54 protein-coding genes and 1 pseudogene (1 of these 55 cut by a window edge) are annotated in these 56,095 nt (G+C 70.4%); 39 read left to right on the plus strand and 16 right to left on the minus strand.

All coding sequences use genetic code 11. The features are described from left to right. Positions 1-141: 141 nt before the first annotated feature. Both TN53_RS19145 and TN53_RS47350 read left to right on the plus strand, forming a co-directional pair. Entirely contained in the window at positions 142-1,314 is a 1,173-nt protein-coding gene (locus tag TN53_RS19145) for a thiolase family protein (RefSeq protein WP_046259767.1), read from the plus strand. 6 nt (positions 1,315-1,320) lie between these two features. Beyond that, a complete protein-coding gene (locus tag TN53_RS47350; protein WP_159038160.1) occupies positions 1,321-1,491 on the plus strand; it encodes a hypothetical protein in 171 nt (56 codons plus the stop codon). On the opposite strand, the gene TN53_RS19150 is transcribed toward TN53_RS47350, so the two are convergent. Next, positions 1,472-2,950, minus strand: coding sequence for an aldehyde dehydrogenase family protein (locus tag TN53_RS19150; RefSeq protein WP_046259768.1), 1,479 nt, complete (start codon positions 2,948-2,950; stop codon positions 1,472-1,474). The genes TN53_RS47350 and TN53_RS19150 overlap by 20 nt on opposite strands. 251 nt (positions 2,951-3,201) lie before the next feature. Between TN53_RS19150 and TN53_RS19155 the strand changes: the two genes are divergently transcribed. Further along, on the plus strand, positions 3,202-4,461 hold the full coding sequence (locus TN53_RS19155; RefSeq protein ID WP_199924612.1) for an amidohydrolase family protein: 1,260 nt from the start codon (positions 3,202-3,204) through the stop codon (positions 4,459-4,461). A 41-nt stretch (positions 4,462-4,502) separates the two neighbouring features. Here TN53_RS19155 and TN53_RS19160 read toward each other — a convergent pair whose 3' ends face one another. Beyond that, positions 4,503-5,501 carry an LLM class flavin-dependent oxidoreductase gene (locus TN53_RS19160; RefSeq protein ID WP_046259770.1) on the minus strand — a complete coding sequence of 333 codons (999 nt, stop codon included), beginning with the start codon at positions 5,499-5,501 and terminating at the stop codon, positions 4,503-4,505. Between the two features lie 78 nt (positions 5,502-5,579). Further along, positions 5,580-6,353, minus strand: coding sequence for an enoyl-CoA hydratase/isomerase family protein (locus tag TN53_RS19165; protein WP_046259771.1), 774 nt, complete (start codon positions 6,351-6,353; stop codon positions 5,580-5,582). Positions 6,354-6,466: 113 nt separating this feature from the next. Between TN53_RS19165 and TN53_RS19170 the strand changes: the two genes are divergently transcribed. The 3 genes from TN53_RS19170 to TN53_RS19180 are packed head-to-tail and all read left to right on the plus strand — an operon-like array spanning position 6,467 to position 9,335. Further along, positions 6,467-6,772 carry a hypothetical protein gene (locus TN53_RS19170; protein ID WP_046259772.1) on the plus strand — a complete coding sequence of 102 codons (306 nt, stop codon included), beginning with the start codon at positions 6,467-6,469 and terminating at the stop codon, positions 6,770-6,772. 15 nt (positions 6,773-6,787) lie between these two features. After that, on the plus strand, positions 6,788-8,299 hold the full coding sequence (locus TN53_RS19175) for a class I adenylate-forming enzyme family protein (protein ID WP_046259773.1): 1,512 nt from the start codon (positions 6,788-6,790) through the stop codon (positions 8,297-8,299). A gap of 4 nt (positions 8,300-8,303) precedes the next feature. Then, positions 8,304-9,335, plus strand: coding sequence for a phosphotransferase family protein (locus tag TN53_RS19180; protein ID WP_046259774.1), 1,032 nt, complete (start codon positions 8,304-8,306; stop codon positions 9,333-9,335). Between the two features lie 81 nt (positions 9,336-9,416). Here the strand turns inward: TN53_RS19180 and TN53_RS19185 are convergent, their stop codons facing one another. Next, positions 9,417-10,190, minus strand: coding sequence for an SDR family NAD(P)-dependent oxidoreductase (locus TN53_RS19185; RefSeq protein WP_046259868.1), 774 nt, complete (start codon positions 10,188-10,190; stop codon positions 9,417-9,419). Positions 10,191-10,204: 14 nt separating this feature from the next. Continuing rightward, positions 10,205-11,524: an acyl-CoA dehydrogenase family protein gene (locus TN53_RS19190; protein ID WP_046259775.1), complete on the minus strand. Its 1,320-nt coding sequence runs from the start codon at positions 11,522-11,524 to the stop codon at positions 10,205-10,207. 104 nt (positions 11,525-11,628) lie between these two features. On the opposite strand from TN53_RS19190, the gene TN53_RS19195 reads away from it, so the two are divergent. The 10 genes from TN53_RS19195 to TN53_RS19240 are packed head-to-tail and all read left to right on the plus strand — an operon-like array spanning position 11,629 to position 23,202. Next, on the plus strand, positions 11,629-12,861 hold the full coding sequence (locus TN53_RS19195) for a CaiB/BaiF CoA transferase family protein (protein ID WP_046259776.1): 1,233 nt from the start codon (positions 11,629-11,631) through the stop codon (positions 12,859-12,861). 24 nt (positions 12,862-12,885) lie between these two features. Continuing rightward, complete coding sequence (locus TN53_RS19200; RefSeq protein ID WP_046259777.1) at positions 12,886-14,085, plus strand: cytochrome P450; 1,200 nt, start codon at positions 12,886-12,888, stop codon at positions 14,083-14,085. A 6-nt stretch (positions 14,086-14,091) separates the two neighbouring features. Then, on the plus strand, positions 14,092-14,559 hold the full coding sequence (locus TN53_RS19205) for a VOC family protein (protein WP_046259778.1): 468 nt from the start codon (positions 14,092-14,094) through the stop codon (positions 14,557-14,559). Then, positions 14,556-15,695, plus strand: a complete 1,140-nt coding sequence (locus tag TN53_RS19210) for an acyl-CoA dehydrogenase family protein (protein WP_046259779.1) — start codon at positions 14,556-14,558, stop codon at positions 15,693-15,695. The genes TN53_RS19205 and TN53_RS19210 overlap by 4 nt, the downstream gene beginning before the upstream one ends. A 4-nt stretch (positions 15,696-15,699) precedes the next feature. After that, entirely contained in the window at positions 15,700-17,211 is a 1,512-nt protein-coding gene (locus TN53_RS19215) for a class I adenylate-forming enzyme family protein (protein ID WP_046259780.1), read from the plus strand. After that, on the plus strand, positions 17,208-18,458 hold the full coding sequence (locus TN53_RS19220) for an FAS1-like dehydratase domain-containing protein (RefSeq protein ID WP_046259781.1): 1,251 nt from the start codon (positions 17,208-17,210) through the stop codon (positions 18,456-18,458). Before TN53_RS19215 ends, TN53_RS19220 begins: the two co-directional genes overlap by 4 nt. A gap of 17 nt (positions 18,459-18,475) precedes the next feature. After that, the gene (locus tag TN53_RS19225; RefSeq protein ID WP_046259782.1) at positions 18,476-19,240 is read left to right on the plus strand and encodes a crotonase/enoyl-CoA hydratase family protein; all 765 of its coding nucleotides are present in this window, start codon (positions 18,476-18,478) and stop codon (positions 19,238-19,240) included. Next, entirely contained in the window at positions 19,237-20,388 is a 1,152-nt protein-coding gene (locus tag TN53_RS19230; protein ID WP_199924616.1) for a CaiB/BaiF CoA transferase family protein, read from the plus strand. The genes TN53_RS19225 and TN53_RS19230 overlap by 4 nt, the downstream gene beginning before the upstream one ends. Positions 20,389-20,419: 31 nt before the next feature. Then, positions 20,420-21,562 (plus strand): thiolase family protein, encoded by a 1,143-nt coding sequence (locus TN53_RS19235; RefSeq protein ID WP_046259784.1) that lies wholly within the window; start codon positions 20,420-20,422, stop codon positions 21,560-21,562. Continuing rightward, complete coding sequence (locus TN53_RS19240; RefSeq protein WP_046259785.1) at positions 21,559-23,202, plus strand: thiolase C-terminal domain-containing protein; 1,644 nt, start codon at positions 21,559-21,561, stop codon at positions 23,200-23,202. Before TN53_RS19235 ends, TN53_RS19240 begins: the two co-directional genes overlap by 4 nt. A 10-nt stretch (positions 23,203-23,212) precedes the next feature. On the opposite strand, the gene TN53_RS19245 is transcribed toward TN53_RS19240, so the two are convergent. From TN53_RS19245 to TN53_RS19255, 3 genes and pseudogenes are all read right to left on the minus strand, one after another. Next, positions 23,213-23,506 (minus strand): hypothetical protein, encoded by a 294-nt coding sequence (locus TN53_RS19245; RefSeq protein WP_052745248.1) that lies wholly within the window; start codon positions 23,504-23,506, stop codon positions 23,213-23,215. Between the two features lie 64 nt (positions 23,507-23,570). Continuing rightward, a pseudogene (locus tag TN53_RS19250) lies at positions 23,571-23,753 on the minus strand (cytochrome P450); the annotation flags it as partial. 74 nt (positions 23,754-23,827) lie between these two features. Next, on the minus strand, positions 23,828-25,015 hold the full coding sequence (locus TN53_RS19255; RefSeq protein WP_046259787.1) for an acyl-CoA dehydrogenase family protein: 1,188 nt from the start codon (positions 25,013-25,015) through the stop codon (positions 23,828-23,830). Between the two features lie 138 nt (positions 25,016-25,153). Between TN53_RS19255 and TN53_RS19260 the strand changes: the two genes are divergently transcribed. The 5 genes from TN53_RS19260 to TN53_RS19280 all read left to right on the plus strand — a co-directional run bounded on the left by TN53_RS19260 (position 25,154) and on the right by TN53_RS19280 (position 30,875). After that, on the plus strand, positions 25,154-26,626 hold the full coding sequence (locus tag TN53_RS19260; protein ID WP_046259788.1) for a FadR/GntR family transcriptional regulator: 1,473 nt from the start codon (positions 25,154-25,156) through the stop codon (positions 26,624-26,626). A gap of 104 nt (positions 26,627-26,730) precedes the next feature. Then, positions 26,731-27,918, plus strand: coding sequence for an acyl-CoA dehydrogenase family protein (locus TN53_RS19265; protein ID WP_046259789.1), 1,188 nt, complete (start codon positions 26,731-26,733; stop codon positions 27,916-27,918). 10 nt (positions 27,919-27,928) lie between these two features. Then, entirely contained in the window at positions 27,929-28,696 is a 768-nt protein-coding gene (locus tag TN53_RS19270) for an SDR family NAD(P)-dependent oxidoreductase (protein WP_046259790.1), read from the plus strand. A 20-nt stretch (positions 28,697-28,716) separates the two neighbouring features. Further along, positions 28,717-29,895 carry an acyl-CoA dehydrogenase family protein gene (locus TN53_RS19275; protein ID WP_046259791.1) on the plus strand — a complete coding sequence of 393 codons (1,179 nt, stop codon included), beginning with the start codon at positions 28,717-28,719 and terminating at the stop codon, positions 29,893-29,895. Continuing rightward, positions 29,892-30,875, plus strand: coding sequence for an NADPH:quinone oxidoreductase family protein (locus TN53_RS19280; RefSeq protein ID WP_046259792.1), 984 nt, complete (start codon positions 29,892-29,894; stop codon positions 30,873-30,875). The genes TN53_RS19275 and TN53_RS19280 overlap by 4 nt, the downstream gene beginning before the upstream one ends. A 7-nt stretch (positions 30,876-30,882) precedes the next feature. On the opposite strand, the gene TN53_RS19285 is transcribed toward TN53_RS19280, so the two are convergent. Further along, positions 30,883-31,746, minus strand: coding sequence for a mycofactocin-coupled SDR family oxidoreductase (locus TN53_RS19285; RefSeq protein WP_046259793.1), 864 nt, complete (start codon positions 31,744-31,746; stop codon positions 30,883-30,885). Positions 31,747-31,878: 132 nt separating this feature from the next. Between TN53_RS19285 and TN53_RS19290 the strand changes: the two genes are divergently transcribed. From TN53_RS19290 to TN53_RS19305, 4 genes are read left to right on the plus strand one after another with little or no spacing between them, the layout of a single operon-like run. Further along, the gene (locus tag TN53_RS19290; RefSeq protein ID WP_095046586.1) at positions 31,879-33,024 is read left to right on the plus strand and encodes an amidohydrolase family protein; all 1,146 of its coding nucleotides are present in this window, start codon (positions 31,879-31,881) and stop codon (positions 33,022-33,024) included. Beyond that, positions 33,021-33,242: a hypothetical protein gene (locus TN53_RS19295; RefSeq protein WP_046259795.1), complete on the plus strand. Its 222-nt coding sequence runs from the start codon at positions 33,021-33,023 to the stop codon at positions 33,240-33,242. Before TN53_RS19290 ends, TN53_RS19295 begins: the two co-directional genes overlap by 4 nt. Positions 33,243-33,249: 7 nt before the next feature. Then, positions 33,250-34,062, plus strand: a complete 813-nt coding sequence (locus TN53_RS19300) for a mycofactocin-coupled SDR family oxidoreductase (protein WP_046259796.1) — start codon at positions 33,250-33,252, stop codon at positions 34,060-34,062. 15 nt (positions 34,063-34,077) lie between these two features. Beyond that, positions 34,078-34,266: a ferredoxin gene (locus tag TN53_RS19305; RefSeq protein ID WP_046259797.1), complete on the plus strand. Its 189-nt coding sequence runs from the start codon at positions 34,078-34,080 to the stop codon at positions 34,264-34,266. An 80-nt stretch (positions 34,267-34,346) separates the two neighbouring features. Here the strand turns inward: TN53_RS19305 and TN53_RS19310 are convergent, their stop codons facing one another. Further along, a complete protein-coding gene (locus tag TN53_RS19310) occupies positions 34,347-35,219 on the minus strand; it encodes a VOC family protein (protein WP_046259798.1) in 873 nt (290 codons plus the stop codon). Positions 35,220-35,382: 163 nt separating this feature from the next. On the opposite strand from TN53_RS19310, the gene TN53_RS19315 reads away from it, so the two are divergent. Continuing rightward, complete coding sequence (locus TN53_RS19315; RefSeq protein ID WP_046259870.1) at positions 35,383-36,243, plus strand: alpha/beta fold hydrolase; 861 nt, start codon at positions 35,383-35,385, stop codon at positions 36,241-36,243. 8 nt (positions 36,244-36,251) lie between these two features. After that, positions 36,252-36,833: a TetR/AcrR family transcriptional regulator gene (locus TN53_RS19320; RefSeq protein ID WP_046259799.1), complete on the plus strand. Its 582-nt coding sequence runs from the start codon at positions 36,252-36,254 to the stop codon at positions 36,831-36,833. A gap of 96 nt (positions 36,834-36,929) precedes the next feature. Here the strand turns inward: TN53_RS19320 and TN53_RS19325 are convergent, their stop codons facing one another. After that, positions 36,930-38,528, minus strand: coding sequence for an FAD-binding protein (locus TN53_RS19325; RefSeq protein WP_046259800.1), 1,599 nt, complete (start codon positions 38,526-38,528; stop codon positions 36,930-36,932). A gap of 225 nt (positions 38,529-38,753) precedes the next feature. Here TN53_RS19325 and TN53_RS19330 point away from each other — a divergent pair, with 225 nt between their 5' ends. From TN53_RS19330 to TN53_RS19345, 4 genes are all read left to right on the plus strand, one after another. Beyond that, entirely contained in the window at positions 38,754-39,587 is an 834-nt protein-coding gene (locus TN53_RS19330; protein ID WP_046259871.1) for a 2-keto-4-pentenoate hydratase, read from the plus strand. Next, complete coding sequence (locus tag TN53_RS19335; protein ID WP_046259801.1) at positions 39,584-40,549, plus strand: acetaldehyde dehydrogenase (acetylating); 966 nt, start codon at positions 39,584-39,586, stop codon at positions 40,547-40,549. The genes TN53_RS19330 and TN53_RS19335 overlap by 4 nt, the downstream gene beginning before the upstream one ends. Continuing rightward, complete coding sequence (gene dmpG, locus TN53_RS19340; RefSeq protein WP_046259802.1) at positions 40,546-41,556, plus strand: 4-hydroxy-2-oxovalerate aldolase; 1,011 nt, start codon at positions 40,546-40,548, stop codon at positions 41,554-41,556. The genes TN53_RS19335 and dmpG overlap by 4 nt, the downstream gene beginning before the upstream one ends. Before the next feature lie 190 nt (positions 41,557-41,746). Continuing rightward, positions 41,747-42,556 carry an IclR family transcriptional regulator gene (locus tag TN53_RS19345; protein WP_046259803.1) on the plus strand — a complete coding sequence of 270 codons (810 nt, stop codon included), beginning with the start codon at positions 41,747-41,749 and terminating at the stop codon, positions 42,554-42,556. Positions 42,557-42,620: 64 nt separating this feature from the next. Here TN53_RS19345 and TN53_RS19350 read toward each other — a convergent pair whose 3' ends face one another. Beyond that, the gene (locus TN53_RS19350) at positions 42,621-43,391 is read right to left on the minus strand and encodes an SDR family NAD(P)-dependent oxidoreductase (protein WP_046259804.1); all 771 of its coding nucleotides are present in this window, start codon (positions 43,389-43,391) and stop codon (positions 42,621-42,623) included. Between the two features lie 4 nt (positions 43,392-43,395). Then, positions 43,396-44,925 carry an acyl-CoA synthetase gene (locus TN53_RS19355; RefSeq protein WP_046259805.1) on the minus strand — a complete coding sequence of 510 codons (1,530 nt, stop codon included), beginning with the start codon at positions 44,923-44,925 and terminating at the stop codon, positions 43,396-43,398. Between the two features lie 171 nt (positions 44,926-45,096). Between TN53_RS19355 and TN53_RS19360 the strand changes: the two genes are divergently transcribed. The 3 genes from TN53_RS19360 to TN53_RS19370 all read left to right on the plus strand — a co-directional run bounded on the left by TN53_RS19360 (position 45,097) and on the right by TN53_RS19370 (position 48,205). Next, entirely contained in the window at positions 45,097-45,885 is a 789-nt protein-coding gene (locus TN53_RS19360) for an enoyl-CoA hydratase/isomerase family protein (RefSeq protein ID WP_095046587.1), read from the plus strand. Positions 45,886-45,990: 105 nt separating this feature from the next. Continuing rightward, positions 45,991-47,049: an alcohol dehydrogenase catalytic domain-containing protein gene (locus tag TN53_RS19365; RefSeq protein ID WP_046259873.1), complete on the plus strand. Its 1,059-nt coding sequence runs from the start codon at positions 45,991-45,993 to the stop codon at positions 47,047-47,049. A gap of 1 nt (position 47,050) precedes the next feature. After that, entirely contained in the window at positions 47,051-48,205 is a 1,155-nt protein-coding gene (locus TN53_RS19370; protein ID WP_046259806.1) for an acyl-CoA dehydrogenase family protein, read from the plus strand. A 40-nt stretch (positions 48,206-48,245) separates the two neighbouring features. On the opposite strand, the gene TN53_RS19375 is transcribed toward TN53_RS19370, so the two are convergent. Continuing rightward, on the minus strand, positions 48,246-48,749 hold the full coding sequence (locus tag TN53_RS19375) for a TetR/AcrR family transcriptional regulator (protein ID WP_234441643.1): 504 nt from the start codon (positions 48,747-48,749) through the stop codon (positions 48,246-48,248). A gap of 270 nt (positions 48,750-49,019) precedes the next feature. Between TN53_RS19375 and TN53_RS19380 the strand changes: the two genes are divergently transcribed. After that, complete coding sequence (locus tag TN53_RS19380) at positions 49,020-51,020, plus strand: alpha-ketoacid dehydrogenase subunit alpha/beta (protein ID WP_046259807.1); 2,001 nt, start codon at positions 49,020-49,022, stop codon at positions 51,018-51,020. Between the two features lie 162 nt (positions 51,021-51,182). Here the strand turns inward: TN53_RS19380 and TN53_RS19385 are convergent, their stop codons facing one another. Then, positions 51,183-52,229, minus strand: a complete 1,047-nt coding sequence (locus tag TN53_RS19385) for a cyclase family protein (protein ID WP_046259808.1) — start codon at positions 52,227-52,229, stop codon at positions 51,183-51,185. A 182-nt stretch (positions 52,230-52,411) separates the two neighbouring features. On the opposite strand from TN53_RS19385, the gene TN53_RS19390 reads away from it, so the two are divergent. Together TN53_RS19390 and TN53_RS19395 are read left to right on the plus strand one after the other, a co-directional pair. Next, complete coding sequence (locus TN53_RS19390; protein ID WP_046259809.1) at positions 52,412-52,810, plus strand: nuclear transport factor 2 family protein; 399 nt, start codon at positions 52,412-52,414, stop codon at positions 52,808-52,810. A 23-nt stretch (positions 52,811-52,833) separates the two neighbouring features. Further along, entirely contained in the window at positions 52,834-53,229 is a 396-nt protein-coding gene (locus TN53_RS19395) for a nuclear transport factor 2 family protein (RefSeq protein ID WP_046259810.1), read from the plus strand. A gap of 67 nt (positions 53,230-53,296) precedes the next feature. On the opposite strand, the gene TN53_RS19400 is transcribed toward TN53_RS19395, so the two are convergent. Next, positions 53,297-54,934, minus strand: coding sequence for a flavin-containing monooxygenase (locus TN53_RS19400; RefSeq protein ID WP_046259811.1), 1,638 nt, complete (start codon positions 54,932-54,934; stop codon positions 53,297-53,299). A gap of 179 nt (positions 54,935-55,113) precedes the next feature. On the opposite strand from TN53_RS19400, the gene TN53_RS19405 reads away from it, so the two are divergent. After that, the gene (locus tag TN53_RS19405; RefSeq protein ID WP_095046588.1) at positions 55,114-55,506 is read left to right on the plus strand and encodes a carboxymuconolactone decarboxylase family protein; all 393 of its coding nucleotides are present in this window, start codon (positions 55,114-55,116) and stop codon (positions 55,504-55,506) included. A gap of 43 nt (positions 55,507-55,549) precedes the next feature. Further along, positions 55,550-56,095, plus strand: the 5' portion of a protein-coding gene (locus tag TN53_RS19410) for an SDR family NAD(P)-dependent oxidoreductase (RefSeq protein WP_046259812.1). The gene runs 195 nt beyond the window's last position; only the first 546 of its 741 coding nucleotides appear in the window; the start codon lies at positions 55,550-55,552; its stop codon lies beyond the right edge, outside the window.

The following is a 56,095-nucleotide window of genomic DNA, read 5'->3' on the forward strand; positions in this document are numbered from 1 at the left end:
CGGTCTCCGCGAGATCCAGTACCGAAGCAACCTCATCGACGGATGCTTCACCGAAACTGGCCTCACCTTGCCGACATCACGGCAACAAGGTCAGTAGCGGGCTCTCTGTCGGACACCATCTCATTTAAGTACTCTGAATTCATGGTTGATGCCGTTCTTCTCTCCGCGTGCCGCACCGCGATCGGAACCGCCCGCCGAGGAACCCTGCGAGACACCGACGCCTTCGAACTCGCCGCGGTCGTCGTCCGCGAGGCCGCGCGTCGCAGCGGACTGCCGGCCGAGCAGATCGACGACGTGGTCCTGGGCGAATCCCTGGCAGGAGGCGGCGACATCGCCCGCCACGCGGCCCTCCGGGCGGGACTCACCCACGTCCCCGGTCTGGCCCACAACCGGCACTGCGCCTCCGGCCTCGCGAGCGTGGCGAGCGCCGCGGCCGGTGTGCGGGCCGGGATGGACCGGGCGGTCATCGCGGGCGGGACACAGTCGTCCTCCACGGCCCCGGTGGCCCGGCGCCGGATCCCCGGCACCGACGACTGGCAGGACCCCTGGATGTCGCCGACCCATGTCTCGACACCCGAGGCACCCAACAACGACATGGCGATGTTGGTCGGTTGGAACACGGCACAGCGGGCCGGTCTCACCCGTGAGGAGATGGACGCCTGGGCCCTGCGGTCGCACGAGCGGGCCATCAGGGCTGTCGAAGAAGGCCGGTTCGCCGACGAGATCGTGCCCGTCGAGGTCACCGACCGGGACGGGACGGCCTCGGTGTTCGACACCGACGAGCATCCGCGCCGCGACACCAGCCTGGAGAAGCTGGCCGCGCTCAAGCCGCTGCACCCCGAGATCGAGGGGTTCTCCATCACCGCCGGCAACTCCAGCGGAGTCAACGACGGCGCGGCCGCGGTCCTGGTCGCCGGCTCGGACGTGGCCGCCGCGCACGGACTCACCCCGATCGCGACCGTCCGGTCCTGGGCGAGCGTGGGAGTCGACCCCGTCGAGACAGGGCTCGCGCCGATCGCCGCCATCCGCAAGGCGCTTGACCGTGCCGGGCTCGGCATCGGCGACGTCGACCTGTACGAGATCAACGAAGCCTTCGCCGCGGTGGCCCTCGCCACCACCCGCGAACTGGGCCTCGACCCGGAACGGGTCAACCCGTTCGGCAGCGGGTGCAGCCTCGGCCACCCGATCGCGACGACCGGCACGCGCATGGTCGTGACGCTCGCGCACGAGCTGCGCCGCAGGGGCGGCGGAACCGCCGTCGCGGCCATGTGCGCGGGCGGCGGCATGGCCTCGGCCATGGTCCTGACGGTGTGAACGACGGTGATCGAGGCCGGAGCCGAAGGACGGGGGTGCCACTGGGCGGACGGCGTGCTGTGGCTGACCGTGCCCGACCAGGCAGGGGCGCCGGCCTGCGGCGAGCAGATGCCCGGCGTGAAGGTCACCGTCGACTTGCGGCCGGGCGGCATGCGCCTCAGCGTGCCGCCCAGCTGACCGTCTTGGTCTGGAGATACTCCTCCAGCCCGAACTCGCCCCACTCCCGGCCCAGTCCGCTCTGCTTGTACCCACCGAACGCGGCCCGCGGATTCACCCCGGCGCTGCCGCCGTTGATCGCGACACCGCCGGCCCGAATGCGGGACGCCATCTCGTACGCGGCCAGGGTGTCGGCGCTCCAGACGGCACCGGCGAGACCGTACGGACTGTCGTTCGCGATCCGGACCGCCTCCTCGTCCGTACGGAACGGGATGACGACACCGACCGGTCCGAAGAACTCCGTACGCGCGATGGTCATGTCGTTGTCGACGTCGGCGAAGAGCGTGGGCTCCACGAAGTAGCCCCGGTCGAGTCCGGCCGGGCGCCCGCCCCCGGTGACGAGACGTGCGCCCTCCTTCTCGCCGGTCCGGATCAGCCTCTCGACCTTGGCCCGCTGAGCCTCGCTGATCAACGGGCCCATGGTGGTCGACGAGTCGGCCGGATCACCGACCCGGACCTGGGCGAGGGCCGCACTGAGCCGGTCGACGAGTTCGTCGTGGACGGACTCGTGAACCAGCGTGCGGGTCAGCAGGGAGCAGCCCTGGCCGGCGTGGGTGGTGATGCCCGTGAGCGCCGAGCGGACGGCGCCGTCCAGGTCGCCGTCCGCTCGGACGATGTTGGCCGATTTGCCGCCGAGTTCGAGGACGACCTTCTTCAGGGAGGCCGCGGCCTGGGCGTAGACCGTGCGCCCGACCGTGTCCGAGCCGGTGAAGCTGACGAGGTCGACCATGGGGTGGGTGGTGAGTTCGCGGCCTGCCTCGATGTCACCCGTCACGATGTTGAGCACGCCCGGCGGAAGTCCGGCGGCGTCGGCGAAGTCGCCGATCAGGAGGGATTCCAGAGGGGTGGCAGGCGCCGGCTTCAGTACGGCCGTACAGCCCGCCGCGAGGGCCGGGATCACCTTCATCATGCTGAGGAAGAACGGGAAGTTGTAGGCGGAGATCAGGGCGCACACACCGAACGCCTCGCGGCGCAGCACTCCTTGGGAGATGCCGATGCCCGGCCCGATCGTCGGCTCCATCGGGCGCTCCCAGGCGAAGGCCGGCATCACGCGCTCGGCCATGTCCCGCAGATGCGTCACCGGGACCCGGGTCTGAAGGGTCTCGGCCAGCACCCGGACCGAGCCCGCCTCGGCCATGTTGACCGCCACGAGTTCGGGCAGCCGGCGCTCCATCTCCTCCGCCATGCGCAGCAGCACGGCCGCCCGTTCCGCGGGCCTCATCCGCGGCCAGGGACCCTCGTCGAAGGCGCGCCGGGCCGCCTCGACCGCCTGACGTACGTCCGCGGGGGACGAGCCGGGGACCTCCGCCACCGTCTCCTCGGTGGCCGGATTGCGGACGAGCAGCGAGGCGTCCGACCGGCCTTCCGTCCGGCGTCCGTCGATGTAGAGCTGCGCTGAGAACGAGTACGCCGTCGTCATGCCGTCTCCTGATCGCCTACAGCGTGGGTATTTGAGTGTACTGAATTGAAGCCTCTCGGGAAGGTGAGGCGAGACGTCAGCTTTATGTCGGCGGTCGGTCAGTCTTTGGAGCTGCGCTGATCCACTATTCCGTATGCTGAATCATTGACTAGACCGATCGGTACAGCTAACTTCGGCCTCATCCGCGGGGTGGGTTCTGGCACGAACGACGAGGTTCGAAAGAGGTACCGCCTGTGTTCAAGGAATTTGTCGTGTCCGGCGATTCGCACATCATCGAGCCGGTCGATCTCTTCAAGGCCCGGTTGCCCAAGCATCTTCGCGAGCGGGCACTGTGGGAAGAGGAGTTCACCCTGGACGAGCCGATCGTTCCGGGCGGCCACACCGAGTTCAAGAAGCTGCACACCATCGGGTTCGACGGCTGGACCATCTCCAAGTACCGCCAGATCGGCGGGGAGACCCCGGACGGCGACCCGGAGCACATCATCCGTGACATGAACCTCGACGGCGTCGACGCCTCGGTCATGTTCCCCAACCTCTCGCTGTTCGTCCTGTTCACCGACGACCACGAGCTGTCCATGGCACACGCCCGCGTGTGGAACGACTACCTCGTCGAGCGCTATCTGCCCTACAAGGACCGGCTGCGCCCGACGGCGGCGATCCCGCTCACGGACGTCCCCGAGGCAGTGGCCGAGATCGAACGCTGCGCGCGGATGGGACTCGGGGCGATCCTGCTGCCGGAGATCCCGCCCCTGCCGTACTACGCGCGGGAGTACGACCCGGTCTGGGCGGCGGCCCAGGCGCACGGGCTGCCGGTGTTCATCCACGTGGCCACCGGCGGAGTGAAGGTCAGGGAGGAGGTGTCCGGGACGGCGGTGACCGTCCGGGGCCTGATGACGGCCATGAACATGGGCAAGGGCAACCTGACCGACGACATGGTGGCGGGCCGGACCATGGGTACCGCGGTCGGCTCGTCCGTCGCCAGCCCGCAGGGCATCATCGCCAGCCTCGTCGGCGGAGGCGTCTGCGAGCGCTTCCCGGACCTGCACTTCAACCTGATCGAGTACACGGCCGGCTGGCTGGTCTCCTTCATGGGCTACATGGACAAGGCCTGGAAGACCGGCACCGGCCAGGACCCCGACTGGTGGCTCGGCTTCTGGGACGACAACCGGGGGCCGAAGGAGCAGCCCTCCATGGGACGGCTGTTCGCCATCAACGACCAGTGGCCCTACCCGCTCAAGCCCACCGACTATGTCCGCCGTCAGATCCACGTCCAGTTCGCGGACGACCCGACAGCCGTCAAGGCCCGCCACATCACCGGTTTGTCGACGGTCATGTGGGGCAACGACTACCCGCACGCCGAGGGCACCTTCCGCAGCAGCGCGGAGTGCATCGCCGAGAACTTCGAGGGCGTCCCCGACGAGGACCGCGCGGCCATCCTGGGCGGCACACTCGCCGACGTCGTGCACTTCGACAAGAGCAGGAAACTGGCGCCGCTTCCGCAGGACGCCTGATCCACCGCGGCGACCGGCCCCGGAGCGCCGGGGCCGGTCCCTCAGTCCTGATCCGGCACGGAGCCGAGCAGCGCGAGACCGGCCAGGGCGTAAGCGGCCCGGCGCCGAGGGCTCACCAGGAAACTCGGGGGCGCGAAGTAGCCGACGTCACGGGGCAGGGATCCGGCGCGGCGGGCGAGGGTGTCCTTGGCGTCGGCGGTCGTCCCGCACACGGCGATCTCGGTGACCATCTCGTCGGTCACCGCCCGCGCCATGGCGTCGGTGTCGCCCGCCCGGAACGCCGTACGCAGCCGTGCGACGGGTTCCTCCCAGCCGTGGCGGACCACATAGGGGTCGTACGTCTTGACCGTGAGGTAGAAGGCGATCATCCGCCGTGCGTCGGCGACCGCCCGTTCGGGAGCGTCGTCGTCGACCGCCGTGATGATCCAGCCGTGTTCGATCGGACGCGCCCCGCCGTCGCGGCCGCGCTCGGCGGAGGGCCGTACGACCTCGTTCCACCACGAGTCGGTGAACAGACCGTGCCCGATGACCCCGTCGGCGACCCGGCCCGCGGTCGCGGCCATACGGGTGTTGAACGCGGCGAGCAGGACCGGGATGTCCAGCCGGCCGAGTACCGGGGCGCGGACGTCCGCGTCGAGCGAGTAGAACTCGCCGGAATAGTGGATGCGTTCGCCGTTCTCCGCGTGCAGCCAGGCTCGTACGGCCCCGACGGTCTCCGCGATCCGGTCCACCGGTCGTTCGGGGGGTACACCCAGCCAGTCCCGGTTGATCCGGAACGCCGCGCTGCCCAGGCCGAGGAACAACCGGCCCGGAGCCTGGGCGTGCAGATGGCGCAGGGCGGTCGCGTGTGCGTAGGGGGTGCGGGCGAACGCGTAGGCGATCGCGGGGCCGGCCAGGGCGTGTTCGGTGTTCGCCACGATGTCGGCCACGGTGAGGTAGGCGTCGTGGTCGGCGAACTCCCCGGCACAGAAGGCGCTCACACCGGCCTGCTCGGCCTCGCGTCCGACGTCCCGCCCCGGCCATGGCATGCCGAACCGCATGAGAGCCTCCCACTGGTCACCCTGAAGCCGGATGCTGCCTTAATAAAGGACACTTATTTAAGGGAGGGTAGGGGAGTGTCAGCGCAGTGTCCACTGCCCCCTGGGCACCGCGTCGCGCTCGACCTCGGCCTTCCCGATCGGGTTGCCGATCTGTGTGTACGACAGTCCGGTGCGCAGCGCCTGAGTGCGCGTGGAGTCCAGTGACTCCCAGATCGCCCGCACGGTGCCCTGGATCGCGGCGGGCGGTTTGGCGGCGATGAGGCGGGCGATGTCGTCGGCCCGCTGCCACAGGCCCTCGCGCGGCAGTACCTCGCTGACCAGGCCGATCTGGAGGGCGCGCGTCGCCGACACTCGCTCGTCGAGGCCGAGCAGGGCGATACGCAGCGCCTCGCCGAGCGGGATGCGCCGGGCGAGTCCGATCGGTTCCAGGGCCGCCGTGAGTCCGTAGCTGACGTGCGGGTCGAAGAAGGTGGCCTCCTCCGAACAGATCATGATGTCGGCCTCGTTGAGCCAGTAGAAGGCGCCGCCGGCGGCCATGCCGTGCACCGCGCACACCAGGGGCTTCCACACCTGGTTGAGCTTGGGGGAGAGGTACTCCCCGGGATCGGTCTGCGACCAGACGTTGGGGTGGCGGTCGATGCCCTCCTTCACGTCCATGCCCGTGCAGAAGGCCCGGTCGCCCGCGCCGCGCAGTACCACGACCCGCACGTCGTCGTCGGCCTTGACGATGTGCCAGAGGGTGCTGAACTCCTCCAGCATCCGCTGGTTGAAGCCGTTCATGGCCTCGGGCCGGTTGAGAGTGATCGTGGCGATGTGGTCGGTCACCTCGAACAGGACGGTCTTGAGTTCCATCCGGCAGCTCCGCTCGCGACGTTGATCTCGACGTGATCTGGATAAGTAGTATACTCTTCTCTGGTACTCGGGACCCCTGACTCGGTACCACGAGAGCCGCGGAGGACACTGCGATGAGGCCACGCGTGGGGCAGATGCTCGGCAGTACGGTCGACACGACGGCGGTGATCGTCGTGCGGTGCCCGGACGAGGACCTGGAGATCACGTGCGGCGGGGCGGCCATGGTCGAGGGAAGCGGGCCCGCGGTCACCGGTACGCCCGACCCCGACCTGATGGGCGGCGCACTGCTGGGCAAGCGGTACGCCGACGAGGACCTCGGTGTCGAGTTCCTGTGCACGAAACCCGGGCCGGGAACACTGGCGGTGAACGGCGTCCCGCTGCCCATGAAGAGTGCCAAGCCGCTCCCGGCCTCGGACTGAGGGGACGGGCGGCCGGTGAACCTATCGATGCTGCTGGACATGGCCGCCGAAGGATTCGGCGACCGGGTCGTCATCGGGCGTACGGCGGAGGGTCTGACCGCCGGACGACTGCGCGAACTGGCCCTCGGCGGAGCCCACTTGGTGAAGGCGGCCGACGCCGACGCGATCGTGTACCTCGCCGTGAACGGCCCGGCCCTCCCGGTCGCCCTGTTCGCCGCGGCCCGCGCCGGAGTACCGCTGATCCCGGTCAACTACCGCCTCGGCGAGGCCCAGCTCGACACGCTGCTGGCGAACCACCCCCGCGCGCTGGGCATCGCCGACGCGGAACACGGCGAGGCGTTGCGCCGCGCCGGACTGCCGGTCCTCAGCCCGGCCGAATGGCTGGCGCAGGCCGACGGGCACCCCGCCGACAGGGATCCCGAGCCATCCGACTCGCCCGCCGTCCTCATCTACACCAGCGGCACGACCTCCACCCCGAAGGGCGTGGTCCTGCGCCACCAGAACCTGGTGTCGTACGTGCTCGGCACAGTGGAGTTCGCCGGCGCCGACCCCGAGGAGGCGGCCCTGGTGAGCGTGCCGCCGTACCACATCGCCGCCGTCTCCAACGTGCTGACGAACCTGTACGCGGGACGCCGGGCGCTGACACTGGAGCAGTTCACGCCCGAGGGCTGGCTCGGGTTCGTACGTCGGGAGCGCGTCACCCACGCGATGGTGGTCCCGACGATGCTGGCCCGCCTCATGGACACCGACGGCCTGGACCGGTCGGTGCCCTCGCTGCGAGCGCTCGCCTACGGGGGAGCCAGGATGCCGGTGCGGGTCATCGAGACCGCGCTGAACGAGTGGCCGCGCGTGGACTTCGTCAACGCCTACGGGCTCACCGAGACCTCGTCCACGATCACCGTCCTGGGGCCGGAGGAACACCGGACGGCCGTGGCGAGCGACGATCCGGCGGTTCGGGGCCGGCTCGGCTCGGCCGGACTGCCGGTGCCGGGTGTCGAGTTGGAGGTCCGGGACGTGTCCGGCGAGGTTGTCGCAGTCGGCGAGACCGGCCAGATCTGGGTGCGCGGGGAGCAGGTGTCGGGCGAGTACGCCGGGCGGGGTTCCTCGGTCGACGCACGGGGCTTCTTCCACACCCGTGACCAGGGGCGCCTCGACGCCGACGGCTATCTCCACATCGAGGGCAGGGCCGACGACACGATCATCCGCGGTGCCGAGAACATCGCGCCCGCCGAGATCGAGGACGTCCTGCTCGGCCACCCGGACGTGCTCGACGCGGTCGTCGTCGGCGTCCCGGACGAGGAGTGGGGTCAGCGGATCGAGGCGGTGGTCGTGCTGCGCGAGGGGGCGACAGTCGACGCGGACGCCCTGCGCGCGCAGGTGCGCGGCACACTCCGTGGCTCGAAGACGCCGGACCGCATCACCCGCTGGCGAGAGCTGCCCCGCACCCCGACCGGCAAGCTCGTACGCCGCGACATCGTCGAGGCGCTGACCGCCGAACACAGCCACGCCGTCGGCCGACAGGGATGAGGACATGAGCGTCATCACGAACAGCGCCGACCTGACCGCGGAGTTGACGGAGCGCACGTCCGTCGTGCTGCGGGGCTGGGCTCCCGAGGCCACGGTGAAGTCGGTCGAACCGCTCACCGGCGGCACGTCGAGCCTGACGTACGTGGCCACGCTGGTGGGTGTCCCCGCCGGGTACGAGCGCGTCGTCCTCAAGGTCGCCCCGCCCGGCCTGGAACCGGTCCGCAACCGGGACGTGCTGCGGCAGGCGCGGCTCATGCAGGTGCTGGCGGGAGTGGCGGGCGTACAGGTGCCGAAGGTGTTGTTCGCCGACAAGGGCGCGCCGATCGCCCGCCAGCCCTTTGTCGCGATGGAGTTGGTGGCCGGGGAGTGCCTGGAGCCGGTGCTGGTGCCTCGGGGGACCGTTCCCGCGGGGCAGGTGCGGGCCCGGGCCCTCGACGCGGCCCGGATGCTCGCCCATCTGCACCGGGCGGACCCGAAACGAACTCCCCTGGCGGTGGAGCCCGTTGTGACACTCGGCGCCGAGATCGACCGCTGGACCCGGGCGTTCACGACCGTCCTCGAGGACCTGCGCACCGGCTACCGGGCGGTCGCGGACCGGCTGCACGCCACGGTGCCGGACGCGATGATGCCGGTCTTCACGCACGGCGACTACCGGCTCGGCAACACCCTGTGCGAAGGCGACTCGGTCACCTCGATCATCGACTGGGAGATCTGGGCGCTGGGCGACCCCCGTGTCGACCTGACCTGGCTGACCTTCTTCACCGACGAGGCCCGGCACCCGGCCTCACCCTCCGACGAGCCGACCGGGATGCCGGTCAAGACCGAACTGATCGACGCCTACCAGGAGATCAGGGGGGAGCCGCTGAGAGACCTGGGCTGGTTCGAAGCCCTGACCAAATACAAGGAGTCGGCGGCGACCGCGCTGCTGATCAAACGCGCCCGAAAAGCGGGGGAGTTGAAGGACATGCACCGCCGGATGCTGCCCGCACTGCCGGTGCTGCTGGAGGAAGCGACGGAACTGCTTGGAAGGGTCTGAGCTGCAGTGCCCCCGAAGGGGCGCGGGGAACTGCGCGACCAGCCACGACGGCGCCGCAGAAAACCAACGACACTTCGCGCCTCAGTACAGCCCGCCGTCCACCCTGATCAGCGACCCGGTCGTGTAACTGGACGCATCACTCGCCAGATACAACGCCGTGCTGATGATCTCCTCGGGCCGCCCCGGCCGACCCACCGCACTCCGCGTCGTCCGACGCTTCTCCTGCGACCAGGCCTTCGAGACATCGGTCAGGAACGGCCCGGCCGATATCGTGTTGACGCGCACCGTCGGCCCGTACTCCAGAGCGAACACCGTGGTGAGCGCGTTGAGCGCGGCCTTCGCACCGGCGTACGGCCCGAACCGCGGCTGCGGGAACAGCGCTCCCGAGGAGGACACGTTGATGATCGAGCCGCCCTCCCCCTCGGCCATCCGCTGCCCGATCAGCGAGGCGAGGCGGAAGGGGCCCTTGAAGTTGACCCCGATCACTTTGTCGAAGAGCTCCTCGCTGGTCTGGGCCGACGACGGGGCCACCGGCGACATCCCCGCGTTGTTGACGAGGACGTCGACCTTCCCGAACTCCTCGTATGCGGCGTCGGCGAGCCGGCCGAGGTCGTCCCAGCGGCCCACGTGCGCCGCGACCGGCAGCGCGCGCCGGCCTAGGTCGCGGACCTCCGCCGCGGCCGTCTCGCACGCGTCGAGCTTGCGGCTGGCGATCACCACGTCGGCGCCCGCGGTGGCGAAGGCCCGCACCATCTCCAGGCCCAGACCCCGGCTGCCGCCGGTGACCAGCGCGACCTTGCCGGAGAGGTCGAACAGGTCGGCGGGTGCGATGGACTTGTCGTCACGCCCGCTCATCTCACGCCCGTGCGTCACGCGTCCACCCGCCCCGACAGGCTGTCGTCCTCGATGATGTGCGCGTACCGCTTGCGGGCCGCCTCCAATTTCGGCGGGATGTGCTCGCTGGGGAACAGCCCCTCGGCGGGCCGGTAGTTCTTCAGCAGCTGCTTGGCGATCGTGGTGCGGTGCACCTCGGTCGGGCCATCGGCCAGGGCGAGGTTCGGCGCGGCCATCCACCACTTGGCGAGCGGGAGTTCGCCCGTGGTGCCTAGCGAGCCGTGCAGATGGACCGCCCGCTGGATGATGTCGTGCAGCACCTTGGCCGTCTGGACCTTGCACATGCCGATCTGGGTGCGGGCGGCGCCGTGCGGCTGGGTGTCGATGATCCAGGCGGTGTTGAGGACGAGCAGCCGGAACTGCTGCAACTCCACCCAGGAGTCCGCGATGAACTGCTGCACCGCCTGCTTGTCGGCCAGCAGCGTGCCCTGCGTACGGCGGGACAGCGCGCGCTCGCACATCATGTCGAAGGCGCGGGCGCACTTGCCGACTGTCCGCATGGCATGGTGCACTCGGCCCCCGCCGAGGCGAGCCTGGGCCACCTTGAAGCCCTCGCCGGGGCCGCCGAGCATCGCGTTCAGTGGGACGCGGACCTGGTGGTAGCGGAGGTAGGCGTGGATGCCCTCGCCGAGGTTCTCGCGCTCGTCCATCGTGCCGACGTTGCGCTTGATCTCGATTCCGGGTGTCTCGGCCGGGACGATGAACATCGACATCCGCTGGTGCGGCGATGCGTCGGGGTCCGTGACGGCCATGACGATGAGGAAGGCCGCGTAACGGGCGTTGGAGGAGAACCACTTCTCTCCGTCGATCACCCACTCGTCGCCGTCCCGCCACGCGCGGCACACGAACTCCTTGGGATCGGCGCCCGCTTGCGGCTCGGTCATCGAGAAGGTGGAGACGATCTCGCCGTCGAGCAGCGGCTGTAGGTAGCGCGCCTTCTGCTCCTGCGTGCCGAACATGGCCAGGATCTCTGCGTTCCCGGTGTCGGGGGCGGCGGTGCCGAACACCGTCGGGGCCCAGTAGGAGCGGCCGAGGATCTCGTTGAGGAGGGCGAGCCTCACCTGACCGTAGCCGGGGCCGGCCAGTTCGGGGCCGAGGTGACAGGCCCACAGACCCTGTTCGCGGACCTGTTGCTGCAGCGGCCTCAGGATCGCGCGGGCCTTCTCGTTGCGGGTGTCGTACGGGTCGCCGCCATGCGGGAAAAGGAGGTCGAGCGGCTCGACCTCCTCGCGTACGAAAGCCGCCGCCCAGTCGAGCTTGGCCTGGAAGTCAGGGTCGATCGTGAAATCCAGCATGCCGAAAACAGTATACTTATTGTTGCTCTCGGTCCATACTCTGAGGCAGACTCGGCGCATTGGGTATGCGCAATAGCGATGTGAGCCGCAGAGGAGTTGGTCTGATGCAGAGGCCGATGGAGGGCGTGCGGGTGCTCGAGGTCGCGCAGTTCACCTTCGTCCCGGCGGCCGGTGCCGTGCTCGCCGACTGGGGTGCCGACGTGATCAAGATCGAGCACGCCGAACGCGGCGACGCCCAGCGCGGGTTGGTCCGGGTGCTCGGATACGAGGCCGCCAGCAAGGGGTCGTCGTTCTTCCCGATCATGGAGGGGCCCAACCGCGGCAAACGCAGCGTCGGCCTCGCGCTGGAGAAGCCTTCCGCACGCCCCGTGCTGGAGGAACTGATCCGCAACAGCGACGTGTTCCTCACGAACTTCCTGCCCGAGGCGCGCGCGAAGCTGCGGATCGATGTGGAGGACGTCCGGGCGATCAACCCCGACATCATCTACGTCCGCGGCAGCGGCTTCGGTGCCCGTGGCGAGGAGGCGGGCAAAGGCGGCTACGACAGCACGGCGTTCTGGGCGCGCGGCGGAAGCGCCGCCGGTGTCACCCCGCCCGGCGCGGACCGGATGACCCGGATGCCGGCCGGCGCCTACGGCGACTCGATGGGCGGCATGACCATCGCCGGGGGTATCGCCGCCGCCCTCTACTCCCGCGCCCGGACCGGTGAACCGTCCGTCGTGGACGTGTCGTTGGTCGGCGTCGGCGCCTGGGCGACACAGTTCACGGTCAACCTCGCCCTGATGAAGGGCGGCCCGCTCCCGGTCAACACCCCGCCCCGGCACGGCTCGGCCACCAACCCGCTCATCGGCGCCTACCGCACCGCGGACAACCGCTGGGTCGAACTGTCGATGCTGCAACCCGGCCGCTACTGGGCCGAGTTCTGCAAGCTGGCCGGCCGTGACGAACTCGGAGCCGACGAACGCTTCGACAGCACCGAGAAGTTGATGGCCAACGCCGCCGAGGCAGCGGACATCGTCGCCGACCTCATCGCCTCCCGCCCCTGTGCGGAGTGGGTCGAGATCCTCTCCCGGGGCGACGGCCAGTGGGCGGCCGTCCAGAACGCCTGGGAGGTCGGCCAGGACCCCGCCCTGCGCGCCAACGGCCTTGTCGCTCCCATCGTGGACGCCGACGGCGTCGACCGCGAACTGATCGCCAGTCCCGTTCAGTTCGACGAGACCCCGGTCAGCCTCACCCGGGCACCCCAGTTCGCGGAACACACCGACGAGGTCCTGCGCTCACTCGGCCTGAGCGAGGACCAGCTGATCGCGCTCAAGATCGACGGCGCGGCGACCTGACGGACGTACCAGAGAGGAGCCGTGATGAGTACGACGCTCGAACCCGAGGGAACCCACGACGGCCTGCCCGCCTACCACTTCGACAACCGGCTCGGCGGCCCCGTCCTCAGCCACCAGGAACGCTGGGACGAGATGGCCGGCACCCACTCCGGGTTCCGCAGCACCATCGCCCGCGGCTACTGGGTCGTCACGGACGGCCCGGAGGTCCAGAAGGCGCTCCAGGACTGGCGGACCTTCTCCAACAAGTCGGTGACCGCGCTCGAACCGGACCCGAAGTTCCTGTGGATCCCCGAGATGCTGGACCCGCCCGTGCACAACGTGTGGCGGCGGCTGCTCGGCCGCTACTTCTCCCCGAGCGCCGTCGCCGCCCGGGAACCGGAGGTCCGGCAGGTCGCGGGGGAGATGATCGACGAGTTCAGAGGCCGTGACGGCGCCGACGTGCTCGACGACTTCGCACGCCGCTTCCCGACCCTGATCTTCATGCGGCTGATGGGCCTGCCGGAGGAGGATCTGGCCACCTTCCTCGCCTGGACGCACGAACTGCTGCACCTCTCGCACGGCGAGGACCCGGACGGCGCCCGGCAGATGACCGCCATGCGCGAGGTGTCCGCCTACTTCGAGGAACAGATCGCCCTGCGCCGCAGGACACCCCGCGACGACCTGCTCTCCCACGCCATGACCTGGACGATCGACGGCGAACCCATCGATGACCGGGACATGCACGCCTTCTGCATCCTGATGTTCCAGGCCGGCTTCGACACGGTCCCGATCTCCATCGGCTGGGCGCTGTACCACTTCGCCACGCACCCCGGGCAACGGGCGGAGATCCTCGCCGACCCGTCCCTGATCCCCACCGGGGTCGAGGAGATCCTGCGCGTCTACTCGTTCGTCGTCCCGGCACGGAAGGCGACGAAGGACGTCGAGATCGGCGGCTGCCCGGTCAAGGCGGGCGAGATGGTGATGCTGCCGCTCGCGGTCACCAACCGAGACCCCGGGCGGTACGACAACCCGCTCCAAGTGGACCTGCGCCGCAAGACCACCAACCACATAGCGTTCGGCTCGGGCCCGCACCGCTGCCTCGGCTCCCACCTGGCCCGCCTCGAACTCAACGTGGCGGTCGAGGAGTGGCACCGGCGCATCCCCGACTACCGGATCGCGCCCGGCCAGGAGTTGTGGCAGCACGGGAACATGTACGGCATCAAGTCGCTGCGTCTGGAGTGGTGACCCACCATGACCACTCCTCTCAGCGCGGCGGATCTGTACCACACCGGGATCGTCGTCCCGGACATCGAGGCCTGGAAAGCCCGCATGAGCGAGGTCGCGGGCTACCGCTGGACCGAGACCATGACCGGCGAGGTACAAGTGCGCCTGGCCGACGGCGAACGCGCCCTGCGACTGCGGTACGCCTACTCGCTCGACGCACCGCACATCGAACTCGTCCAGGAGGTCCCCGGCACCCCCTGGACGGCGGCCGAACGCATCGCGACCCACCACCTCGGCTACTTCTGCGACGACGTCCCGACGACGTCCAAGCGGCTGGAGGAGGCGGGCTTCCCCCTGGAGGCGTGCGCGATCGTCGACGGCAGCCCGGCGGTCTTCGCCTACCACCTGGACCCCTCCGGCGTACGGATCGAGATCGTGGACCGCGCCCGGATCCCGGACTTCGATGCCTACCTGCGCTCCAGGGCGTCGACGTGACACTGACGTTCACCGAGGAGCACGAAGAACTCCGCGCGACCGTCCGCCGCTTCCTGGTGGACAAGGCGCCGAGCGAGGCGGTGCGCCGCACGATGGAGTCCGAGGAAGGGCACGATCCGCTGCTCTGGCGGCAGATGGCGGACCAACTCGGCCTGCACGGAGTGGCGTTGCCGCCGGATTGCGGTGGCTTCGGCGGCGGTCCCGTCGAGTTGGGGATCGTCCTGGAGGAACTGGGCCGGGTCCTGCTGCCCTCGCCGTACTTCGCCACCGTGGCCCTCGCCGGGCAGGCCCTCGCGGCGTCCGGCGACGACGCGGCGAAGGCGCGCTGGCTGCCGTCGATCGCCGACGGTTCGCTGACGGGCACGCTGGCGCTGGCCGAGGAGAGCGGCTCGTGGAACGTGCAGGACGTGGTGGCCCGGGCGGACCGCGCCGACACCGGGTGGCGGGTGTCGGGCACGAAGATGTTCGTCATCGACGGACACAGTGCCGACCTGCTCCTCGTCGTGGCCCGCGCGGACACCGGCCCCGCCCTGTTCGCCGTCGACAGCGGGGCGGGCGGGCTGACCCCCCCCCGCCCGGGGACGCTCGACCCGACACGACGGCTGGCCCGGATCGACCTCGACGGCGCTACGGCACTGCGGGTCGGACCGGAGGGAGACGCCACCGGGTATCTGCGCACGGTGACCGACCTCGCGGCCGTGGCGCTGGCCGCCGAGCAGATCGGCGGGGCGCAGGCGTGTCTGGACGCGGCGGTGGAGTACGCGAAGGTGCGGGTGCAGTTCGGCCGTCCCATCGGGTCGTTCCAGGCGGTCAAGCACAAGTGCGCCGACATGCTGCTGAAGATCGAGTCCGCCCGCTCGGCGGCCCATCACGCGATGGCGGTCGCGGCTGAGGGAGCCGATGAGCTGCCGGTGGCGGCGGCGGTCGCCGCGGCGTACTGCGCGGACACCTTCACCCACGTCGCCAAGGAGAACATCCAGATCCACGGCGGCATCGGCTACACGTGGGAGCACGACGCGCACCTCCACCTCAAACGCGCGAAGTCGTCCGAGCAGCTCTTCGGCAGCCCGGCGGTACACCGCGGACGGCTGGCCGACCTGGTCGGCATCTCCGCAACCACGGCGACGGAAGGCTGAGTACGTGGGAATTCGCGACCGCCTGTCCCGACTGCTGGCCGAAGCGGCCGCCGACACCGAGGCGATCGAGCACGACGGCGAGTGGTGGACCTGGGGGCAGGTCCAGCGGACCGCCCGGCAGGTCGTCGAGCGGCTGGACGCGGCGGGTCTGCGGGCCGAGGCCCGCGTCGGTGTCGTCCTGGAGAACCGGCCCGAGCACGTCGCCGTGGTCGCCGCGGTGATCGCCTCCGGACGCTGCCTGGTGATGCTGAGCCCGTTGCAGCCCGCCGCGCGACTCGCGGCCGACATCGCGAGCTGTGAGCTGTCCGTCGTCGTCTCCGGCGCCGAACCCCTGGCCCGCGAGGGCGTGCTGGCGGCGGTGACCGCGCACGGAGCGGCCCTGGAGCTCGGCCCGGACGGCACCCTGCGGCCCGCCGGCGGCACGGCACCCGCCGCGGCCCCGGTCAACCCCGGCGTCGTCGTGGAAATGCTCACCTCGGGCACCACCGGCCCCCCGAAACGCGTCCATCTGCGGGTCGGCCAGCTCGACCAGGCGCTGGTCTCCGGCGGCCAGATTCCGAAGCACGACCGCCTGCTGTCGCGGTCGGCGGCACTCGTCGCCGCACCCCTGGTGCACATCGGCGGACTGTGGCGGGCGCTGGCCTGTCTCGCGACCGGGCGCCGCATGCTCCTGATGCCGAGGTTCGCCGTCGAACCCTGGGTGAGTGCCGTGGAGCGGCACCGGCTGCGCGCCGCGAGTCTGGTGCCGGCGGCCATCCGCGCCGTGCTCGACGCGGGCGTGCCGAAGGAGCGGCTGGCGAGCCTCCAGGTCATCACCTCCGGGACCGCGCCCTGCCCCGCCGAACTCGCCGACGGGTTCTTCCGGACGTACGGCATCCCCGTCCTGATGACCTACGGGGCCACCGAGTTCGCCGGAGCGGTCGTGGGCTGGACGCTGCCGTTGCACAAGCGCTGGTGGCAGCGCAAGGCGGGCAGCGCCGGACGCGCCTTCGACGGGGTCGAGCTGAAGGTGACCGGCGAGGACGGTGCCGAACTGCCCCTCGGCAGGACGGGCCGCCTGGAGGTCCGTACCGAGCAGAGCACCCGGGGCGGCCGGGCCTGGACACGCACCAGCGATCTCGCCCGCATCGACGCCGACCGGTTCGTCTGGATCGAGGGGCGTGCGGACGACGCCATCATCCGCGGCGGCTTCAAGGTGCAGCCGGAGACGGTCAGACGCGTCCTGGAGTCCCACCCGGCCGTACGGGAGGCGGCCGTGGCGGGGCTGCCGGACGCCACGCTGGGCGAGGTGCCGGTCGCGGCCGTCGAGACCGAACCGGGCCGGCCCGCACCGGACACCGCCGAACTGGTCGCCCTGTGCCGCGGCCGGCTCACCCCGTACGAGGTCCCGGCACACATCCTCGTCCTCGACGCACTGCCCCGGACCCCGTCGAGCAAGGTGAGCCGGGTGGACCTGCTGGACCTGGTCCGCGCCCGGATCGCCCAGCAGGACCGCGTGAAGGAGATCCGAGCATGACGGAGACGCAGGAGAAGACCGCCGACACCTTCGGCATGCTCACCGACGAGGCCGTCGAGCGCTCCCGCCGCCGCCTCGGCGTCCCCCAGCCCCAGCGCAACCCCCCGCACAACTACGAGGTGACCCGGGACGGCGTACGCCACTTCGCGTACGGCTACGGCGACGACAACCCCCTCTACTGCGACCCGCACCACGCGTCCGGAACCCGGTGGGGCTCGCTCGTCGCACCGCCCACCTTCCTGTACACGATGGGAGAGGACGCCGCCCCGCAGCCGGACCCGCAGACCAAGGCACTGCTCAAAGGCGACCCCTTCGCCGGGCTCGGCTCCTACCAGGCGGTGATGGAGTTCGAGTGGTGGCGCCCCCTCCGACTCGGCGACCGCTGCCGGGTGCTGCAGACCCAGGTGGGCGTCCACCTCAAGCCGAGCCGCTTCGGCGGACGCACCGCACACGTCGTCCGCGACTACCTCTACGCCAACGGGCGCGGCGAGATGCACGCCCTCAGGCGCGGTACGTGGATCAACGCCGAGCGGCACACCTCGAAGAAGCGGGCCAGGGAGCAACTCGTCCAACAGCCCTACACCCCCGAGCAACTCGCCGAGATCGACGCGGCGTACGCGGCCGAGACCCGGCGCGGCTCTCAACCCCGCTACTGGGAGCACGTCGAGATCGGCGAGGAGCTCCAACCCCGGGTCAAGGGCCCGCTGACCACCACCGACGTGGTCGTCTGGCACCTGGGCTGGGGCATGCAGCTCACCCCGCCCGGCGCGTTCGGGATCGCCGCGCGGGTGCGGCGCAAGGCGCCCGGCCTGTATCCGCCGAACCCGCTGAACGTCCCCGACACCGTGCAGCGCCTGCACTGGGAGCCGGAGCGGGCACGGGAGTTGGGACTCCCGGGCCCCTACGACTACGGCGGCATGCGCGAGACGTGGCTCTGCCATCTGCTCACCGACTGGATCGGTGACGACGGCTGGCTGTGGAAGCTCCGCTGCGAGCACCGCAGGTTCAACTACCTCGGCGACACCACCTGGGTACGCGGCACCGTCGTGGACAAACGACAGGTGGACGGGCGGGCCGAGGTGCACATCGAGGTGCGCTGCGAGAACCAGCGGGGAGAGGTCACCACCCCCGGCACGGCCGTCGTCCTCCTGCCGACTCGCGACCGCGCCGTCGCACTCCCGGCACCGCCCGCCGACGACCTGGACGGCATGGTCGCCCATGAACTGGCCCGGTGCGCCGTCAACTGACAATCCCGGAGGCATACGTGTCGGACGAAGTACTGGTGGAACGCCGTGGCGCGATCCAGGTCATCACGATCAACCGCCCGGCGAAGAAGAACGCGCTGGACGCCGGAGTGGCCGCCGGAGTCGCGGCCGCGGTCGACGAACTCGACGAGTCGGACGAGCTGCGCGTGGGCGTGCTCACGGGCGCGGGCGGCACGTTCTCGGCGGGGATGGACCTCAAGGCATGGCTGCGGGGCGAGACGCCCGCCATTGAGGGCCGTGGCCTGTGCGGCATCAGCATGACCCCGCCGAACAAGCCGCTGATCGCCGCGGTCGAGGGCTGGGCCCTGGCCGGCGGCTTCGAACTCCTGCTGGCCTGCGATCTGGTGGTGGCCGCCCGCACGGCACGGCTCGGCGTGCCCGAGGTGACCCGGTCGCTGGTCGCCCGCGCCGGCGCCGCCCTCCATCTGCCGCGCCGCGTCCCGTACGCCATCGCCCTGGAGCTGCTGCTCACCGGGCAACCGATCGACGCCGGACGAGCCGCCGCCCACGGTCTGATCAACCGCCTCACCGACGAGGGCGGCGCGCTCGCGGGCGCACTGGAACTCGCCGAGACGATTGCGGCCAACGGCCCTCTGGCGGTCGCGGCGACCAAGCGGATCGCCCGCTCCACCGCCGATTGGACCCTGGACGAGGCGTGGGGCAAGCAGTTCGACATCGCCGAGCCGGTGTTCCAGTCGCACGACGCCCGGGAAGGGGCGGCGGCGTTCGCCGAGAAACGGCCGCCGGTCTGGAAGGGACGCTGACCGTGACGGCGAAAGCCGGAGGCGACGGGGCGTCCGCCAACACGGCGGGACCTCTCGCCGGCTGCCGGGTCGTCGAGCTCGGCGGCATCGGACCGGGGCCGTTCGCCGGGATGCTCCTGGCCGACCTCGGCGCGGAGGTGGTCCGCGTGGACCGGCCCGGGCGGGCGGACGAACCGGACGCGGGCGGATCGGCGGACGTGCTCAACCGGGGGAAGCGATCGGTCGTACTCGACCTCAAGCAGCGGGAATCGGCCGCCGCGCTCCTCCAACTGGTCGAGAGCGCCGATGTGTTGATCGAGGGCTTCCGTCCCGGCGTCACCGAACGTCTCGGCATCGGACCGCACGACTGCCTCGCCCGCAACCCCCGTCTGGTCTACGGCCGGATGACCGGCTGGGGCCAGGACGGCCCCCTTGCCGCCGCGGCCGGGCACGACATCACCTACATCGCGCTGACGGGCGCGCTCGGCGCCATCGGCGACGCGGACGGCCCGCCGCAGGTCCCGCTCAACCTCGTCGGCGACTTCGGGGGCGGCGGCTGCTACCTCGTGATCGGCGTCCTGGCCGCGCTGCACGCCGCCGCCCGTACCGGACGCGGCCAGGTCGTCGACGCGGCCATCGTCGACGGCACCGCCCACCTCCTCGCCAGCACCTTCGCCAAACTCGCCCGCGACGAATGGACCGACGAACGCGGCGTCAACCGCTTCGACGGCGGCTGGCCCTTCTACGCCGTGTACGAGACCAGGGACGGCCGCCATGTAGCCGTCGGCGCGCTGGAGCGCAAGTTCTACCGGAGCCTGGTCGACCTGCTCGGCCTGGACGTGGACCCGGACCGACAGCACGACCGGTCCCACTGGCCGGAGCTGCGGCAGGCGCTGGTGAAACGCTTCGCGGAGCGCACCCGTGACGAATGGGCGGAGCTCTTCGAGGGCACCGACGCCTGCGTGGCACCCGTCCTGAGCCTCACGGAGGCGGCCGCTCACCCCCATCTCGCCACCCGGGGAAGCCTTTTCGTCCGCGACGGAGTGGTCCAGCCCGCCGCGGCTCCCCGCTTCTCGGCGACCCCGTCACGTCCGGGCCGTGCGGCCCCGGCCGTCGGCGCGGACACCCGAGCAGTGTTCCGTGACTGGGGTGTGCGGTTCCCCGAGTGACCCGACCGACCTGACCGACCAAGGAGTTGTCATGCGAGACGCCGTCATCGTCGACGCCGTACGCACCCCCATCGGCAAACGCAACGGAACGCTGGCGTCGGTGCACGCGGCGGACCTGTCGGCCGAGGTGCTCAAGGCGCTCGTCGAGCGCACCGGCATCGACCCGGGCACGGTGGACGACGTGGTCTGGGGCTGTGTCACCCAGATCGGCGACCAGTCCAGCAATATCGGCCGGTTCGCCGTGCTCGCCGCCGGCTGGCCCGAACACGTCCCGGCCGTCACCGTCAACCGGGCCTGCGGCTCCAGCCAGCAGGCGGTCGACCAGTCCGCGCACGCCGTGATGTCGGGACAGTACGACCTGGTGGTGGGTGGCGTGGAGACGATGAGCCGAGTGCCGCTCGGCTCGCACCGGACCACGGGACAGCCCTACGGCCCCGCCGCGATCGCCCGCTACGAAGGCTTCGAGTTCAGCCAGGGCATGGGTGCTGAACTCATCGCCGAACGCTGGGGGTTCACCCGCACGCGGCTCGACGACTTCGCCGCCGGGTCGCACGCGAAAGCAGCCGCCGCGATCGACGCGGGCGTCTTCGACGACCACATCGTGCCGATCGAGGTCGACGGCGCCAAGTTCACCGTGGACGAGGGGCTGCGGCGCGGAACCTCGGTGGACAGGCTCGCCGGCCTCAAGCCGTCGTTCAAGGAGGACGGCGTGATCCACGCCGGGAACTCCTCCCAGATCTCCGACGGCGCGGCCGCCCTGCTCATCACCACCCCGGAGAAGGCCCGTGAACTCGGCCTCACCCCGATCGCCCGCTACCACTGCGGAGCGGTCAGCGGCGCGGACCCCATCACGATGCTGCTCGGCCCGATCCCCGCGACCGAGAAGGTGCTGCGCCGTTCCGGTGTGGCCATCGAGGACATCGGCGTGTACGAGGTCAACGAGGCCTTCGCCCCGGTGCCGTTGGCGTGGCTGGCCGAGACCGGCGCGGACCCCGAGCGGCTCAATCCGCTGGGCGGGGCGATCGGGGTCGGCCATCCGCTCGGCGGCTCCGGCGCCATCCTGATGACGCGGATGCTCGCCAGGATGCGGCACGAGAACCTGCGTTACGGCCTCCAGACCATGTGCGAGGGCGGCGGCACCGCGAACGCCACGATCATCGAGCTGCTGCGATGAGCGCTGTCGAACGTCCCCTGCCCCAACCCACCCTCGCCAGCGCCGAGTTCTGGAGGTCCGGCGCCGACGGTGTGCTGCGGATCTCCCACTGCGCGGACTGCGGACGGTATTTCCACCCGCCGCTGCCGGTGTGCCCGTCCTGCCGCGGCCGCTCGGTTGCCCTCGCCCCCGTCTCGGGCAGGGCGGTCGTGGTCGGCTTCAGCGTCAACCACCAGGCCTGGCTGCCGAAGTTCCCGCCGCCGTACGTCGTCGCCGTGGTCGCCCTCGCCGAGGACGACCGGGCGCGGCTGACCACGAACATCGTGGGCTGCGAGCCGGACGAGGTGCGGGTCGGCATGCCGGTCCGGGTGCGGTTCGAGCGGCTCGAAGAGGACATCCACATCCCCCTGTTCGCGCCCGACCCGGACACCACGGCACATCCCCTGCCCGAGCCGCGCGAGGTCCGGGCCCGGCCCATGGCCTCGCCTCGGAAGTATGAGGAGAAGGTCGCGCTGACCGGCGTGGGCCAGTCCCGCGTCGGCCGCCGCCTCATGGTCGACCCGCTCACCCTCACCGTCGACGCCTGCCTGGCCGCGGTCGCCGACGCCGGACTCGACCTCGACGACATCGACGGGCTCTCCACCTACCCCGGACCCCGCCCCGACGGCATGAGCGAAGGCGGAGTCACCGCGCTCACCGAGGCCCTGCAACTACGGCCCACCTGGGTCAACGGGGCATCCGAGGTGCCCGGCCAGATCGGCTCGATCACCGCCGGGATGCTCGCGGTCGCGGCCGGACTGTGCCGCCATGTGCTGTGCTTCCGTACGGTATGGGAGTCCTCCCACAGCGCCCTCGTCCGCTCCGGCCGCTGGGAGGCGTCCGGCGGCCGCGCCACCGGCATGTTCGAGTTCCGCGCACCCTTCGGCGCGATGTCGGCGGCCCAGTGGATCGGCTGCAACGCCTCGCACTACCTGCACCGCTACGGCGTCGGCCGCGAGGTTCTCGGCGCGATCGCCGTCACCGCGAGGGCGGGCGCGGCACGCAACCCCGAGGCCCTGCACCGCGACCCGATGACACTCGACGACTACTTCGACGCCCGCATGATCACCACCCCGTTCGGCCTCTACGACTGTGACGTCCCCTGCGACGGAGCGGTGGCCGTCGTCGTCTCCGCGATCGAGACGGCGTACGACCGTCCCCGGCCGCCCGTCCTGGTCGAAGGCGTCGGCACGGCGGTGGGGGAACGGCTCAGCTGGGACCAGGACACCCTGACCCACACCCCGCAGTCGCTGGGCCCCTCCGCGCACCTGTGGACCCGGACCCACCTCACCCCCTCCGACGTCGACGTGGCCCTCCTCTACGACGGGTTCACCTTCAACGCCCTGTCCTGGATCGAGGGCCTCGGCTTCTGCGGTCCGGGCGAGGCGACCGACTTCATCGCCGGCGGCAAGACCATCGCCCTGGACGGCGACCTCCCCCTCAACCCGCACGGCGGCCAGCTCTCGGCGGGCCGTCTGCACGGCTACGGCTTTGTCCGCGAAGCCATGCTGCAACTGCGCGGCGACGCGCACGGGCGCCAGGTGCGGGACGCCCGGGTGGCGGTGGCCACCGCGGGCGGGGGAGTGCCGTCGGGGGCGATGCTGCTGAGGAAGGCGGAGTAGCCGCCGCCGCTCACGCCGGGCCGTCGAAGGTGACGAAGGGGACACGGTGGCTGATGAGCCTGGCGAACCGGTCCTGGTGCTCGGCGAGTTCGGCGGTGACCTCGAAGATCTCCGTGGGACAGCCCTGGGAGGCGACGAGGGTGAGCTCGCCGCGGAGCATGCCGCCCAGGTCGATGGCGTCGGACTTCTTCTGTACGGCGACCATGACCAGCTTGGCGTGCCACTTCGCCGAGCCGATCACCGCCTGGGACACGGCCGGAGCGCCGGCGGCCTGCCCGTGCAGCTCGGTGAGGCACTCCGTCACCTTCTCCGCGCCGGAGTCGATACCCCACGCAGCTTCAGCCAGATGTGGCGCCCAGACCCGTGGACTACCAGGTGACCGGCAGCTCGTAGATACCGTACGCCTGCGAGTCCTCCTTGAACTTCAGCTCCGAGACGTCGACCGCGAGCCGCAGGGTCGGTATCCGGCGGAACAGGGTGCTGAAGACGACGTGCAGTTCGACGCGGGCCAGTTGCTGTCCGACGCACTGGTGCGGTCCCCAGCCGAACGCGGATATGTCGACCGATCGGTACAATCAATGCTCACGGCGATCCTTGTGCCCGGGACGCGAGAGCCGGACACGGATCAGCGAGGCTCGCGCGGCAGCCCCAACCCCCGCTCGGCCACCTGGGTCCGCAGGACCTCGTTCGCCCCGCCCGCGATCGTGTACGCCCGCGAGTACAGATGCGCGTCCTGCCACCAGCCGTCGGCCACCGCCTCCGGGTCCGCCTCGATGAGCAGGCCGTCCGTGCCCTGCAGACGCAGGCCGAAGTCGGCCAGGTCGTGGTTGAGCTCACTGAAGAAGATCTTGCCCAGGAGGGCGTCGGCCGGCTGCTCCGTGCCGTGCAGCATCCGGGACTGCGCCTGGCCGATCATCGCGGCGTTCACCTGCACCCGCGCGGCGAGTTCACCGATCGCCTGCCGGTGGGTGGAGTCGTCGAGCGCGGCCGGTGTCTGCTCCGCCAGTCGCAGCAGGTCGTCCAGCGCCGCGAACAGCTCCACACCCCGCGCGGCCACTCCGGACCGTTCCCGGCCGAGGCTGCTCATCGCCACCCGCCAGCCGTCGTTCACCCGGCCGATCACGTTCGCGGCCGGGATCCGGACGCCGTCGAGAAAGACCTCGTTGAAGTCGGTGGTCCCGGTGAGCTCACGCAGCGGCCGTACGTCGACCCCCGAGCTGCGCATGTCCAGCGCGAACGCCGTGATGCCCTGGTGTTTCGGGACGTCGCCGTCGGTGCGCGCGAGCAGGTAACCCATGTCGGCGTGCTGCCCGTTGGTCGTCCACACCTTCTGCCCGTCGACCACGAACACGGCGTCGTCGCCCTCGCCCTCACGACGCGCCCTGGTCCGCAGCGCCGCCAGGTCGCTGCCCGCCTCCGGCTCGCTGAACAGCTGGCACCACACGTCCTCGCAGCTGCGGATGCGAGGCAGGAACCGGGACCGCTGCTCGTCGGTGCCGAAGTCGATGAGGGCCGCCGAGGCCAGCGAGGCGGCGCCGACCGGAGGCCAGGTGCGGGCGCGTGCGATCTCCTCGGCGACGACGGAGGGTTCGAGGGGGTGGGCGTCGGGGCGCCCGCCGTACTCCGCCGGCCAGTGGATACCGAGGAACCCCGCCTCGTAGAGCTTGGCGGTCCACTCCCGGATCGCCGGCATCAGGGCCGGCTCGGGTGCCCGCACCCCTGAGTGGGTCTTGATGCCGGGCGAGTGCTCCGCGACGAAGGCGCGCACTGTGCCCCGGAAGGCCTCCAGCTCGGGTGTGGACTCCAGTCGCATCGCTGTCGACTCCTCGTCGTCCTGCGGCCGTGGCCGAAATGAGTATACTTTAACCACGGTGCTGGCCCGTCTGCCAGTACCCGGTGCCCGTGCCGAATAGACTGGGGATCCGGAATATCCCCTCAGAGGAGTTGGCCCATGGCGACTGCCGTCGACCGCGAGCCCGCCGACGGCGAGACCGGCATCCCCGTCGGGAAGCTGGCCGCGCAGACCGCGCGGCGCATCGAGGCGACCGTCATCCGGCAAGGCTGGCCCGTCGGTGAGTCGCTGGGCTCCGAAGTGGACCTGAGGGAGCAACTGGGCGTGAGCCGCGCGGTGCTGCGCGAGGCCGTACGGCTCGTCGAGCACCACCAGGTCGCCAGGATGCGACGCGGCCCGAACGGCGGCCTGATCGTCTGCGCCCCCGACGCCGGACCGGCGACCCGGGCCATGGTCATCTACCTCGAATACGTCGGCACCAGCGTCACGGACCTGCTCCAGGCTCGCCAGCTCCTCGAACCGATCGCCGCCGGCCTCGCCGCCGACCGGATCACCGAGGAGGGCATCGCCACACTCCGCGCCACCCTCGACTCCGAACTGGCCCACAACGACGACCCGTCGGTCCATTCCCAGGACCCGCTGCACCCCGTACTCGGCCAGTTGTCGGGCAACCCGGTGCTGCACCTGTTCATCGACGTGCTCACCCGCCTCACCGCCCGGTACGCGCACACCTCCCGCCGGATCTCCAAGGCGGAGATGCACGCGGCCAAGGAGGTCTCGCAGCGCGAGCACCGCGCCGTCGTCGACGCGGTCATCGCGGACGACGGAGCACGCGCGCAGACCGAACTCGCCGCGCACCTCGAATCGGTGGCCGCCTGGATCGAGAAGCACCGGGTGCGCCGCGGGCAGCGGATCTCGGGCAGCGTGGTCGAGCCGGAGCTGGTCGAGGGGCCGAGGGCCAAGCTCGCCGAGGTGGTGGCCTCCCGGATCCACGACGACATCGCCGCGCGGGGCTGGCAGATCGGCATGGTCCTCGGTTCGGAGACGGATCTGCTGGCCCGCTACGAGATCAGCAGAGCCGTCCTGCGGGAGGCCGTGCGGCTGCTGGAGTACCACGCGGTCGCCCGGATGCGCCGCGGCCCCGGCGGCGGCCTGGTCGTCACCGAGCCCGAGCCGCAGGCCAGCATCGACACCATGGCCCTCTTCCTGGAGTACCAGGGCGTCACGGCCGACGACCTGCGCATCGTCCGCAACGCCATCGAACTCGGCATCATCGCCCGGGTGACCGCCCGGCACGCCGAGGGCGACACCGAGGTCGCCGAGCGCCTCGCGAAGGCCGTCCGCTGGGCCACCGAGGGTCCGGCCGACGACGCCCGCAAGGCCGACCTCTTCCACACCGAACTGGCGGCCCTGGCCGACAATCCGGTGCTGTCCCTCTTCCTCGCCATCATCACCGAGCTGTTCCGCCGCCATGCGTCCGGCCATGACCGTCCGTTGCCGGGAGACACGGCGGCGGACGAGGTCCAGCACGTCCACCAGCGCATCCTCGACGCGATCGTGCAGGGTGACGCCGGGGTCGCCCGGCACCGGATGCGGCGGCATTTGGACGCACTCATTCCGTGGTGGCACTGATCACGCACTGACTGCATGCCTTCCCACCGGCTGATCGCGCCGTTTTCCTGGACCGCCCAGACTAATTACGTATACTCAATAGGGTCCCGATCGAAGGAGATTCGATGCGCCGGACCCTGTTCGAGCAGGATCACGAGGACTTCCGCCTTCTGGTGCGGGACTACCTGGCCCGCGAAGTGCTCCCGGTGTACGAGGACTGGCGACGCGCCGGTCTTGTGCCCCGCGGCCTGTTCACCGCCCTGGGCAAGCTGGGCATCATCGGCACGGCCGTCCCCGAGGAGTACGGCGGAGGCGGCCAGGACGACTACCGCTTCAACGTGGTCATCCAGGAGGAGTGCGCCCGCGCGGGCGTGACACTCGGCGGTCTGCGCACCCATCTCGACGTGGTCGTCCCCTACTTCACGGGCCTCGCGAACGCGGAGCAACGGGCCCGCTGGTTCCCGGGGCTGGCCTCCGGCGAGCTGTACACCGCCATCGCGATGAGCGAACCGGGCACCGGGTCCGACCTGGCCGGCGTCACGACGAGGGCGGTACGCGACAGTGGGGGTACCCCCGCCAGTGAGGGCGTAGCCGGCGGGGGAGACCACTACACGCTCACCGGCGCCAAGACCTTCATCACCGGCGGCCACCACGCCGACCTGGTGATCGTCGTGGCCCGCACCGCCACCGACCCGGACGACCGGCGCGCCGGACTGTCGCTGCTCGTGGTGGAGAAGGGCATGCCCGGCTTCACCGTCGGGCGCAGGCTGGAGAAGATCGGCCTCACCGTCCAGGACACCGTGGAACTGTCCTTCGACGAGGTCCGGGTCCCCGTCGCCAACCTCCTCGGCGAGGAAGGCGCCGCCTTCACCCACCTCGGCCGCAACCTGGCCCAGGAGCGGCTGGCCATCGCGGTCGGCGCCGTCGCCCAGACCCGGGCCGCGATCGACCTGACCATCGCCTACGTCCGCGACCGGACGGTGTTCGGCAAACCGGTGGCCCACTTCCAGAACACGAAGTTCGAACTCGCCGCCATGGCCACCGAGTCGGAAGCCGCCCAGACCCTGCTGGACGCCGCGGTCACCGCCCTCGTCGCCGGTGACCTGAGCCCGGCCGACGCGGCCAGGACCAAGCTGTTCTGCACCGAGACACAGGGCCGCGTGGTCGACCGCTGTCTCCAACTGCACGGCGGCTACGGCTACATCCTCGAGTCCCCGATCGCCCGGCTGTACGCCGACGCCCGCGTGACCCGCATCTACGGCGGCACCAGCGAGGTCCTGAAGACCATCATCAGCAAGTCCCTCGGCCTGTAAGGAGTTCGATGTGAACATCGACGGATCGTCGGCACTGGTCACCGGAGGCGCCTCCGGCCTGGGACTGGCCACCGCGCGCCGCATCATCGACCGCGGCGGCCGTGTCGTGCTGGCCGACATCTCCGAGGAACAGGGCGCCAAAGCGGTCGCCGACCTCGGCGGGGCCGCGCGTTTCGTCCGCGCCGACGTCACCGACGAGGCCTCGGTCGACGCGGCCCTCGACACCGCGCAGAACCTCGGCCCCCTGCGCTGCGTCGTGCACTGCGCGGGGCGCGGCGGGGACCGCCTGCGGATCATCGACCGCGACCGCACCCCCGGGGACCTCACCACGTTCTCAGAGGTCATACGGGTCAACCTGATCGGCACCTACAACGTCCTGCGCCTGGCCGCCGCCCGTATCTCCGGCAACGACGTCGCCGACGGCGACCGCGGAGCCGTCGTCCTGACCGCCTCCGTCGCCGCGTTCGACGGCCAGATCGGCCAGACCTCCTACACCGCCGCCAAAGCGGGCGTGCACGGTATGACCCTCGTCGCCGCCCGTGACCTCGCCGGCTGGCAGATCCGTGTGAACACCATCGCCCCCGGCGTCATGGACACCCCCATGCTCGGCCGGCTGCGCGAGGACATCCGCGACGGCCTCGCCGCGACCGTGCCCCACCCCAAGCGCCTGGGCACCCCCGACGACTTCGCCCGCCTCGCCGTCGAGATGCTGGAGAACCCCTACCTCAACGGCCAGACGATCCGCCTCGACGGCGCCATCCGCATGGCCCCGCGATGACATCCGCGACGACCCCCGCGATGACAGAGACCGAGACCGACGAGCAGTTCCGCACCCGCCTGCGCGCCTTCCTCACCGACCGACACCCAGGCCGCCGCCCCAAGGATCCCGCCGAGCGTCTCGCCTGGCAGAAGAAGTGGCTGGCCGCGCTGTACGACGCCGGATACGCCGGCCCGAGCTGGCCGCAGGAGTACGGCGGCATGGACCTGCCCTTCGCCCGCCAGGTCATCTACCAGGAGGAGTACGCCCGAGCCCGCGTCCCCGGCCCCCTGGGCACCGGACTCGGTATCGCCGCCCCCACCCTCATCAAGTACGGCACGACGGAGCAGAAGGACCGCTTTCTGCGCCCCATGCTGCGCGGCGACACGGTCTGGGCACAGGGCTACTCCGAACCGGAGGCGGGCTCGGACCTCCCCGCACTGCGCACGACGGCACGTCGCGAGGGCGCGGAGTACGTCGTCAACGGGCAGAAGGTGTGGAACAGTTCGGCCGACATCGCCGACGTCCTCTTCACGCTCGCGCGCACCGGCTCCCCCGACTCCCGCCAGGACGGCATCAGTTACCTCCTGATCGACGCACACGCCCCCGGCGTGACCGTGCGCCCGCTGCGGGACCTGACCGGCGACGCCCACTTCTGCGAGATCTTCTTCGACGACGTCCGCGTACCGGTCGCCGACCGGATCGGCCCCGAGAACGGCGGCTGGCCCCTGGTCCGCACGAGCCTCGGCCATGAACGCGCCGCCGGAGCCATGAATCAGGCCGCCCTCTACCGGCGGGTGCTCGACGAGCTGATCGAGCTGGCCCACGAACTCGGGGCCACCACCGACCCGTTGGTACGCGACAGACTCGCGGACTTCGAGATCCGCGTGACGATCATGCGGCTCACCGGGATGCGGACCATCGCCGACATCATGGCGAGGGGCGAGCCGGGACCGGCCTCCTCGACATCACGGCTGTTCATCGCGGTCTTCGAACAGGAACTGCACGAGTTCGCGCTGGAGTTGCTAGGCCCCTACGGAATCCTCGGCCGCCGCGACCCGCACGCCGTGCAGCGCGGCCGCTGGGTGTGGGGCTTCCTGCGCACCCGTGCCTCGACCATCGGCGCGGGCACCGCCGAGATCCAGCGCAACACCATCGCCGAGCAGGTACTGGGGCTGCCCAGGGACCCGGCGACGCCGACCATCGGAAGGGCGCGATGAGAGCCGCACGCTGCACGCAGTACGGACCGCCGCACGGACTGGAGGTCGTCGAGCTGGACGATCCCGAACCCGGCCCCGGCGAGGTACTGGTCCGCGTCCACGCCGCCGCGGTCAACTTCCCGGACGTTCTGCTGGTGTCGAACCGCTACCAGGTCACCGTCCCCCTGCCGTTCACCCCCGGCAGCGAGTTCGCCGGGGTCGTGGAGGCGCTGGGACCCGGAGTGACCGGGCCCCCGGCCGGCACACCGGTGGCCGGGGCGGTGCTGACCGGCGCCTTCGCCGAACAGGTCGTGGTGCCCGTCGCGGGGCTGCGCCCGGTCCCCGACGGGCTCGACATGGTCCATGCCGCCGCGTTCCACGTGACGTACGCGACCGCCTACCACTCCCTGGTCACCGTGGGCCAGGGCACGGCGGGGGAGTGGACGGCGGTGCTCGGAGCGGCGGGCGGGGTCGGCTCCGCGGCCGTCGACATCGCGACCCGGCTCGGGATGCGCGTGATAGCGGCGGCATCGAACGAGGAGCGGCTCGCGGTAGCCCGAAAGCTCGGCGCGGAGGCCGGCGTCGACTACGTCCACGAAGACCTCAAGACAGGGATCCGCGAGGCGACCGGCGGCGAGGGCGCCCACCTCGTCGTCGACCCGGTCGGCGGCGACCACGCGGAGGCCGCCCTGCGCGCACTGCGGCGGGGCGGCCGGTTCATCACGGTGGGCTACGCCGACGGGAAGATCCCCCGCATCCCGCTCAACCTGGTCCTGCTCAAGGACGCGGTCATACGGGGCTTCGAGATCCGTATGCTGCGCCAGTACGCCCCGGACGCGGTGGCCGCCGGCGACCGGGCGCTCGCCCGACTGGTCCGGGACGGGATGCGCCCGCTCGTCTCCCGCGTCCACCCCCTCGCCGAGGTGGCCGCCGCCCTGACGGACGTGGCGGAACGCCGCACCACCGGCAAGGTGGTCATCGACGTCACCGGCGGAGCGTGAACCCGGCTCAGAAGGCCGGCAGTTGTGGACGTCGCTTGACGTAACCGCCGGCGTCCACCCGCATCTGCATACCGGTGACGTACGTCGACTCGTCCGACACCAGGAACAGCACCATGTCGGCGATGTTCTCCGGCTCGACGTAGGGGACACCGAACCCGGTCGTCGCCGGGAAGGAGGGCAGCGCGTCCTCGCGGGTCGGGTTCTCCAGGTCGGGTCGGAACGACCGGTACATGAGGTCGCTGTTGAGCATGTCCGTGTTGACGTTCGTCGGGTGCAGGGCGTTGACCCGGATCTGCCGGGACGCGAGGACCGTGGCCAGGTCGTGGACGAACGCGGCCACTTGGCGCTTGGCGAACGAATAGCCCAGCCCGCCGGGCCCGTTGGCCGGGTTGTCGACGGTCGCCGGTATCAGCCCCGCGATCGATCCCGTCGCGATGATCGAGGCGCCGTCCGGCAGATGGGGCAGGGCCGCGTCGACGGCGTGGACCACGCCGTTGAAGTCGACGGTGACGGCGTCGAGGAAGGCCTGTGCGGTCTGTCCGGGCCCCAGCGGGCAGATCCCGGCCTGCGCCACGACGGCGTCGAGCCGCCCCAACTCGGCCACCCCGTCGGCCACGGCCGCCTTGAGCGCCGCCGGATCCCGTACATCGGCCTTGCGGGCGACGATGCGCCGGCCGGTCTTCTCGACCTCCCGCACCGTCTCCTCCAGGTCCGCCCCGGTGGCCAGCGGATAGCCGTTGGTCGCGATGTTCTCGCAGAGGTCCACGGCGATGATGTCGGCGCCCTCCGTGGCGAGCCGGACCGCCTGGGCCCGCCCCTGGCCGCGCGCGGCCCCGGTGATGAAGACGACCTTGTCCTGCACTCGACCCATGGGGTCTCCTTCCGTCGATTAAAAGAGTAGCCTTAATCGCGCGATTGGGAGCCTGGATCCCGTTGATCGGGATGCGATCAGTGCACACAATCCGTCCGGTGTTAGAGAGTTCCGAGACCGAGGGAGCGCAGGATGCCGTTGCAGCCATGGATGAAGTTGCTGTCGACCGACGACCATCTGATCGAACCCCCACGACTGTGGTCGGACCGCCTCCCGGCAAGGTTCCGGGACATAGGCCCGCGCATCGTGGAGCAGCCGAGGAGGGAGGGACAGTCCCCGGCCGAGGTATGGGTCTACGAGGACCGCGTCTACCCCTACATCGGCCTGAACGCCGTCGCGGGCAAGAGCCCCGAGGAGTTCGGCCTCGAACCGACGCGCTACGACGAGATGATCCCGGGCTGCTACGACCCCAGGGCCCGCATCCGCGACATGGACCTGGACGGGGTGTGGGGGGCGCTGTGCTTTCCGTCGTTCCCGCGTTTCGCCGGCACGGTGTTCCTGGAAGGGCAGGACCGCGAACTCGCCCGGCTGTGCGTCCAGGCGTGGAACGACTACGTCCTGGACGAGTGGTGCGCCACCGCGCCCGGCCGGCTCATCCCGCTGATCATCCTGCCGCTGTGGGACGTCGAGGCCAGCGTGGCCGAGATCCACCGCACGGCCGCCAAGGGCGCCAAGGCGATCTCCTTCCCCGAGAACCCGTCCCCGCTCGGCCTGCCGTCGTTCCACACCGACCACTGGGACCCGGTGTTCTCGGCGGCCGAGGACACGGACATGCCTCTGTGCCTGCACTTCGGCACCTCGGGCAAGCCGCCGGTCACCGCCCCGGAAGCGCCGTTCGCGGTGACGATCGCCCTGTTCGGCTGCAACTCGATGTTCGCCACCGCAGACCTGCTGTTCTCCCCGGTGCTGCACAAGCACCCCAAGCTCAAGATCGGCCTGTCCGAGGGCGGCATCGGCTGGATCCCCTACCTGCTGGAACGGAGCGACGGCACCTGGGAGCGGCACCGCTTCTACCAGAACGTCAACCAGAGCGTGCGGCCCTCGGAGCTGTTCCACAAGCACTTCCACGGCTGCTTCATCGACGACCGGTTCGGCGTGGACGTACGCCACCACATCGGCATCGACAAGATCACCTGGGAGTGCGACTACCCGCACTCCGACTCGTACTGGCCCAAGAGCCGCGCCTACGCGGCGGAGGTACTGGCCGACGTCCCCGACGACGAGGTGCACCAGATCGTGGAGTTGAACACCCGCCGCCTGTACAACCTCCCCGCATGAGCCGCCGCCCGGAGTCCGAGCGGTCCGACTGGACCGACCTGGACCTGCTGACCCGGGAGGAAGCGCACGGCCGTCTGCTCGCCGAGATCGCCGACACGGACGTACGACTGGCCGCACTCGGCGAGTCCGACGCGGCCGAGCGTGAACTCCTCCAGTCCCGGCTGCGTGCCCTGCGGGAGGCCGCCGAGGACCTGATCGACCGACCGAAGAAGGACTGAGGCCGTCATGGGGCGTGTGGAAGGCAAGGTCGCGCTCATCACGGGAGCGGCCCGCGGGCAGGGTCGCTCGCATGCGGTGCGGCTGGCCGAGGAGGGGGCGGACATCGTCGTCACCGACGTCTGCCACGACATCAGCGAGGAGCTGCCGTACGCGCTCGCGTCGAAGGAACAGTTGCAGGAGACCGCCGAGTTGGTGAGGGCGACGGGCCGGCGTTGCACAGCCGTGCAGGCCGATGTCCGCTCGATCGTCGAGATGCGGGCAGCCGTCGACGCGGCCCGCGACGAGTTCGGCCGGATCGACGTGGTCGTCGCCAACGCCGGTGTCATGAGCATCGGTGCGGCCTGGGAACTGTCCGAGGAGGCCTGGGAGGTTGTCGTCGACGTCAACCTCAAGGGCGCCTGGAACACGGCGAGGGCCGCGATTCCCTGGATGATCGAGGCCGGGCAGGGCGGCTCGATCGTCATCACCAGCTCGGCCGCAGGCATCCGCGGCCATGTGCCGTACGCGCACTATGTGGCCGCCAAGCACGGTGTGGTCGGCCTGATGAAGGCGCTCTCCAACGAACTCGCCCCGCACCGCGTCCGGGTGAACACCGTCCACCCCACCGGCGTCAGCGACACGGGCATCACCGTCGGCGTCCCCGTCGAGGAACTCGCCGCGCGGGAACCGCTGTTCGCCCTCGCCGCGATGAACCCCCTCGCCCCGTACGTCGAGCCGCGGGACGTGTCCAACGCCGTCCTCTTCCTCGCCTCGGACGAGGCGCGGTACGTCACCGGGCTGCAGTTCACCGTCGATGCGGGGTCGACCAACAAGCCGTAGAACGGAGTGGGTTGAATGAAGGTCACGATCGACACGTCCTCGTGCTCCGGGCACGCGCGGTGCGCGGCGGTGGCATCCGAGCTGTTCCGTCTGGACGACGACGGCTATGCGCTGCCCATCGACGGGGAGATACCCGAAGGTCTCCAACAGGCCGCCCGTGACGGGGAGTCGGCCTGTCCGGAGCGGGCGATCACCGTCGGGTGACGCAACCGAGCGTTGAGCGACACGACTGAGCCCCACGGTTCACCACCGTGGGGCTCAGTCATTCCCCCGCTCGCCGGGACTCAGCCGGCCGGCTGCGGCGGCGGTGTGAAGTGGTGGCCCCAGAACGCGCCGTCCGTGATCTCGTAGACCGGCACGGGCTCGGGCACCTGCAGTCCGTTCCAGCCGAACTCGACGGCGTAGTTCTCCGGCGACCAGACGTAGAACGACACCATGCGGTCGTTGGTGTGCTTGCCGAGCGAGTGCATCATCGGCACCTCCATCTTCCCGGCGCGGTCGAGGGCCAGCCCGACGTCGTCCAGCGTCGCCCCCTCGACCATGAAGTGCAGCAGCCGCCCCGGACCCGGCATCGGCGTCACGCCCAGCGTGTGGTGCCGGGGGTTGCAGCCCATGAACCAGGTCGTGCCGCCCGGCGACTTCATCGTGTTGCGCTCGATGAAGCCCAGCACGTCGACGTAGAAGTCGAACGTGGCACGGGCGTCCTCGGCGGAGATGATGGCGTGCCCGAAGCCCATGTCGCCGGTGACGAACTTCGACACCAGCGGGGTCCGCACCGGCACATGGTCGAGGACGGCGCCGTAGAACAGCTCGACCGGGTTGCCTCCCGGGTCGTTGAACTTGACGAAGCCCGTGACCCTCCGCTCCGCGGCCTCGGCCTCGGTGCCGGCCGTCACCTTGATCCCGGCCTTCTCGACGTCCGCGACCAGCAGCGCCAACTGCCGCTCGTCGAGGACCTCGAAGCCCAGCGCCGTCATCCCGGGCTGGACGCCAGGAGAGACCACGATGCGGGCCGGGTAGTCGTCCATCCGGAAGGACAGCGACTCGGAGTCGCCGCCCTCGACGGGCATCAGGCCGAGGAAGTCGGCGCCGAAGGCCTTCCACTTGTCGAGGTCGTTGGACTCCAGACGCAGGTACCCGAGTGAGCGAACACCCATCAGGTCCTCCCCTCAGATTCGGTCAGGTCCGGGGCGGCCCGTGGGGCCCCCGGCATCGGTACGTCCGCGACGCTAGACAGCCCGGCAGGCCCGCCGCCGGAACCGTCCCACTGATCGGGAGACGTACGGCGACGGGCCCCGTCCGGGTGCGAGCGTGACCGTCATGACACTCAGCTACGAGGACACCCTGCGCGAACTCCCCACCGACGACGGCACGTTGCGCTACCACGAGGCCGGTGACGGGCCCCCGCTGCTCCTGCTGCACGGGTCGGGGCCGGGCGTCACCGGCTGGCGCAACTACCGGGGCAACCTCCCCGCGCTCGCCGAGCACTTCCGCTGCCTGGCCCTGGAGTTCCCCGGCTTCGGGGTGAGCGACCCGACCTCGGAGAACCCGATGGCGGCCGGCCCCAAGGCCGTACTCCGCTTCCTCGACCGCCTGGGCCTCGACCGCGTCGACGTCATCGGCAACTCCATGGGCGGGTTCGTCGCCGTCGGGCTCGCGGTCGCCCACAAGGACCTGTTCCGCAGGGTCGTCACCATCGGCGGCGTGGGCCGCAACATCCTCTCCCCGGCGCCCAGCGAAGGCCTCAACCTGCTGGTCGAGTTCGCCGAGAACCCCACCCGCGACAACCTCGTCCAGTGGCTGCGCGCGATGGTCCACGACCCCGCCCTGCTCACCGAGGAGCTCATCGAAGAGCGCTGGGCCAGCGCCACCGAGCCGCAGACGCTGGAGGCCTCCCGCCGGATCTACGGCCGTCAGGCCATGGCCGCGATCCAGGCCGCCCAGGCCCAGTCCGACCAGCCCATCTGGGCCGCCCTCCACAAGGTCACCGCACCCACCCTGCTGACCTGGGGCCGCGACGACCGGGTCACACCGCTGGAGAACGCCCTGCTCCCGCTGCGCACCATCCCCAAGGCCGAACTGCACGTGCTCCCGGACTGCGGACACTGGGCGATGATCGAGCAGAAGCAGGCCTGGGAGAGCGCGGTGCTGGCCTTCCTGACCCGCCCGGAGACCTCCTGAGGACGCCCATGCGGTCACCCGCCGCCCCCACGTCCGCCCGCCAGGCCGCCCGCCGGGTCCAGATCCTGCGCGCAGCCTCCGACCTCGGCTCACGCGACGGGCTCGCCGACGTGCAGATGCACGACGTGGCCAGGGAGGCGGGCGTCGCGATCGCCACCCTGTACCGCTACTTCCCGTCCAAGCCCTTTCTGTTCCTGGCCGTCCTCGAATGGCACATCGAACAGTTCCTCGGTGACCACGGCGACGGCGCGCCCGTCCGGGCCACAGCCGATCCGACGACAGAGATCGCGGACACCCTCGTCGCGCTGAGCGGCAAACTGCTCGGCAACCGCGTGCTGGCCTCGGCGGTCGCGCTGTCGTCGTTCACGGAGTACGCGAGCGCCGTCCCGAGCCGGATCGACATCGTCGAGCGAGGACTGGGACAGCGGCTCCTGCGCGTTCTCGGTGACCGCGCGGACGTCCGCAGCAGGGTGCGTCTGCTCGTCTACACCTGGTGGGGACTGTTCGTCGCCATGCTGACCGAGGAGATCTCCACCGAGCAGGGGGAGTCGGACCTGCGGCTGGCCGCGCGGCTGATCGCGACGCCGTAGCACCCAGCTCAGGGCCGTGGCCCACCACACGACGCCATAGCGCGCACAACACAGTGCCCGGGACACCCACCGTGTCCCGGGCGCCGCGCTGTCACCTCAGTCCGTCGACCCGGCCATGTCCAGGACCGCCAGATACCCGAACGCGAGACTCGAACCGATCGGAGTGCCCGCCCCCGGGTACACCCGCCCCGACATCGCGGCCGCGGTGTTCCCGGTCGCGTACAGCCCCTCGATCGGCCGGCCGTCCGGTCGCAGCACGCGCGCGTGGGTGTCGATCCGCAGACCGCCCTTGGTGCCGATGTCGGACGGGACGATCGCGGCCGCGTAGAACGGGCCCTCGTCGATGGGCAGGAGCAGCGGGTTCGGCCACTCGGGCGCCGGCTTCGCCGGGAAGTTCTGCCGGGGGTCGGCCGGGAAGGGGACGATGTGGTGGAACATCTGGTCCCACGGGGTCTCACCGCGGTGGAACCGCTCGTCGACACCGGTTCGCGCGTACCCGTTGAACTCCTCGACGGTCCGCTCCAGCGCGTCGAAGGGGACGTCGATCAGCCCGGCCAGCTCCTCCAGAGTGTCGGCCTTCTTCAACGCCCCCGACTCCAGCCACTGTTCGGGCCCCGGGGTGGCGGGCGGGAAGCCGATGCTGTCCCGGTCCAGCTGCCGCTGGTCGAACACCCAGTGCGCCGGGATGTGGCTCACGCCGGTGGTGGTGTGCAGCCGGACGATCTCGTGCGCGGCCTGGTCGTACGGCCGTGTCTCGTTGACGAAGCGTTCGCCCGCGCCGTTGACCCAGATGCCGCCCCGGGTGCCGGTGTGGAAGACGGGCAGGCCGTCGGGGTGGACCAGCCCCGGGACGAACCATGCCTCGTCGAGCAGGTCGGTGTCCGCGCCCACGGCGATGCCCGCCCGCAGGGCGTCACCCGTGTTGCCCGGGGCGCCCTCGGACCACTCCCCGGTGAGCGGTGACTGGTGTTTCTCGCGCAGCTCACGGTCGCGCTCGAAGCCGCCGGCCGCGAGGAGTACGCCCCGCCGGGCCCGGATCCGGACCCGCTCGCCGTCACTGACGACCTCGACGCCTACGACCCGGCCACCCTCGACGATCAGGCTCTCCAGCGCGGTGTTCAGCCGCAGTTCGCCGTTGCCCGTCTCCAGGAACGCCGACAGCGCCCGGCCGATCAGCGCACGGCCGCCGGAGAGCACGGGACCCTCGTCGAAGCCGAACCGCTCGGTGGGCAGCGAGTCGCGCACCAGGGCCCTGCGTTCGCCGAGCTCCGTGACCTCGACCGGCGGCGGGAAGACGGTGTGCCCCGTGGGGGACGAGCCCGGGGCCGACGCGTAGTAGTCCGGAACCGGCCCGTGGACGAAGGACTGGAACCACGTGTTCTGCTCCAGCTCGTCGATCAGCCGGGGCCCGGCCGCCAGATAGGCGTCCTGGAGCGCCTCCCGGGACGGATCGTCGACGACACTGCGCAGATACGCCCGTACGTCCTCCACGTCGTCCCCGTGGCCGGCCCGGCTCAGCGGGGCGGACCCGGGGAACCACAGCCCCGCGCCGGAGTACGCCACGGTGCCGCCGACCCGGTCGGTCTTCTCGACGACGAGCGTGCGCAGGCCGCGCGCCGCCGCCACATACGCCCCGACCAGGCCTCCGCCCGACCCGACGACGACCACGTCGTAGGCATCCTCGTTGATGCTCATCCGAACCTCCTCATGAGTGCCGACCGCGCTGGGTGGGGCGTGGGGGAACGAACAGGGTGCGCCCAGCGGTTCGCCGGCCGACGCTAACGAGACGGTGCGGGCCCGTCTTCGCGTCATCTCGCTCATCGAGACCCACGCGCCGCCGAGTCCCGCTGAGCGGAATGCGCCCGGCTGCCCTCCGGCACGGCGGATCAGGCTGAAGGCCGGCACGAGTTGAGGATGGCGATGACAGACGTTTGGGAACCGACAACGGTCGCGAACCGTGAATCCGCTGTGGCCGAGGCGGCCGTACGGCTCACCCGCGCCGCTCAGGACCACAAGCCCTGTGCGCCCGTGAGGGACCTGCTCGGCGCGACCGACATCAGCCTCGCGTACGCCGTCCAGCGACGCGTCGTCGGGGACCGGATCGCCGCGGGAGCACGGGTCGTCGGCCGCAAGATCGGGCTCACCTCGGAGTCGGTGCAGCGTCAGGTCGGCGTCGACCGGCCCGACTTCGGCGTGCTGCTGGACGACATGGATGTCACCGGGCCGGCGGCCGTCCCCAGCGACCGGCTGCTCCAGCCCAGGGTCGAGGCGGAGATCGCGTTCGTGCTCGCCGCCGATCTGGACGAGGACGACCTGGACATCGAGCGGGTCGGGGCGGCGGTCGGATATGCCGTGGCCGCGCTGGAGATCGTGGACAGTCGGGTGACCGACTGGGACATCGCGATCACGGACACGGTCGCCGACAACGCCTCCAGCGGACTGTTCGTCCTGGGTCAACAGCGTGTAGCACTGGGGGAGTTCACGCCCCGGGACGTGACCATGCGGCTCTACGCCGACGGCGAGCTCGCCTCCGAGGGCAACGGCGCGGCCTGTCTGGGCGACCCGCTCGCCGCCCTGTTGTGGCTGGCGCGCACCGCCCGTGAGTTCGGCGACCCGCTGCGCGCGGGACAGGTCGTGCTCTCCGGCGCCCTCGGTCCACTCGTCCCCACACCGCCAGGCATCACCGTACGGGCCGAGATCTCGGGCCTGGGGCCGGTGACCGCGACCTTCTCACCCAAGGAACGACAAGGATGACGAAGACCAAGGTGGCCGTTATCGGCTCCGGCAACATCGGCACCGACCTGATGATCAAGGTCCTGCGCCTGTCCGACACCCTGGAGATGGCCGCGATGGTGGGCATCGACCCGGACTCCGACGGGCTGGCACGCGCCGCGCGACTGAAGATCCCCACCACCCACGAGGGCGTGGACGGCCTGATCCGCATGGACGATTTCGACGACATCGAGATCGTCTTCGACGCCACGTCCGCGAAGGCCCATGTCGAGAACGCCAAGAAGCTGGCCCCGTACGGCAAGCGGCTCGTCGATCTCACCCCGGCGGCCCTCGGCCCGTACGTGGTCCCGACGGTGAACCTGGACGAGCACCTGGCCGGCGGCGACGACACTGTCGACAACTTCAACATGGTCACCTGCGGCGGTCAGGCGACCATCCCGATCGTCCACGCGGTCAGCCGGGTGACACCGGTGCCGTACGCCGAGATCGTCGCCTCGATCTCCTCCAGATCCGCCGGACCCGGCACCCGGGCCAACATCGACGAGTTCACCGAGACCACGTCCGGCGCCATCGAGAAGGTGGGCGGTGCCCGGCGCGGCAAGGCGATCATCGTCCTGAACCCGGCCGAACCACCCCTGATCATGCGCGACACGGTGTACTGCCTGATCGGCGCGGACGCCGACCATGACGCGGTCCGCGGCTCGGTCGAGGAGATGGTGGCCGCCGTCGCCGAGTACGTGCCCGGCTATCGGCTCAAGCAGCAGGTGCAGTTCACCCCGGTCCCCGCCGAGGACCCGGTCCACACCCTGCTGCCCGACGGCGTCTCGGAGAGGCCGGCCACCAAGGTCTCCGTCTTCCTCGAAGTGGAGGGCGCCGCCCACTACCTGCCCGCCTATGCCGGCAACCTCGACATCATGACCTCGGCCGCCCTGCGGGTCGCCGAGCGCATCGCCGGCCGGACGACCCCCGAGGTGACCAAGTGACTCGCAGGCTCTATGTGCAGGACGTCACCCTGCGGGACGGCATGCATGCCATCCGGCACCGGATCACCCCCGAGTTCGTCTCGAAGATCTCCGCGGCCCTCGACCGTGCGGGCGTGGACGCGATCGAGGTCGCCCACGGCGACGGTCTGGCCGGCGGCAGCCTCAACTACGGGCCGGGCAGCAACACCGACTGGGAGTGGATCGAGGCGGCCGCGGACGCCATCGACCGCGCGGTCCTCACCTCGCTGCTCCTGCCGGGCATCGGCACCATCGCCGAACTGAAAACGGCCTACGCCCTCGGCGTCCGCTCGGTGCGCATCGCCACCCACTGCACCGAGGCCGATGTCGCCGCCCAGCACATCTCCACCGCACGCGAACTCGGCATGGACGTCTCGGGATTCCTGATGATGGCCCACATGGCGCCCCCGCAGGCCCTCGCCGAGCAGGCCAGGCTGATGGAGAACTACGGCGCGCACTGTGTCTACGTCACCGACTCCGGCGGCCGGCTCACCATGGACGGCGTCCGCGACCGCATCCGCGCCTACCGCGACGTGCTCGAACCGGAGACCCAGATCGGCATCCACGCCCACGAGAACCTCTCCCTCTCGGTCGCCAACTCGGTGGTGGCCGTGGAGGAGGGCGTGACCCGGGTCGACGCCTCGCTCGCCGGACAGGGCGCGGGAGCGGGCAACTGCCCCATCGAACCGTTCGTGGCCGTGGCCAACCTCCACGGCTGGAAGCACGACTGCGACCTCCACGCTCTCCAGGACGCCGCCGAGGATCTCGTCCGCCCGCTCCAGGACCGGCCGGTACGCGTCGACCGGGAGACCCTCACCCTCGGCTACGCCGGCGCCTACTCCAGCTTCCTGCGGCACGCCGAGGCCGCCGCGGAGCGGTACGGACTCGACGCCCGCACCATCCTGGAGGAGGTCGGCAGACGCGGTCTCGTCGGCGGGCAGGAGGACATGATCGTGGACATCGCCCTCGACCTCACCGCCCAGGGCTGACACCCGAGCGACGTACCGCTCCCCGGAGGAATGACTCCGGGGAGCGGTACGTTTTTGCGTCCCATTGCTAAATAGACCGATCGTCCCAATAAATCGGTGCACGACTCTATCGATACGGCCCACGGCATTGATACCTTGACGCCGGCGCCGAACTAGAATTGATTTCAGTTTGAGCAGAGAGGCACCGACGATGACGTCTGCCCTTCGCTTGGCGTCGCCCCCGTCGATGATGGAGCGGGTGACGCTGATCATGGATCTCTTCGAACGTCCGCAGACCCACCTGACGCTCGAAACGGTGTCCCGCCGGACACACCTGCCACGCTCGACGACCCATCGGATCCTCGACCAGCTGGTCCGCCTGGACTGGCTGCGGCACACGGTGGCGGGATACACCCTGGGCTCGCGGTCGCTCGGCCTGGGCGGCCGGGAGACGGGGCACAGCACGCTGCGGGCGGCGGCGGCGCCGCATCTGCTGGAGCTTGCCGTCCGCACCCGCATGGTCGTCCACCTGGCCGTGCTGGACGGTCCGGAGATCTACTACCTGGACAAGGTGGGCGGCCGTGCGGCGGCGGACATCCCCTCGAAGGTCGGCGGCCGGGCGGTCGCGCACTGCACCGGCCTGGGCAAGGCCATGCTGGCCTGGCTGAGCCCCGAGGAGATCGACGCACGGTACGCGCAGCTGATCGAGCGGCGCACCGAGTACAGCATCGGCCGGCTCGACCAGCTGCACCGGGAGCTCAGGGTGGTGCGCGGCCGCAACGGGCTGGCGATCGACCGCGGCGAGTGCTTCCCCGAACTCGGTTGCGTGGGCCTCGCGCTGCGCGGGCCCGAGGGGCCGGTCGGGGCGATCTCGGTGGTCGGAGACGGCCGTTCGTCCCTGGAACTCGTGGCTCCGCTGGTGGTCAACACGGTCCGGGCGGTCTCCGAGGACCTCTTCGACGCGGGTGCCGGTGCTGCGCAGCCGTACCGCCGGGATGTGTCGGACGTCGTCGTCGGATAGCGCGATGCCGCCCCGGCCGGGGCCGGGGCGGCATGTTCTCAAGGGCGCCTGGCTGTCCCCGTCCTCACCGAGCCGTCCAGCCGCCGTCCACCGTGACGGTCGTCCCTGTCACGAAGCGGGAGGCGTCCGAGGCGAGGAACACCGCGGCGCCGCCCAACTCCTCGACGCGGCCCACTCGTCCCAGGGGCGTGCCCTTCACGATCCGCTCGCCCCAGCGGCTGTCCAGCAGGCCCGAGCTGAGATCCGTACGGAAGTAGCCGGGCGCGAGGGCGTTGACGCGCACCCCGCGGTCGGCCCACTCGACCGCGAGGGCCTTGGTCAGTGCCTCGACGCCACCCTTGCTGGCGGCGTACGCGGCGATCCGTTCGAAACCGGCGCTCGCGTGCACGGACGAGACGTTCACGATCGACCCCGACCTCTGCTCCAGCATCACCTTTCCGGCCTCGCGGCAGCAGTGGAAGGTGCCCTGGAGGTTGATGTCGAGCACCCGCCGGAAGTCCTCGTCGGTGACGTACTCGCTGCGGGTGAAGTGCGGGCTGATGCCCGCGCAGTTGACCACGGCGTCCAGTCGCCCCGTCGCCCCGGTGATCCGCTCCACCGTCGTACGGACCGCGTCCGCGTCGGCCACGGAGGCGGGCAGCACCAGCACCTTGCCGCCGTGCCCGGCGAGTTCGGCCTCCAGACTCTCCAGGTCCGCGGCCGTACGGGCGGTCACCGCCACGTCCGCGCCGGCCTGCGACAGGGCGACCGCGACCGCCCGGCCGAGGCCCTTGCCCGCGCCGGTCACCCAGGCGGTCCTGCCGTCGAGGCGCAGGTCGGTGTTGACGTCGGCCATGGGTTCAGCCCTCCACGGGGATGTCGCGCAGGGTCCGCTTGAGGACCTTGCCCGAGGGGGTGCGGGGGAGTTCGTCGACGACGTCGAAGCGCACCGGCACCTTGAACTTGGCCAGCCGCTCCAGACAGAACTCACGCAGTTCCTCCGGTCCGGCGCCGGCTCCGGGCCTGAACACCACGAAGGCGCGCGGCACTTCACCCCAGCGGGGGTGGACCAGACCGACCACGGCGGCCTCCAGGACGGCGGGGTGCTCGTACAGCACCCGCTCCACCTCGGGGGTGGCGATGTTCTCGCCACCGGAGACGATCATGTCCTTTTTGCGGTCGTCGATGTAGAGGAAGCCGTCCTCGTCGACGTGCCCGATGTCCCCGGTGTGGAACCAGCCGTCCTTGAGCGCCGCGGCCGTGGCCTTCTCGTCCCGCCAGTAGCCCGCGAAGACCTTCGGGCCGCGCAACGTGATCTCGCCGAGTTCACCGGCCGGCACCTCCTTGCCGGTGTCGTCGACGATCCGCACGCGCGTGTGAGGCACGGGACGGCCGACCGAGCCCAGCTTGGTCAGCGCGTGCTCCCGGTCCAGGAAGGTGTCGCCGGAGACGGTTTCGGTGAGTCCGTAGGCGTCGGCGAACCAGGCGTTGGGGAAGGCGTTCATGATCCGCCGCAGGACAGGCTCGGGGGTCTTCTCGCCGCCGCCGAGGATGAAACGCATCGAGCCGGTGTCGTACGACTCCCGGTCCGGGACCTCCAGCACCGCGTTGACCATGGCGGGCGCCAGCCATGCGTTGGTGACCCGGTGCTCCTGGATCGCGCGCAGGGCGCCCTGCGGGTCGAACCTGCGCTGGAGCACCACGCTTCCGCCCGAGTACAGGACTCCGAGGGCCGGCATGTCCAGGCCGCCCACGTGGTAGAGCGGGCCGCAGACCAGCGTGGTGTCGGCCGCGGTCAGGCCGAAGTGGACGATGTGGGCGAGGTTCTTCGCCTGCACGTTCCCGTACGTGATGCGCACGCCCTTGGGCCGTGAGGTGGTGCCCGAGGTGTACATCAGCCGCTGGAGATCGTCCGGCTCCACGTCCACAGGCTCCACCCGGGCGCCGGGGTGCCGGTCGAGGAGGGCCTCGTAGCCGGTCCAGGCGCCTTCGGCGGAGCCGTCCACCAGGATCCGGTGCTCCAGACCGGTGAGCTTCCCGGCGATACGGTCCGCGGGGCGCACGAACTCCGGCTCGGTGAACAGCACCTTCGTCTCGGCGTGGTCCAGGATGTACGCCCATTCCTCCTCGGACAGGCGGTAGTTCAACGGGAGGAAGACCGCCCCGACGCGGTTCACGGCGTACAGGAGTTCCAGGAACTCGGGCCGGTTGTAGAGGAGCAGGGCCACGACGTCGCCGCGCCCGACGCCCAGCTCTGTCAGTCCGGCGGCCAGCCGGTTCACCCGCTCATGGAGTTCGCGCACCGTCAGACGGCGGTCCTCCTGGGTCACGGCCACAGCGTCGGGCCGCTGGGCCAGGTGGTAATCGAGGATGCTCGAAAAATTGTGCACGGCGACTCTCCGGCTCGGCGGCCGGGATTGTCCCGACCGGTCGGTTGCCCGCTACCAAGATTTAGTGTACCTCTTGGTCTATAAAACGTTGAGCCGCACTTTACGACGGAGCCCCCTGGTCGACAACCATCCGGACGGGCCCCGTGTCACTCCCCGACCGAGGAGGGCCCCTTGCCTCGCATCCGCCTCGACACCGACGGACCCGTCGCCACGGTCCGCCTCGACCACCCGCCGATGAACGCCTTCGACACCGCCCAGCGCGCCGAACTGGCCGCCGTCGCGCGCGAGCTGGCGGACAGCCGCCAGGTGCGGGCCGTGGTGCTGTACGGCGGTGAGCGGCTGTTCGCCGCCGGAGCGGACGTCAAGGCGCTGGCCGCGATGGGGCCCGAAGAGGTCCGGGGCTGGAACCGGGCGTTGCAACGGACCTTCGACGAGGTCGCCCGGTTGCCCATGCCGGTGATCGCGGCCATCACCGGGTACGCGCTCGGCGGCGGCCTCGAGCTGGCGCTCGCCGCCGACTACCGCGTGGCCGCCGAGGACGCGATCCTCGGCCAGCCGGAGGTGCAGCTCGGCATCATCCCGGGCTCGGGCGGCACCCAGCGACTTACCCGGCTGATCGGGCCGTCGCGCGCCAAGAACCTGCTGATGACCGGCCGCCGGGTGAGCGCGGAGGAGGCGCTGCGCCTCGGCTTCGTGGACGAGGTCGTGCCCGCGGGCGAGGTGTACGACGCCGCCCTGAGTTACGCACGGCGGTTGGCCGAGGGTCCCGCCGCGGCTCTGGAGGCGATCAAGGAGGCGGTGGACCACGGCGCCGACGCCGGCATGGGCGCCGGGATGGCGCTCGAACGCTCCCTGTTCACCGGGGTGTTCGGCACGGCGGACGCCACCACCGGCATCCGCTCCTTCCTCGAACACGGCCCGGGCAAGGCACGCTTCGGCGGGCCCGAGCGAGACAACTAGGCGGTTCGGGAGTGCCCCGCCAGGGGCGCGGGGAACTGCGCGACCAGCCACGACGGCGCAGCAGCAAAAGAACAACCCATCGCGGCACTGAAAGGGGTGGAGAAGATGAAGGCACTGCGTTGGCACGGCGCACGCGACCTGCGGCTGGAGGAGGTCCCAGACCCCCCGCAGCCGGAGCCGCACGAAGCGGTCGTCGAGGTCTCCTGGTGCGGGGTGTGCGGCACGGACCTGCACGAGTTCCAAGAAGGCCCGCACATGATCCGCAGCGACCCGCATCCACTCACCGGCGCCAGTCCACCCCTCGCGCTCGGCCACGAACTGAGCGGCACAGTCGTCGCGTTGGGCAGAGCGGTACCCGGGGTCGCGATCGGCGACCGGGTGACCGCAGACCCTGTCTGGCGCTGCGGGGTCTGCTTCTGGTGCGTGCGCGGCGAGTACCACATCTGCCCCAAGAGCGGCTCGGTCGGACTTGCCTCGCCGGGTGCCTTCGCCGATCGCGTCACCGTGCCGATCGCGGGACTTACGCGGTTGCCCGACAACGTGAGCGACGAGATGGCGGCCGCCGCCGAACCCCTCGCCGTGGGTCTGCACGCCGTCACCCGGGCCGGTGTCCGTCCCGGCGACAACGTCCTGGTCGTCGGAGGCGGACCGATCGGCTTCGCCGTCGTCCTCGCGGCCCGTCTCGCGGGTGCCGCCGGACTCTACGTCAGCGAACCCCTGAAGGAGCGCAGGGAGAAGCTCCTCGACATCGGCGTCACCGAGGCCTTCGACCCGCGCGAGACCGACGTACGCCGTGAGGTGTTCCTGAGGACGGGACGTATCGGGCCCGACGTCGTCATCGACGCCACCGGTGTGCCCGCGCTCGCGGGCCAGGCGGTGGCCACCGTCCGGCGCGGCGGGCGGGTCGTGCTCGCCGGCGTCGGGCACGGCAGCGTCGAGTTCGACATGGGTCAACTCGTCTTCTACGAGCGGTCGGTGGTCGGCACGCTCGGCTACAACTTCGACATCCCCCGTGTGATCGACCTGATGAGCACCGGGCGCCTGGACGCCTCACCGCTGATCACCGGACGTTTCTCACTCTCGGAAGGAGCCGGGGTCTTCGCGGACCTGGCAGCCGACCGCGCAAAGCACCTGAAGGTGCTGCTGACCCCGAAGGGACTGTGACATGGATTTCGATCTGCCGGAGGAGACCCGGGATCTCCAGGACATGGTCCGTGAGTTCGCGGCCAAGGAGATCACCCCGAACGCGGCCGAGTGGTCGGAGAACGAGGAGTTCCCGACGCACATCTTCACCAAGCTCGGCGAACTCGGCCTGATGGGCATGCTCGTGCCCGAGGAGTACGGCGGCGCGGGCTCCGACACCGTCTCCTATGTCGCCGTGATGGAGGAACTGGGCGCCGCCGACCAGTCGGTGGCCTCCTCCTGGAACGCCCACTCGACCATCGCCACCCTGCCGCTGCTGGCCTACGGCACCGAGGAGCAGAAGCACCGCTGGCTGGCCCCGCTGGCCCGGGGCGAGGCCATCGGCGCCTTCGGCCTGACCGAGCCGGGCGCCGGATCCGACGCGGCCGGCATCACCACCACCGCCCAGCGCCGCGACGGTGGTTGGGTGATCAACGGCACCAAGATGTTCATCACCAACGCCGGTACCGACATCAGCCAGGGCGTCACCCTGCTGGCCACGACGGGCAGGAACGAGGACGGGCGGAAACGGTTCGCGACGTTCTACGTCCCGACCGGCACTCCCGGTTACACCTGCGGGGCCAAGCTGAAGAAGCTCGGCTGGCACGCCATGGACACCCGGGAACTGATCTTCGACGACTGCTGGATCTCCGACGACCACCTCATCGGGGACGAGGGAGGCGGGCTGCGTCAGTTCCTCTCCGTCCTCGACAAGGGGCGGATCAGCGTCGCCGCCCTCGGTCTCTCGCTGGCCAAGGCGGCACTGGCCCTCGCGGTCAAACACGCCACGGAGCGGCACCAGTTCGGCCGCCCCCTGTCGTCCTTCCAGGCGGTGGCGCACAAGATCGCCGACATCGGCACCGAGTTCGAGGCCGCCCGGTGGATGGTCTACCGCGCCGCCTGGCTCGCCGACCAGGGACGGCCGTACAGCAAGGAGGCCGCCATGGCGAAGCTCTACACCTCCGAGGTCGCCAACCGGGCCGCCTCCCAGGCGGTGCAGATCCACGGCGGCTACGGCTATGTGCGGGAGTCGGAGGTCTCGCGCTTCTACGCGGACGCCAAGATCCTCGAGATCGGCGAGGGCACGAACGAGATCCAGCGCGATGTCATCGCCCGGGCCCTGGTGAAGCAGGCGTGACACGTGAAAGGGCCCGTGGTGTGCGCCGCGGGCCCCTCGGTCAGTCCGTGACAGGGGCGGAGCGCCACTCGGCCTCGGGGTCGAGCGGCAGATCGGGGCGGGCGCGCTTGAACGCCTCCGTCCTCGCCTCCATGTCCGGGAGGGCGGCCCCCGGCGCGCCGAAGCCGCGCAGGAGGGTGCCGCAGTACTCCCGGGACAGCTGGGCGGGATGGAAGCGTCCGTCGGGCTTCACCCACTGGTAGGTGTGGTTGTGGAGGTTGAGGAACTGCAGGGTGGCCAGCCGCGGCGGCAGGGAACGGAAGTCGCCGTGTTCCGCCGCCTGCGCGATCAGTCCCGAGACCAGCCGTTCGAACTCGGCGCGCTGGTCGAGGACGGGCTGGAGGCAGTCGCCGGTGAGGCTGCGGTAGTCGTGCTCGTAGACCCAGATGTGGTCGAGCCTGCGGAAGATGATCGTCAGCAGCGACTCCGACAGCAGCCGCAGCCGCACCAGCGGATCCGTGTCGAGCTCCGCGATCTGCCGGGCCCGGGACAGCAGTGGCCCCATCACCCGCGCCTGGATCTCGACGAGAAGGTTCTCCTTGGAGCCGATGTAGTAGTACAGCGCTCCCTTGGCGAGCCCGACCGCCCGGCCCAGGTCGGGCCGTGTCGATGATCTTCTGCCGCCGGACCTCGTAGTCCGGTCCGTGGCCCGGTGGTCTGGGCATCGCTTCTCTCCCCGGCCCGGCGAATAGTTTGATAGACCAGACGGTACATTAAAAGTAGGACTCAGGCGGCGCGGTTGTGTGCCGCCCGCGCGAGCAATGCGAGGACGCGCATGACGACCGAGGCACCGCAGCACACCATCACCGGATCCGCGCATGCGGACCAGCTCCTGGAGATGTATCGCCGGATGCGTCGCATTCGGCGTTTCGAGGAGCGGGCGTCCGACCTGTACAAGGCGACGGAGATTCCCGGATTCCTGCATCTGTCGATCGGTCAGGAGGCCAGTGCCGTGGGTGCCTGCTGGCCCCTCGGCCCCCGGGACGGCATCACCTCCACCCACCGCGGTCACGGCCATGTCCTGGCCAAGGGGCTGGACTCGGCGTCGATGATGGCCGAGCTGATGGGCAAGGAGGCCGGGACCTGCCACGGCCGCGGCGGCTCCATGCACATCGCCGACCCCGGCCTCGGCATCTACGGCGCCAACGGCATCGTCGGCGCCGGGCTGCCGATCGCCGCCGGAGTGGCGACCGCGGCCAAGCTGCGGGCCGCGGGTGACGTGGTGGTGGCGTTCTTCGGGGACGGCGCGGTCGCCCAGGGCATGTTCCACGAGGCCGTGAACCTGGCCGCCGTATGGGATCTGCCGGTCGTCTTCCTGTGCGAGAACAACCACTACTCGGAGTTCTCGCCCGCCGCCGAACAGCACCGCGCCACGCTGTCCGCGCGCGCGGCGGGTTACGGCATCGGGTACGCGCATGTCGACGGCAACGACGTGCTCGCGGTGGCCGGGATGATGACCGACGTGGTGGCACGGCTGCGGGCGGGTGGCGGTCCGGTCCTGGTGGAGGCGGAGACCTACCGGTGGCACGGCCACTACGAGGGCGACCCGGAGCGCTACCGCAGCGCCGAGGAGGTCGCCGCCGCCAAGGAGCGCGACCCGCTGCTGGTGGCACGTCGGCATCTCGCGGACGCCGGAGTGGCGGCCGCGCAGGCCGACGCGGTCGACGAGGAGATCGACAAGGAGATCGAGGCGGCGGTGCAGTGGGCCAGGAGCCTGCCCGAGCCCGCCCCGGAGACCCTGTACGACTTCGTCTCGGCGCCGCGCCCGGCCCTGCCGGAGCCCGCCGCCCCTGCTCCCGGCGCCGAGATCTTCCGCTCCATGGACGCGGTGCGGCTCGCGCTGGAGCACGAACTGACCGCAGATCCCACGGTGTTCGTCGCCGGCATCGACGTCGGCGCGGGCGGCAACGTCTTCGGTCTCACCCGGGGGCTAGCTCAGGCCTTCCCCGGCCGGGTACGTGACACCCCGATCAGCGAGAGCGCGATCATCGGCACCGCGGTGGGGGCGGCCATGGCCGGCATGAAGCCGGTCGTCGAGATCATGTACATGGACTTCATCGGCGTAGCCCTGGACATGCTCCTCAACCAGGCCGCCAAGCTGCGCTTCATGACCGGCGGCCGGGCCTCCCTGCCGCTCGTGGTGCGCACCCAGTTCGGCGCCGGACGCTCCTCCGGCAGCCAGCACTCGCAGAGCCTGGAGGCGATGCTCGCGCACATCCCCGGGCTGACCGTGGTGATGCCGTCCAACCCGGCGGACACGTATGGGCTGTTGCGGGCGGCCATCCAGGACCCCAACCCGGTGGTGTTCGTCGAGAACCGGCTCCAGTACGGCTTCAAGGGCCCGAAGCCGCCGGCCGACCACATGATCCCGCTGGGCAGGGCCAAGGTGGTCCGCGAGGGCACCGACATCACGCTCGTCTCCTGGTCGCGGATGGTCCAGGACGCCCTGGCCGCCGCGGAGTCGCTCGCGGCGGAGGGCGTGAGCGTGGAGGTCGTCGACCTGCGCACGATCGCCCCGCTGGACCGGGAGACGGTGCTCGCCTCCCTTGCCAAGACCAACCGTCTGGTCATCGCCCACGAGGCGGTGCGGGACTTCGGCGTCGGCGCCGAACTCGCCGCGCTCGCCGTCGACGAGGGCTTCTGGCACCTGGACGCACCCGTCACCCGGGTCGCGGCACCGGCGATGCCCGCTCCGTACGCCCCGTCGCTGGAACGGCTGTGGCTGCCCTCGCGCGACACCATCGCCGACACCCTGCGGCGCATCGCGGCGGTGTGACGTCCGTGGGGCGCGCCCGTCGAGGCGCGCCCCACACATACGCAGGACAAAGAGATGGCCCCGGGACCAATCCCGGGGCCATCCCCTTGTGCGTTCCGCCGCCGGCCCGGCCAAATCGGCAGGACTGGACATGGACCGACGGCGGATCCGATCGCTGATGAGTCAGACCGTCGCGACCGGAGTGAGCGGACTGCCCTGCGTGCCGGGCAGGTTGAGCGGGGGAGCGGTGAGGAGGAAGCGGCTGCGGTCGTGCTCGCGCAGCCAGGCGGCCAGGTCGTTGAGGTACCAGAGCTCGCCCATGGGAACACCCAGCTTGAACAGGCACAGGTGGTGCAGGGGAAGCAGGGTGTGGGGGCCCTGGGCCTGGGTGACGCCCACGCCTTCGATGGCGTAGTTGTCCGAGGCGATCGCGGAGATCTGCGACTCGGCGACCCACTCGAGCAGCTTCGGGTCGTCCGCGTCGAGGTAGGCCGCGGTCTGGTGGATGGCGACCGGGTCGGGGTTCTTCGCCCAGGAGAGGACCTGGGTGGCGAAGCCCGTGTGCAGCAGGAGGATGTCACCCGGCTCGACCACGACGTTGTCGGCCGCCATGATCTCCTGGAGCTGCTGGAAGTTGACCGGCTGGTAGCCGGTGCCCAGGTGGTGGGCGATGTCGATCAGCACGCCCCGGCCCTGGACGCCGTGCTGCGCCATGTGCTCCAGGCCCAGGTGGCGGGCGAAGCTCAGGCTCCCGCTGCCGTCGCCCTTGGCGTCCTCCTGCGGACCGACGAGGTCGGCGCCGGGCCGGAAGCCGTTGTAGAAGATCGGCTCGGCGATTCCGTCGCCGTCGGCGTCGAACTCGGCACCCTGGTGGGCGAGGGCGTCCCACTGGGTGGAGTACTGCAGCCAGAGCGTGACCACGTCGTCGGACCACACATCGATCAGGTCGGGCGAGAAGTGCTCGCTCGCCTGGATGTTGTAGAAGACGTCCTGCTGGTGCTGGAGGTCCTCGGTGGGCCGCAGGATCGGCGGGTAGCGGCGCTGGTTCAGCGAGGTCCCGCCCGGATAGTCGAGCGGCAGGCTCAGGCTGAAGGTGACCCCGTGCTCGACCTCCCGCACACCCTGCAGGACCTTCTCGGGCGTCAGCAGGTTGATGCGCCCCAGCTCGTCGTCCTCACCGAAATCGCCCCAGGTCGAGCCCGGCGGCCGCTGCTTCCAACGCTTCGTCACGATAAAACGCCTCCTTAGGCGGCAGTCCGACAGTCCTCGTTGACGGCCGTCCGACAGCCGTTCGCATGCTATTTGGATTGTACCGATCGGTCAACAAGTAGGACTGCTTGAGTATGAGCCTTCAAATTGGCTGTTGCTGAGTAATAGACTGGGTGGTCGAAACCTCGATCCTTGGAGAGACGATGAGCGAATCCACACAGGCGTGGGTCTCGGCGGGCGTACGTGCCGTGATCGGCGCGCACACCCAGGCCCAGGACGCCGGCCGCACCGACGACGTCGTCGCGCTGTACCCGCCCGACGGGGTCCTGGAGCTGCCGGGCATGGACCCCGTCCAGGGGCACGACGCGCTCCGGGCGGCCTTCAAGGGCTGGGCGCCGACGCAGCCGCAGCAGCACCTGGTGGGCAACACCGTGGTGACGCCCACGGCCGAGGACGAGGCGACGGCCGTGAGCGACGTCGTCTTCTTCCAGCGCGGCGACACGGGCTGGACGGTCCAGGTCGTCGGGCGCTACGAGGACACCTTCCGCCACATCGACGGCGCCTGGCTGCTCCAGCGACGCGCCACGACCTACCAGGCCTGAACCGAACCCTAGGGAGACCCACGATGACCGTAACCGCCGAAGCGGCCCTGGCCGGTGTGCAGAACGCGATAGCCGCGTACACCCACGCCCTGGACGCGGGCCGTACCGAGGTGCTTGCCGAACTGTTCACCGAGGACGGTGTCGCCGAGATCGCGGGCCAGGGCGTCTTCGAGGGCCGCGAGGCGATCCGCAAGGGCTACGCGGCCTTCGCCCCGCAGGCCCCGCAGCTGCACCTCGTCGGCAACACCGTCCTCACCTCGCCGCCCGGTGACGAGGTGACGGCCGCCAGCAGCCTCGTCTTCTTCATACGCGGCGAGGCCGGCTGGGCCCCGCTGCTCGTCGGGGCCTACGAGGACACGCTGGTCCGCGAGGACGGCGGGTGGAAGTTCCGCAAGCGGATCACGACCTTCCAGCCGTAGCGGAACCGCCCGTACGACCCGGACGCCCGTGCCCCTGGTCCCCAGGCGGCACGGGCGTTCTGCGTACTCAGGCCTCCGGGTCGGCCGGCTTGGAGAAGGCGAAGGCCGGGAAGTCGGCCTCCACGGACTCCTTGATCAGCTCCTGGAGCTTCCACCGCCCGGTCGGGTTCAGCAGCTGCTTGACCGGCTTGCCGGGGATGTTGGCGCCGTAGAAGTAGCTGCTCTTGAGGAAGGACGACTGGCCCGCACTGTCGTTGACCAGGTCCGTCCACTCCTGCTCCGCGTCCGAGGTCACCTCCACGACGGCGTGGCCGTGGTCGCGGGCGTGCACGATCAGGTCCATGACGTAGTCGACCTGGTCGCCGGAGTAGCGCGGGTTGTTGCCGAGCGCGCCGTGCGGCCCGCCGGGGAAGTAGAAGTTGGGGAAGCCGGCGGTGGTGACGCCCAGGTAGGTGGACGGTCCGTCGGCCCAGTACTCCTCCAGCGGCAGCCCCTGCCGGCCGCGCACGCCCAGCCGGTTGAGGGCGCCGGTGCCGAAGTCGTAGCCGGTCGCCCAGATGATGATGTCGAACTCCTGGTGGCCCTCGGAGGTCTCGATCCCGGTCTCGGTGATGCGCACGATCGGCGTCTCGTTGATGTCCACGAGCTCCACGGTCGGCTTGTTGTACGCCTCGTAGTAGCCGGTGCCGAACGGGGGTCGCCGGCCGCCGTAGCCGTGCCCCTTGGGGATCAGTTTCTCGGCCGTCGCGGGGTCCTTGACGATGGACCGGATCTTGTCGGCGATGAACGCACAGAACTCCTCGTTGACCGTGGCGTTCGTGGTCATGTCGAAGTAGTGCTCCGACAGCTTGGTGAAGCCGGGGCTGTTCCACTTCTGCTCGTAGAACTCCTGGCGTTGCTCCGGGGTGTCGTCGAGACCGGAACGCATGGTGATCTGGTGGAGGAAGCCACTGGGTGAGGTGTTGAGGGTGTCCCGGATGGACTCGAAGTCACCCTTGAGCCCGGCCTGTTCCTCGGCGGTGATCGGCCGGTTGTTCAGCGGGGTCAGCCAGTCGGCCACCTTCTGGTACACCGTCAGCCGCGCGACCTCGTCGGCGATCGCGGGCACGATCTGGACGCCGCTGGAGCCGGTGCCGATCTGGGCGACCCGCTTGCCGGTGAAGTCCACCGCAGTCTTGGGCCAGCGGCCGGTGTGGTGCTGCTCGCCGCGGAAGTCCTCGCGCCCCGGGATGCCGGGGGTGAACGGCACGGAGAGGATGCCGGTCGCGGCGACGACATGGCGGGCCCGGTGCTCGGTGCCGTCCTCGGTGCGCACGGTCCAGACGCCGGAGGTCTCGTCCCAGACCGCCGTGGTCACCTTCGCGCCGAACACGATGTGACGGCGCAGGTCGAAGCGGTCGACCACGTAGTTGAAGTAGCGCTCGATCTCCGGCTGGCCGGCGAAGTGCTCCGACCACTCCCACTCCTCCCACAGCTCCTTGGAGAACAGGTAGCCGTAGGTGTAGCTCTCGGAGTCGAAGCGCGCCTGCGGGTAGCGGTTCCAGTACCAGGTGCCGCCCACACCGCTGCCCGCTTCGAGGAGCTTCGTCGAGAAGCCGGAGTCCTGGGCCCGGTACAGCTGGTAGATGCCGGTGACGCCGCCGCCGATGACCAGCACATCTACGAGGCCCTGGTCCGCCGGGCCGGTCTTCGTGGTTTCGCTCATGTGCTCTCCCGCGTGAGCCTGGATTGATGTTTCGACCGGTCAGTCGAATAATGAGGCTGAGAGTAGAGGAGGGGTCGGATTCATTCAATGGATGTGAATCTCGCCCTGGAGATTGATTGTACCGACCGTCTGGTCTAACTTTCGCTCAGGGACGCGAAGCCGCGCAACGGGAGTCAGACATGAGTGACGAAGGCGTCAAGGAATCCACCGATCTGCGGGCCGCGGGCTGGAAGGCCATGCGATCCGCCCTGCCGGGCGTGTTCCCCGACGGCGACCTCGACCTCCGGGACGGTCGCCTCGGGGAGGACCTCGTCGACATAGGCCTCACCAGTGTCTGGGGAGCGCTGTGGGGCAGAGAGGGGCTCGCGCCGCGTGATCGCAGCCTGGTCACGCTCGGCATCCTCATCGCCCTCGGGGCCGAGACCGAGCTGAAGACCCACGTCCGTATCGCGCTGACGAACGGACTGACCCAGGACGAGATCGCCGAGGTCATCTACCACTCCAGCGGTTACACCGGTTTCCCCCGGGCCGTCGCCGCCCGGACCGCCGCCCGCGAGGCGCTGGAGGGCTGACCACTGCGGTCAGTACGCCACACCACTCATACGAGGAGCACGCATGTCACTTCAGGGAAAGGTCGCGGTCGTCACCGGCGGCGCCCGCGGTATCGGACGCGGGATCGCGACCGTGCTCGCGGCCAAGGGAGCCGCGGTGGCGGTCTGGGACCTGAACACCGAGGGCGCGGAGAAGACCGTCGCCGAGATCCAGGCGGCGGGGGGCAGGGCCCTCGCTGTGGGCGGGGACGCCGCCGACGCCGAGGCCGTGGCCCGCTCCGCGGCGCGCACCCGCGAGGAGCTCGGCCCGGTCACCATCCTCGTCAACAACGCGGGGATCACCGCCTACGAACCCTTCACCAGCATCAGCGAGGCCTCCTGGGACCGCATGATCGGGATCAACCTCAAAGGCCCGTTCCTGGTCACCCAGCAGCTCGTCCCCGACATGCTCGAAGCAGGGTGGGGCCGGATCGTGAACATCTCCTCGTCCTCCGCCCAGACCGGCGCCCCGGCCATGGCCCACTACGCCTCGTCCAAGGGCGGGGTCATCGCCCTCACCAGGGCGCTGGCGGTCGAGTACATCGAGAAGGGCATCACCGTCAACCATGTC

This window comes from Streptomyces sp. WM6386 (genome assembly GCF_000972385.1).
GTDB lineage: Bacteria > Actinomycetota > Actinomycetes > Streptomycetales > Streptomycetaceae > Streptomyces.

Coding starts and splice junctions, on each gene's coding strand:
- TN53_RS19145 (WP_046259767.1), top strand. CDS start 142: ATGGTTGATGCCGTTCTTCTCTCCGCGTGCCGCACCGCGATCGGAACC.
- TN53_RS19150 (WP_046259768.1), bottom strand. CDS start 2,950: ATGACGACGGCGTACTCGTTCTCAGCGCAGCTCTACATCGACGGACGC.
- TN53_RS19160 (WP_046259770.1), bottom strand. CDS start 5,501: ATGCGGTTCGGCATGCCATGGCCGGGGCGGGACGTCGGACGCGAGGCC.
- TN53_RS19165 (WP_046259771.1), bottom strand. CDS start 6,353: ATGGAACTCAAGACCGTCCTGTTCGAGGTGACCGACCACATCGCCACG.
- TN53_RS19170 (WP_046259772.1), top strand. CDS start 6,467: ATGAGGCCACGCGTGGGGCAGATGCTCGGCAGTACGGTCGACACGACG.
- TN53_RS19180 (WP_046259774.1), top strand. CDS start 8,304: ATGAGCGTCATCACGAACAGCGCCGACCTGACCGCGGAGTTGACGGAG.
- TN53_RS19185 (WP_046259868.1), bottom strand. CDS start 10,190: ATGAGCGGGCGTGACGACAAGTCCATCGCACCCGCCGACCTGTTCGAC.
- TN53_RS19190 (WP_046259775.1), bottom strand. CDS start 11,524: ATGCTGGATTTCACGATCGACCCTGACTTCCAGGCCAAGCTCGACTGG.
- TN53_RS19195 (WP_046259776.1), top strand. CDS start 11,629: ATGCAGAGGCCGATGGAGGGCGTGCGGGTGCTCGAGGTCGCGCAGTTC.
- TN53_RS19200 (WP_046259777.1), top strand. CDS start 12,886: ATGAGTACGACGCTCGAACCCGAGGGAACCCACGACGGCCTGCCCGCC.
- TN53_RS19205 (WP_046259778.1), top strand. CDS start 14,092: ATGACCACTCCTCTCAGCGCGGCGGATCTGTACCACACCGGGATCGTC.
- TN53_RS19220 (WP_046259781.1), top strand. CDS start 17,208: ATGACGGAGACGCAGGAGAAGACCGCCGACACCTTCGGCATGCTCACC.
- TN53_RS19235 (WP_046259784.1), top strand. CDS start 20,420: ATGCGAGACGCCGTCATCGTCGACGCCGTACGCACCCCCATCGGCAAA.
- TN53_RS19240 (WP_046259785.1), top strand. CDS start 21,559: ATGAGCGCTGTCGAACGTCCCCTGCCCCAACCCACCCTCGCCAGCGCC.
- TN53_RS19255 (WP_046259787.1), bottom strand. CDS start 25,015: ATGCGACTGGAGTCCACACCCGAGCTGGAGGCCTTCCGGGGCACAGTG.
- TN53_RS19260 (WP_046259788.1), top strand. CDS start 25,154: ATGGCGACTGCCGTCGACCGCGAGCCCGCCGACGGCGAGACCGGCATC.
- TN53_RS19265 (WP_046259789.1), top strand. CDS start 26,731: ATGCGCCGGACCCTGTTCGAGCAGGATCACGAGGACTTCCGCCTTCTG.
- TN53_RS19275 (WP_046259791.1), top strand. CDS start 28,717: ATGACAGAGACCGAGACCGACGAGCAGTTCCGCACCCGCCTGCGCGCC.
- TN53_RS19280 (WP_046259792.1), top strand. CDS start 29,892: ATGAGAGCCGCACGCTGCACGCAGTACGGACCGCCGCACGGACTGGAG.
- TN53_RS19285 (WP_046259793.1), bottom strand. CDS start 31,746: ATGGGTCGAGTGCAGGACAAGGTCGTCTTCATCACCGGGGCCGCGCGC.
- TN53_RS19290 (WP_095046586.1), top strand. CDS start 31,879: ATGCCGTTGCAGCCATGGATGAAGTTGCTGTCGACCGACGACCATCTG.
- TN53_RS19295 (WP_046259795.1), top strand. CDS start 33,021: ATGAGCCGCCGCCCGGAGTCCGAGCGGTCCGACTGGACCGACCTGGAC.
- TN53_RS19300 (WP_046259796.1), top strand. CDS start 33,250: ATGGGGCGTGTGGAAGGCAAGGTCGCGCTCATCACGGGAGCGGCCCGC.
- TN53_RS19305 (WP_046259797.1), top strand. CDS start 34,078: ATGAAGGTCACGATCGACACGTCCTCGTGCTCCGGGCACGCGCGGTGC.
- TN53_RS19310 (WP_046259798.1), bottom strand. CDS start 35,219: ATGGGTGTTCGCTCACTCGGGTACCTGCGTCTGGAGTCCAACGACCTC.
- TN53_RS19315 (WP_046259870.1), top strand. CDS start 35,383: ATGACACTCAGCTACGAGGACACCCTGCGCGAACTCCCCACCGACGAC.
- TN53_RS19320 (WP_046259799.1), top strand. CDS start 36,252: ATGCGGTCACCCGCCGCCCCCACGTCCGCCCGCCAGGCCGCCCGCCGG.
- TN53_RS19325 (WP_046259800.1), bottom strand. CDS start 38,528: ATGAGCATCAACGAGGATGCCTACGACGTGGTCGTCGTCGGGTCGGGC.
- TN53_RS19330 (WP_046259871.1), top strand. CDS start 38,754: ATGACAGACGTTTGGGAACCGACAACGGTCGCGAACCGTGAATCCGCT.
- TN53_RS19335 (WP_046259801.1), top strand. CDS start 39,584: ATGACGAAGACCAAGGTGGCCGTTATCGGCTCCGGCAACATCGGCACC.
- TN53_RS19345 (WP_046259803.1), top strand. CDS start 41,747: ATGACGTCTGCCCTTCGCTTGGCGTCGCCCCCGTCGATGATGGAGCGG.
- TN53_RS19350 (WP_046259804.1), bottom strand. CDS start 43,391: ATGGCCGACGTCAACACCGACCTGCGCCTCGACGGCAGGACCGCCTGG.
- TN53_RS19365 (WP_046259873.1), top strand. CDS start 45,991: ATGAAGGCACTGCGTTGGCACGGCGCACGCGACCTGCGGCTGGAGGAG.
- TN53_RS19370 (WP_046259806.1), top strand. CDS start 47,051: ATGGATTTCGATCTGCCGGAGGAGACCCGGGATCTCCAGGACATGGTC.
- TN53_RS19375 (WP_234441643.1), bottom strand. CDS start 48,749: ATGGGGCCACTGCTGTCCCGGGCCCGGCAGATCGCGGAGCTCGACACG.
- TN53_RS19380 (WP_046259807.1), top strand. CDS start 49,020: ATGACGACCGAGGCACCGCAGCACACCATCACCGGATCCGCGCATGCG.
- TN53_RS19390 (WP_046259809.1), top strand. CDS start 52,412: ATGAGCGAATCCACACAGGCGTGGGTCTCGGCGGGCGTACGTGCCGTG.
- TN53_RS19395 (WP_046259810.1), top strand. CDS start 52,834: ATGACCGTAACCGCCGAAGCGGCCCTGGCCGGTGTGCAGAACGCGATA.
- TN53_RS19400 (WP_046259811.1), bottom strand. CDS start 54,934: ATGAGCGAAACCACGAAGACCGGCCCGGCGGACCAGGGCCTCGTAGAT.
- TN53_RS19405 (WP_095046588.1), top strand. CDS start 55,114: ATGAGTGACGAAGGCGTCAAGGAATCCACCGATCTGCGGGCCGCGGGC.